The sequence below is a fragment of the Roseofilum acuticapitatum BLCC-M154 genome (assembly GCF_030068475.1).
Lineage (GTDB): Bacteria > Cyanobacteriota > Cyanobacteriia > Cyanobacteriales > Desertifilaceae > Roseofilum > Roseofilum acuticapitatum.
On the sequence record NZ_JAQOSP010000091.1, the window covers coordinates 1 to 57,671 of the forward strand.

A 57,671-nucleotide genomic window follows, 5' to 3' on the forward strand; every position below is an offset into this window, starting at 1 on the left:
AGCAGTTTCCTCTGCTATGAGGTACATTAATGATGGTTTTTAACGATATCTAGAACAGCTCAGAGCTTCTACCAAGTCTATTGTTTGCTCCCCCCATTCCCCCATTCCCCCATTCCCCCACTACAGCGCAAAGCGCTGTAAAGCTTGGAACAGGGCGGTGGTGAGCTGTTGGGCATCGGTTTTTAGGTGTCCGGAGGAATAGGTAGAAACCTCCAGGGGAGTACCAATGTTGAGGGTTACTGAGCAACCTTTTTGGGGAAAAGCTTGGTCGTAATTGAGATGGATGGGTAGGATTTTGATGGCGTTTTCTGGGGAGTTGGTTTGAGCTTGGAGGGCGAGACGAGCTAAACCGGGTTTGAGAGGATGAACTTGGCGATCGCGGAAAATCCCACCTTCAGGAAAAATCACGAGGACTTCTCGATGGGCTAAGAGTTCTAATCCTTGACATCCTCACCGCCCTAAAAGGGCGGTGATTCCTAAGACTCACGACTTAGGTTTCTGTTTCCTTCCATTACTGGCTTTGCTGACGCACGCCCATTCGGGTCTACGCAACTGCCCTTTAGACTTATGCCTATCAGGTCTTATGTTCGCTCCACAGACTGTAACGGTGTGTCCCACCGCCAAAAGGTTTTTAGCTGCATTGATATCCCGGTCGTGGCGCGTCCCACAGTTGGGGCAATCCCACTCTCGGATACTCAACGGCAACTTTTCCACAACGTGACCGCAATTCCCACAGCGTTTAGAACTGGGGAACCATCGGTCAATTTTTACCAAGTTTCGTCCGTACCATTTGGCTTTGTACTCCAGTTGTCTCACCCATTCACCCCATGCAGCATCACTGATAGCACGGGCAAGCTTGGGATTTTTGACCATGTTCTTAACTGCCAAATCCTCAACTACTATCGTTTGGTTTTCACGAATCAGCCGAGTTGTCAGTTTGTGCAAATGGTCTTTTCGAGAATCCGAGATTTTAGCTTGAATGCGAGCTACCTTGAGTCTTGCTTTGTCTCGGTTGCGAGAAGATTTTTGTTTACGGCTCAAAGACTTTTGCGCTTTCCGCAACTTTTGATAGTGTTTGTTAAACGCTTTGGGGTTAGCAATTTTTTCACCCGTACTCAGGGTTGCAAGACTACTCACCCCGACATCTATTCCTACAGCACTATCAATTGGCTCCATGGTTTCATCAGTGGGATCGTTAATCCGCAAACTGACAAACCAGCGTCCAGAAGGCTCAAGTTTAACTGTGATGGTACTCGGTTCACACCCATTTGGCAGTTGCCTAGACCATTTAATTGGCAGAGCTTCAGAACACTTTGCCAAATATACTTGTCCGTCCTTCCATCTAAAAGCAGACTTGGTAAACTCTGCACTACCACCACTGCGTTTCTTCTTAAAGTTGGGGTATTTTGCCCTACCAGCAAAGAAGTTCGTAAACCCTGTTTGCAGGTGTCTCAAGCCTTGTTGCAGTGGTACACAACTAACCTCATTGAGAAATTGCAGGTCTTCGAGTTTCTTCCACTGCGTCAACAGGGTGGAGGTTTGAACGTAGTCTACTCGTTCTTGCCTTTCATACCAAGCTTCGGTTCGGAAAGCCAAAGCTTTGTTAAAAACCAACCGCACACAACCAATTGTCCGGCGCAATATTTGTTCTTGCTCGGCAGTTGGGTAGAAACGGTAGCGGTAGGCTTTTTCCATGTCTCACATTCTACTACATTCCCTGTAAAGCCGTCCTAAAAGGACGGGGTTTCTACCCATTTTTCTGATGACGGGTGAACCATCCGTGGGGAAATGCTCGCGCCCTTTGACTTCCAGAGATCCAAAATAGGAGGGTAAGAGGAGATGTCGGGCGAAGGGATACACGAAGGGGGTTAACCAAGGCGAGATAGACGAGGCAGTGGGAGGGGGGGCGATCGCCGTTTTTTGTCTCTGGAACGGTAACTGTAATTCCCATTTCAAGAATTGAGCCAACATCAGACTTTATCCCCTAAATTAAGACTTCTGGTACTTACCTTAATCAAGGGGTTATGGAGTTATGACATGGGTGATGACAGTTTTTCTGTTGTCATATCAAGTCCGGATAAAGGGTGAAGAAGGGAGCAAGATGCCCGTACTCCTCTAATCCCTTGATATTACTGGAGTGGGAGCGTCTCGCTCCCTAAATTTTTAATCAGGGTATTTCCGCTTCGCGGACATGAAGAATCGGACTTGATATCACCCCTTAAGCTAATCTTCAATCCATTCCCTAAAATTACCCTTGAATGGTCTTCAATAACCGAACAGGAGCTATCCAAGGGCAATAAACGGGGCCAGAAATTTTTGCCAGAGGGCGATCGCCAACTGAAGCGATAAGTAGGCAACCACTCCAGACAGAAAAATAAACAGACTAATACTGACGAGCGATCGCAGTAAACTAGGATTAGTCTTTGGGGGAGAACTCAAAGGTGGCTCTATACCGATAGACAAGTCAATTTATTTTTCATACAATGGTAATAAAAGTACAGTTTTATAGTAAACTTTCTGAGTATTTTGTCACTTTTTGTGAACCCATTCCTATCTTCATCAGAGATCCTAGAAAACCTGCACTTATGTATTACTCAGTTTTACGATGGTAGCACTAAAGCCTCCTCGGCCCCAAATCTTAATTATTGATGATTCCATGAATAACCTGCATGTTCTCTGTAGCGCTCTGAAACAAGCTGGTTATAAAACTCGTGGGGTCAAAAATAGTAAGATGGCTCTAATTAGTATTCAAGCCGCTCCTCCCGATCTCATTTTACTCGATATTAGAATGCCCGATCTCAATGGGTATCAAGTCTGTCAACGGTTAAAAGAAAACCCTCGAATATCTCATATTCCCGTAATTTTTATTAGTGCCCTTGACGATCCCATTGACTTAATCCGAGCATTTGAGGTGGGAGGATGTGATTATATTACCAAACCCTTTCAAATTGAAGAAGTTTTGGTGAGAATCAAACACCAGTTGAGAATTCGGACTTTAGAACAACAACTGCTCGATCAAAACCGGCAATTACAATACGAGATTGAACAGCAAGAAAAAACCCAAAAGGCCCTCCAGGAATCTGAAGAAAAATTTTCTAAAGCATTTTTACTCAGTCCTTATCCCATGGCGATAGCCAAATACCCCCATGGAGAATTCATCGATCTCAATCAAGCCTTTATCGACATCACTGGATATTCTAAAGCAGAAACCCTGGGTAAAAACCCCGTGGATCTCAATTTGTGGGCTTATCCGAGTCAGCGCGATCTGCTCATGGAAGAACTGAAGCGATCGCAACGAATCCAAAACTACGAACTACAAATTTTAACCAAAACAGGAGAAATCCGCACCGTTCTCCTCTCGGCTGAATTACTCAATTTGCGAGCCAAATTCTATGTTCTCTGCCTTTTGAACGATATTACCGAACGTCAAAAAATAGAAGCCGAGCGCAACCAAGTCTTAACCGAGCTACAAGAGAAAATCAAACTGGAAAAAGCCACCCGCCAAGTCCTAGAACGGATGCGGAGTACCCTAGACATGGAGCAAGTTTTCTCCACCATTACCGAGGATATCCGCACAACCCTACAGTGCGATCGCGTAGGTGTATTTCGCTTTAATCCCGACTGGAGTGGACAATTTATCGCTGAATCCGTAGGCAAAGGGTGGGTTTCTGTCATGGGCAACCCCCGTCAATTCATAGACCGCGATCGCTGCTTAGTTAACCTCTACACCCAACACCCTCAGACCATCACTGATACTTACTTTCAAAACAACCACAGTAAACGATATAAACACCCAACCACCTATTTCTCCGTTCCCGACATCGAACAGGCCGGATTCAACCCCTGCTATCTCAACCTGCTGCACCAGTTTCAAGCAATGGCCTATCTCACCGTTCCCCTCTTCACCGAAACCCAACTCTGGGGTCTCTTAGCCTGCTATCAAAACGCCAATCCCCGCTTCTGGACAGACAGTGAAATTCATTTTGTCATTGAAATTGGCGAACAACTCGGTATTGCGCTTCAACAAGCCAAAATTCTAGAAACCGCGCAACAGCAATCCCAAGAACTCGCCCAAGCCAAAGATCTGGCCGAATCCGCGAACCAAGCCAAAAGCGAATTCTTAGCCAAAATGACCCATGAACTCAGAACTCCTTTAAACGGGATTTTAGGCTTTACCCAAATTTTGCAACAAGATACAAGCCTTAGCGATCGAGTCCAAGACTACTTAAACATTATTCACCACAGTGGAGAACATCTGCTCCGCTTAATTAATGATGTTTTAGATATGTCCAAACTCGAATCCGGGCGAATCAAACTCTATCCCAAACCCTTTGATTTGTGCCAATTTCTCGACTCCCTAACCCAGATCATTGAAACCAGAGCTACAGCCAAAGGACTGACCTTTAAACTCTTTCTAGCAGAAAATACCCCCAGAACCCTTCAAACTGATGAACACAAACTGCGTCAAGTGCTGATTAACTTACTCGATAATAGTATTAAATTTACCGATTCAGGGACTCTTATTCTACGGGTTTCTTGCCCCTCACAGTTACGCTTCGAGGTTGAAGACACAGGAATTGGCATACCTTCAGACGTTTTATCGACCCTATTTAACCCCTTCTCTAATGCCCCTTCTCAAGATGGAACCGGTCTGGGTTTAGCCCTGAGTCAAAGACTGGTGAACTTAATGGGAGGGAAAATCCAAGTCACAAGTCAACTTAACCAGGGGTCTCGCTTTAGCTTTGAGATTCCTTTAATTCTTGATGATCGTATTAATTTCAACGAAGAGAGTGAAATAGCCTCTGTGATTGGGCTTGCCCCGAATCAACCGAACTATCGTATATTAGTAGTTGAACATCACTGGGCAAACCGACAAAACTTAGTGAACCTACTGCAATCCGTTGGATTCCAAGTTCGCGAAGTCACTCAACGTGAAGAAGCGATCGCCCTGTGCCAAAACTGGTCTCCCGATTTGATTTTAATGGATATCCAAACTTCGGCGATCGATGGTCATACACCCACTGAGTCCATTCGAGCCACCCCCAAATGCAAAGATACCATCTTAATTGCTCTGATTCCTGAATTTGCATCAGAGCCACTCGGAGATCTCAGGGCAGACGGGTGGGATGACTACATCAAGCAACCTGTTCAAGAAGAAATTGTTTGGCAAAAAATCGCTCAGTATTTAGGAGTTCATTATCAATATGCTAACGCATTGGAAGCGACTCAGATTACTCCAGAATTAACTCCAGATGCGAGGGTCGAGTGGATGGATAAAGACCCCGCTCCAAGCCTTGAAAATTGTTCAGAAAACTTAAAAAGAATATTAACACAAATGCCTTCGGATTGGATCGAGCAGTTGTCCCAAGCAGCTCGTAAGGGATCGGATTCAGAAATTCTTAATTTAGTGCAATTCATTCCTTCTCCAGACGAAGGTTTGGCTGATGTATTAGAAAATTGGTCGAACAACTTTCAATTCGATCGGATTCTCGATCTGGTAGAAACTCTTGCCCCCTCTCAAGACATCCTATGAATATTCAGTCTCAACTGGTCAATCACGCAGAAATTTTGGTTATTGATGATAATGTTGTCAACGTGCGCTTATTATCAGATATTTTAAGCGGTATGGGCTATGATGTGCGAAAAGCATTGAGTGGAAAAGCCGCGATTGATTCGATTTATAGTTCCTTACCTGACTTGATTTTATTAGATATTAGAATGCCAGAAATGGATGGCTATGAAGTTTGTAAAGTCTTGAAAAACGATCCCAAAACCTGTGACATACCAGTAATTTTCATTAGTGCTTCTGATGATACCTGGGATAAGGTAAAAGCCTTTCAGCTAGGAGGAGCAGACTATATTACAAAACCCTTTAAGAATGCTGAAGTTTTGGCTAGGGTGAAAAATCACTTACAAATTCGTTCTCTACAACAACAACTGATCGAAAATAATGATAAACTGACTCAAGCCAATCAGGAGCTAGAAAAATTTACTTCAGTCGTCTCCCATGATTTACAGCAACCGATGCAAAGTATCTTAGGATTTGCCCGCATTCTGGATTTTACGTTAAAAGATAAGTTAGAACCTGAAGAATATACTCATCTGCAAAGTATTATTAGTGCGGGCGATCGCATGAAGCGATTAATCCAAGATTTGCTGATCTATGCCAAAATGGGACAAGAGAAAATTAGCTTAGAACCGATTGATTGTAATGAGATTATAGAGCAAGTCAAAGAAAACTTAGCCAGTGCGATCGCCGAACGCAATGTAAAGATTATTTGCTCCTCATTACCCACGGTTCAAGGGAATGAAGTCCAGCTCATTCAACTGTTTCAAAATTTAATCAACAATGCGATTAAATTTACCGCCCCAGATCGACAACCCGAAATTCAAATCAAAGCGGTCATTCGTAAAACCAAATGCTTGATTAGTCTCAAAGATAATGGCATTGGTATTCCACCGGAAAAAACCGGAGAAGTTTTTCAAGTCTTTAAGCGCTTTCATGATGCCAAACAATATAGCGGACATGGCATTGGGTTAGCCACCTGTCGCAAAATTGCTGAGAATCATGGAGGCAAAATCTGGTTTAAGTCCGAAGTTGATGTGGGGACATCCTTTTACTTTACTCTTCTAATGTTCCAGATTCAAGAAGAGACGGAGGAAGTAGAGGAGTAAGTAGATCTAGCAAACTCTCAAAATCAAAACGATTTAAGGTTTGCCTAATGAATTGGATCAGTTCTACTCGATCGGAGGGCAAATCTTCAATTAATTCTAAAATTCGTTGATCGTCGAGTGTAATCGTTGCATAGTAAAGCTGTTTTAGCCAAGCTTCTGGCATGATTAAAAATGCGCTGGTATCTAGGGGTTTAGAGTGAATGGCTTCTGAAAAAAGACTGATTGGGGATCGCTCTTCGTAGGTATACTCTAGGGGTAAAAATTCGGCAAGTGTTGTCAAAAGAATACTTTCTTGAATCGGCTTATAAAGTAGCTTATCGTAACTGATCGTAGTCCTTAAATAGTCTTCATTTTCAAAGACGGTGGCCGTCATCGCAATAATGGGTATGGACTGGCCTTGAGTGAGGGCGCGAATTTGTTCAATAGTTGGATATCCGAGCTGATGGGACATTGGTAAATTGATCAAAATCAGATCTGGATTAAACCTTTGCAATTGGGCGATCGCCTCTTGGGCATTTCCTACACTCTGAACTGTAAACCCCACTATCTCCAACAACTGCACTAACCACTGAAGCTCCTCTAAGCGGTCTTCAACTCCTAAAATCCGATAAGACGGTTGACCAGGGGCTAACCCTTTGACGCGACGATGTTCTTGATATCGTTCAACTTGGGGTAAAACCTCCAGTTCTACCGGAATCTGAAACTTAAAAATACTCCCTTGATTGACGACACTGGATACGGTTAGTTGGCCTCCCAATAGCTCCACAAACTTATGGCTAATGGACAGACCTAAACCCGTTCCTTCTTGAGCGACCAACCCCGTTGAAGTCTGCTGAAAGGGTTGAAACAATAACTCTAGTTCCTCCTGGGGAATTCCCGGCCCCGTATCTTCGACTTCAAAGGCTAATAAGGGGGGTTTTCCCTCTGTTTCTGAGAACCACACCCGTAAGATAACTTGCCCTCTAGAGGTAAACTTAATGGCATTACTGAGCAAATTGATCAAGATTTGGCGTAACTTACCTTCATCCGTTTGCAAGCAAGGGGGAAAGGGAGTCATTTTTTCAATTTGAAACTTAAGCTGTTTTTCCCTGGCTCTCAGATTGAGCATCTGATAAAGCGTATCCAAGAAAACTTCTAGATTAATCGCGGTCAGATTGACCTCGATATAACCGGCTTCTACCTTAGATAAATCCAAAATATTATTAATTAGTCCTAATAAATGCTCGCCACTGCAATAAATGATATTGAGAGATTTGTGGAATTCGGGCAATAAATCAACATCTCGGAGGAGAACCTGAGTAAAGCCTAAAATGGCGTTGAGGGGGGTTCTGAGTTCATGACTCATATTAGCTAGAAATCGGCTTTTGGCGCGGTTGGCGGATTCAGCCTGTTCTAGGGCGAGGTCTCGCTCTAATTCGGCTTGTTTGCGTTGGGTGATGTCGCGGGCAATCCAAATCACCTGATCTTCTAACATGGGGGATAAGGTGGCGGAAAACCAAACTTTGGAGTCTTCGAGATCGAGGTAATAATCAAAGGTGAGGGTAATGCGATCGCGAATGACTTGTTCTAACTGCTGACAGAGGGATGTCCGCTCTTCTCCATAAATAATCTGATTAATGGTCTCCGAAATTCGTTCTACTCCTTCTCCTAGGGCTGGAGCAGTGGGAATCATTTTAATGGTTTCTCCGGCTCTATCGAGGACTAAGACAATATCGCCCATGGCTCCAAATACCGATCGCATTTCCATTTCTGAAGTCTGGATTTTCTGCTCTAGAAGTTTGCGATCGCTAATATCCAGTAGAATGCCAAATAACCCCCTCACCTGACCATCAAAGCCTAAGATCGGTTGTACTCGTAGCTCACAATAGCGCAGTTGTCCATCACCACTATAGAGGGAGAGTTCCCAATCTTGGCCTTTGGCTTGGACAATAGCAGCTTGAATACGATGGTGAAACTCTCGCCTCTCCTCTGGATGAAGCCTTTTCAACACTTGTGCATAGGTCAACCGTTTAGGATCGATGCCTAAAATGCGATAAGTTTCCTGGGAAGCCCCGATTTCCTGAACTAGCACCGATTTGGGTTGATGTTCCCATTCCCAACTGCCAAAATGGGCAATTCGCTGTATGGCTAATAGGGGCGAATCTCCTACCAGTAAATCCTCGGAGGAACTAGAGGGGGGAATAGGTTGTTGCCAGAGATAACATTCTGGACAGGGTAGAATATAGTTAGATTTTTGTCTAAACTGTTCTTCCATCCGACTGTGATGCAGTTGCCCTTCAATGGCACTCAGGAGATCGACGGGTTGGGTGGAGGAAATAAATTTTACCCCATGGGAAAGAAAGGTTTTGATGGTTTGTACCTTGACTGAATGCCGAGTTAAGACCAGTAACGGTATCCTATGGGTTTTAGGATCGGATTTGAGGCTTTGATAAACCTGTTTCCAATAATAGGGACAATCCGATTGAATGAAGACTAAATCGGGTAAGTCGCTTGAATTTAAATCCGATTTCCCATCTGGACAGATCTGAACCTCATACCCCAGTTGAACTAATTGTTTTTCTAAGGATTTTGCTTGGGAAGGAGTGGGGGTAATTAACAGGAGGCGATCGCCATGAGAGACTTCAGGCGCTTGAGTATGCCTGGGATGGCTTCTATCTGTGAGAGGGTCTCTCATGGTGAGAATATCCTTGGAATATACAGAGCGAATGATCCAGAAAGGGTTGAATTTGGACAGTCGGTCATCTCGGATCTCTGAAGTAGTCTATCAACAACATCTATCAATTGCATAGGCATAGAGTGGGGATCGCCAGAGAACCCTGAATATGGGAAAATTACAGGGGGACTCTTAGTATGACCGATGAAGGCATGGGTGCAATTGGCTGGCGATCGCTTTAGTGATAAGCCTAAATTCCTGGGGACAATGGGCTATTTTTGGCCCCTTGAACTTTAGGTTTGCGATAGATGAATTCTATCGCAAACCTAAATAAGTTATAAACGGTTGCCCCTGATGCCCTCTACCCCCTTCTCCCCCAGGAGAGAGATTGAGGGAGAGGAAATTTCCAGTTACACAACCTGCTTAAACTAGCTCTATTCCAATCCCCATGGTCATTCTTCTCGTTTCACAGCCGGACAGGGAGTAATCCATAACTATGAGAATTTTAGTCACTGAAGATGACCCTATTTTAGCACCCATGCTGAAGGAAGCTTTAACCCATCAACACCATGTGGTAGATATTGCGGGTGATGGCCAAATGGGTTGGGAATATGCCGATGCCCTCACCTACGATTTAATTTTATTGGATATCGATCTGCCCAAATTAGATGGCATAAATTTATGTCGCCGTTTGCGACAACAGGGATATGAAGGAGCGATTATTTTATTGACCGGTAGGCATCAGAGTACGGATAAAGTTACAGGTCTAGATGCCGGAGCTGATGATTATGTGGTTAAACCCTGTACCCTGGAGGAATTGAACGCCCGGATTCGGGCGGTGATGCGTCGTCGGCAAACCTATGCCCAATCGGTTTTAGTTTGGGGAGACTTATGCTTAAATCCGAAAACTTGTGAGGTGACTTATCAGGAAGAACCCCTCTCTCTGTCAGCCAAAGAATATGGTTTGCTGGAGTTATTTTTACGGCATCCAGAGAGGATTTTTAGTAGTAGTAGTATTTTGGATTATTTATGGTCCTTTCCCGATAGTCCAGGGGAAGAAACGGTGCGTGCCCATGTAAAACGTTTGCGACGCAAATTAAAGGATGTGGGAGCAGAAGGGATCATTGAAACGATTTATGGTATGGGTTATCGGATGAAAGCCTTACCCCCTAAAGCTTCAGAGAAGGAAATCCCGCCTCCTCTAGAGGATCGAGAACCCGATCAATCAGAGACTCCAGAAGCGCAAACTCAGGCGGCGATCGCCCAATTATGGGAGTCATTTAAGGGGCCGATCCTAGAGCGGTTAGCCCTGCTAGAGGATGTCATCACGGCTGTAGAACAGGGCAAATCTAGTGAGGATAACCGCCAGGAAGGACAACAAGCCGCCCATAAATTAGTGGGATCTTTGGGGATGTTTGGCTATCCCCAAGGCTCAGAAATCGCTCGGTCGATGGAAACCATCTTCCAATCCGATCGCTGTAGGGATAAGGGGGGCGAATTGCGATCGCATCTGAAACAACTGCAAGCTCTACTCATCCCCCCAGAACCCAAAACCGAAGTCCGGAAAAAAGAAAGGCCTGATTTCCCCGATCCTGAGAACTCCAATCTTCCCGCTCCCCTAGTCGTTCTCGCCGTTGACGACGATCCCTTAATTCATCAACGTCTCACCACCTGTCTACCCCCCTGGGGAATTAACATCACGCCCCTAGGAAACCCCCATAACTTTTGGGCAACCCTCAAGCAAGTTCAACCCCATCTGCTCATTTTAGACATCGATATGCCCGATATTACCGGACTCGATCTCTGTGAACAAGTTCGCAACCATCCAGACTGGAATAGTTTACCCATCCTCTTTCTAACCAGCTATAACGACCCAGAAACCATTAATCGTCTCTATGCTCTGGGGGCAGATGATTATGTCAATAAAACAGCAACCGATTCCGAATTAGTCACCCGCATCCTCAACCGTCTAGAACGACATCAACTGCTACACTCTCGTTTAAACCTCTCTCCTCAAATCGATCCCCAGGATGAACTCACCCAAGTGATGCGCCGCTATCCAGCTTGGACAAAACTTGAACATCAGTTAGAAAGATGCCATCAAGATCGCCAGTCCTTAGCCATAATCCTCTTAGATATCGATCGCTTTCGGCAGATTAATCAACAGGGAGGGTATCGAGTCGGCGATCTCATCTTGCAAAATATTGCCCAAATTTTACGCCAGCAAGTCCCCCCAGAAACCCTAATCGTGCGATGGGGAGACGATCAATTTTTATTAGCCGTTCCGAGAATCAATCACCAACAAACCGAGCAATTAATCCAGACAATTCTCGCTGAAGTCACTCAGATCGATTTAGGAGGATTAAAACCGATTAAAATTACCCTCAGTAGCGGCTATGCCCAATTTCCCGATTCCGCAAGCGGACATGAACACGCTCAGGAATTAGAGCAGCTCTGTCAACAGGCAGAAAAAGCCATGAATTTAGCCCGAAAAAATGGGGAGTCATAACCCCCCTGTTTCAGTTTTAAATGATATTAGACTTTCTGGTGTGAGGTTTCCAGTAGCGCCTCAACAGCAGTACCTCTTTGCAATTCTTGCCATTGACCATTAATCGGTTGATACTGACAGTAACAGACTACAATTCGTTCATCCGTATCAAAACTGGCAAATTGGCAAACCTGTACCACCTTCCATTCACCCTCACGTCCGTGAGTTACACCATTACCCGGATCGCTGACATTCATATACTCTCTCACGCGATCGCCCACTTTGGGAATTTCTCCATTGCTGGAATAATGCCACTCTTCAGCCAGAATACTGGTTAAACTTCCTGATGGTAAAAGTTGTCGCTCTTCCCATCCCAAAGCATCTGCATCGCTACTCTTGTAGATAATCCATGTTTGTCTCATATCGTTCATCCTCGAAACTGGTTTGCTTTCCATAAAAAACGCAATCTACTTTTAGGATGCGGTCTCTGGTATTACGGATAACCTTAAGTTGCCATCCATATTTTTGTGCCATCTCAAAACATTTTTGGGGACTGCTTGCAGCATGAATATTTTCTGGGATATTATCTCCATTAGAATGATGGCTCATCAATTTAGCTGGATTTAAATATGAATATATGTTACCTCAATTGCTTCCTCAAAACTATACCAAGAGGAACCGATCGCCTTTAGAGAGCATATGATTAACCTTTATAGCCTATTGTTCATGACTCTGGTCACAGCCACCCTAGGGGGAGCCAGCTTTGCCCTATTCTGGCAGACTCGCCCCATGGTGAATACTTCCCCAACTCCCCAACCTTCTCTAGCTCCTTCTCCTGCTGCCGTTTCCCCGACTGCATCAATACAGACTCCTTCAGAAATCCGCCCGTTAAACCTCTTGGAACGAGATGAAGTAGAACCGGGAAGCGAATTCGATCGCTTTCGGCGGGAATTTCGTCATGCAGTAGCCGATCGCGATCGAGAATTTATTACAGAATTACTCCCCGAACAAAGCCCCTTGTGGGAAAAAATGGGAGAAGCAAGAGTCTGGGAAGAGCTAGAAAAGGCGATCGCCCTCGGATGTATTGCCCAAGAAAATTCCACCCATACTAAAATCGATCCCTTTACCTCCCTGTGGGTTTGTCCCCCAGTGCAATCCCAACTGCTGCAAGCCTATCCTCCCTCGATCCACTCACCCCAACCTAGACTAGACTGGGAAAAGAATCAGGTAGTGGTAGTAGGAGCGGGGGTAAATGTGCGATCTGCGCCCGATATTGACAGCGAGGCGATGGCGATCGTCTCCAATGAAGTGTTAACTCGGAGTCTTTCCCCCTCCGAGGAACCCCCCGATTCCCTTTCCAGTCCCCTCGATGGATGGACAGCCATCTACTTACCCAATGGAGACACCGGCTATATTTATAATCGCTATGTCTATTCTCCCCTAGATCCCCAAATCCACTTTGGCCAAGTGCAAGGAAAATGGCAACTGTTTTATTTTTTCCCAACAACTGGAGTAACGAGTCATGAGTATTAAGAAAAAACCTAAATTACCTCGACCGCAACAGATGGGTTGGATTTTAGTCGGTGTTGCTGGAGTCATTGTTACCCTTAACTATATTCTCCCTCAATTTACACGGCCGAAAGTTCCCACCGTCCCCTACAGTGAATTTCTGGAGCAGGTAAAGGAGAATAAAGTTTCTGGCGTGCAAATTGGCTCCAAAGAAATTCGCTATCGTTTGAAGTCAGAAAATACAGGAGAACAACTCGGCCCCCTACTCTCGACGACTCCCGTATTTGACCCCGAATTAGTCCAGCGCCTAGAAGCGAATGGGGTTTTGTTTCAAGCGGCTCCACCACCGACCAATACCTGGTTTGCCGTTCTCTTGAATTGGGTGATTCCGCCGATTATTTTGGTTGTTGCTTTTCAATTTTTCCTCAATCGGGGCAATTCCCAATCTTTAGCGATTAGTAAGAGTAAAGCGAAGATTTATGTAGAAGGAGCATCGGATAAAGTCACTTTTGCAGATGTGGCTGGGGTGGAAGAAGCCAAAGTTGAATTAGCCGAAATTGTGGAGTTTCTCAAAAGTCCCGATCGCTTCAAAAAAATTGGCGCAAGAATTCCTAAAGGGGTATTATTAGTCGGCCCTCCAGGAACAGGAAAAACCCTGTTAGCTAAAGCCGTTGCCGGAGAAGCAAAAGTTTCTTTTTTCAGCATCTCAGCTTCTGAATTTGTGGAGCTGTTTGTGGGTACGGGAGCCGCACGAGTACGGGATTTATTTGAACAGGCAAAAAAGAAAGCTCCTTGTATTATTTTCATTGATGAATTGGATGCCATTGGCAAATCCCGCAGTAATGGCGCGGTGCAAAGTGGCTCTAATGATGAACGGGAGCAAACCCTAAACCAACTTTTGACAGAAATGGACGGCTTTGGAGTGGGGGATGCTACCGTAATTGTTTTAGCGGCAACCAACCGCCCAGAAGCCTTAGATGCTGCCCTGTTGCGCCCCGGACGCTTCGATCGCCAAGTCTTAGTAGACCGACCGGATTTAGCGGGACGGTTGACAATTTTAGAGATTTATGCTAAGAAAGTCAAACTCGGAGATGATATCGACTTGAGGGCGATCGCCACCCAAACCCCCGGATTTGCCGGAGCCGACCTCGCCAACCTCGTCAACGAAGCCGCATTGCTGGCGGCTCGCAACAATCGGGAAGCCGTATCCCAAGCCGACTTTAAAGAAGCGATCGAGCGCGTCATTGCTGGACTAGAGAAAAAGAGCCGCGTATTGAGCGATCGCGAGAAAAAACGAGTCGCCTATCATGAAGTCGGCCATGCGATCGTCGGAGCCTTAATGCCAGCAAGCAGCAAAGTCGCCAAAATCTCCATCGTTCCTCGTGGTCTATCCGCCCTCGGCTACACCCTCAAACTCCCCACCGAAGACCGCTTCCTCATGGAAGAATGGGAACTGCGCGACCAAATCGCCATGTTACTCGGCGGCAGAGCAGCCGAAGAACTCATCTTTGGCACAATATCCACCGGAGCATCAGACGACCTGCAACGAGCCACCAACCTCGCCGAACAAATGGTCACCACCTACGGCATGAGCAAAGTCTTAGGCCCCCTAGCCTATCAAAAACTCTCCTCCGGAAACTTCCTCGGTAATGGCAGTGGCAACACCCGCCGCATGATGAGCGACGACACCGCCCAAACCATCGATCGCGAAGTCAAAGAAATCATCGAAAAAGGATATGCAAAAGCCTTCAGTATTTTGTCTCACAATCAAGAACTGATGGAAAACATGACCGAAGAACTCTTAGAAACCGAAGTCTTAGAAGGCGAACAACTCTACGCTTGGTTAGATCGGGTTAACTCTGTATCTTCCGAGAAAACCCTAGAATTTTAGCCCTTAATTAACACAGATTAACCAGCAGGATAGGCAGACCATTTAGAACCTATCTTGCTCATTAAGTCATAATTATTAAACTGAAAATGGACTAAAATAAGTAATTATATTTACTCTTTATTTTAACTTCATAAAAATTATCGTAAACCCACGGACTTTTATTCCGAAAAAATGCGGTATCATTCCCCTTAAGATTAGAAATTAAATTCTGTAAGGGGTGAATTGATGAGTACACTTTTAATGGTCTATACCCTGATTTCCTATGTATTTTCAGGGGCACTCTGCTATAGCAGCGCACGCAAAGAACAAGAAGACCTGAACTCAACCGAGTCTCAAAGCCTAGGATGGATTGTGCTATTTTGGCCCTTGTGGATCGGCCATGAAATCGACAACACAACCTCCCTAAGCGCCAATATTTCCCATCTAGAACAACAAGAGTCAATCCCGACCTCTAAACTCATCGGGCAGAGACTCGAAGAAGCAGGACTGCTCACCCACAACCAAGTGCAAGCCATCTTAGCCTACCAACAAGATCATCACCATTTACGCTTCGGAGAAATCTCCGCCATGTGGGGATGGATCAAATCAGAAACCGCCGACTTTTTTGCCGAACAGCTCCACCAACTCAAGAGTTACCAACAACCTCTAGGGCAAGCCCTCAAAGGTGCAGGCATTTTAGATGACGAACAAATCCAAACCATCCTCACCTATCAGTCTCAAACCGGTCTCAGATTTGGAGAAATTGCCGTTCGCCACGGATGGGTGAATCAGCAAACCGTTGATTTCTTCGTCAGTACACTTTATTAAAAGGATTCATACAAATCTTATGGGGCTTGGCAAGAGCGCCGTTGTTGATCGAGCTGTGGTTCTTGCCAAGAAAAAGCAAAATGGCTAATGGCCGAAATCCGACCCTGCCACCGTTGCAAATCGCGCATCTGCTCTTCCAAAGATGGGCGATTTCTGTAGTCTTGTCCCCATTGTCCGGCTAAAACGGGCTTCACTTGCACATTTTGAGTCGCCATACTTAAAACCCGCTCCACCTGTTCCGTAATACACTCGGTTCCGCTACACACACCATAGGACATGGGATGCCATTCCATAGAAGTCGGGAATTTATCCCAAGGTTGCAGGCGAGAATCATAACCTTTACCCACAACTCGGTTAGCATCGGGGAAAAATACGGCTCCGGTGGGTAATCCTTGACGTTGAGCAGGGGCACTGGCAAGGACGAGAAAATCAATCACTCCTTGCAGAGCATGGGCAACGGTGAGTAACCAGAGTTCCTGTTGTAGGCGGTCTTGCTGTTGTCTTAAACTGAGGGAGCCTTGTGGAGTGTTGCGACCTTGCCACATCGGTTGTCCTTCTTGGGGATAGCGTTGCTTGGCGGCTTGAAGATCGTCAACTGTAATATATCCTTTGCTGATATAGGCTTGAATGATGTATTGACCCTGATTATTCGTGGCCCGTTGATAGAGGGACTGTTGGGAAGCCGGGCCATAAATCCATAAATCTTGGACTTTGGTGGCGACAGAAGCCGGGCCAGTCAGCCGAGGATAGCGAATATAATCAAATAGCATCCCATCGGGCTGACGTTGGAGGATGGAATTGACGAGGTAATAATAGTCTCGTTTGGCTTGGGGATGATAGGGATCGATAAAGACTTGTTCTGTATCGCCTCCGGTGACTTCATAGCCGGTGTCTTTGGCATCATGAACCGATAGACTGGTTTCGTTGTTGCCATTGCGGGCTAGGGCTTGCTGGCGATCGCCCAACAGACTATAGTTATAGCCAAAATTCATCGAAAACAACCAGGCATAAATCCGTAGTCCCCTTTGTCTCGCTTTCTGAATCGTCAGGGCTAAGAGATCGGCATTTTCCTGTCCCTGAAGCCGAACCACAGAGGGCCAAGGGGTGGGGTTATCATTAACGGGTAAGAGAACTTGACCATCATAAAACACCTCAACATAGACCTCGTTATAGCCCTTATTCACAATCTCATCCATCACCCGGTCTAAATTGCCGTTAAATAGATCGCAGGGATAAACCCGCAGCCAAATCGCCTGAGTTTGGGGCCAAGTGCGAGCGCGGCAGTTTTGTAGTTGAGCCGTATGCTGTTGAACCAAAGCTTGATAGCGCTGTTGAGCTTCTGGGTTTCCACTCAGAGCAGCTTGCCGTGCCTGTTCTTTTGCTTGTCGCTCTGGATTGGATAATTGACAATAGGCATTAACGGCCGCAGAACTCGGTTTGATCTCGGTGAGGGTTCCTAGAATCGGGGAGAGCAGCAGAAATAGGGCCAGCCAAAGATTGAACTTGTAAGGTCTCAGGAATGGAGAAGTCATGAAAAATCAGGTAATAAATCAAGTGGATTACAGTCGCTTATCGGGGGAAAATCTTCCCGATCATAGCTTGTGACTGTTATGTTGTCTGTAAACGATCAGCCTATTAGTATTTCGCAAAAGTCAAGTAATCTATTCATCCCCCAAAATCGATCTTCCGAACGGTTGGATTGATTAATGTGAGCAATATGGCCGCCTTTTTCTGTGAGAATAAGATGAGCATTGGGATTTTGAGCCATACGCTGTTTCATTTGCGGGATAATTTGCGGATCGAATATGGGGTCATCTTCGGCATAAATAATTAAGTAGGGAAGAGTCAGCCGATCTAAAATGTACAGGGCGCTGGTTTGGCGATAATAGTCTTCGACCCTCTGAAAACCATAGTAGTCGATGACCATTTGGCGATCGCAACTATCCACTGAAGTCATTCTCTCTAAAGCGTCTGGTTTTAAGCTGTCGGGAAAGAGTGTCCGCCGTTTTTGGGCTTCAGCAATAAATTTACGGACAAAACTCTGTTCAATTTTGCGACCCATGAATGTAGTTCGCAAATGGGCTAAGGAAAGGCTAGATTCAAGATTAGTCGATAAAGTCGCCCCTCCGCAGATCTCAGAAGAACCGCTTTCCATCGCTGCTTTCACTCCCCATAAAGCCAATTGTCCCCCCATAGAAGCACCCGTGAGAATCACTGGGGTAGGGCAACCCAGGTTGGTGAGTTGCTCTGCTAAATGAACTTGATCTTGTCCTTCCCGCCAACCGTAGGATGAAGGGACGGGGGAAAGCTCGGCGGTTTTGCCATGACCTCGCCAGTCATAGAGGAGAATGGCAAAATGACGCTGGTAAGCCTTGTGAGCGAGTAAATGAGCATACCATTCGTTGTTGACTATGCCATTGATGCCCGTATTGAAGATGATTGTACCTTTAGCATGGGGGGGACAGCTCCAAATTCCCCACAGGGGAACCCCTTCCGCACCCGTAAAGATCTGTTCTTGCCAAGGAACTGGGGGCAAATGACTTAACCAGGAAACGCGATCGCCCCATTTTTTCCAAGTGATTCCATACCAGTAGTCTACGACTAAGGTTTGAATTAAACCATCCTGGAAATATAAGGGCGATTGATATTCAATGATGAGTTGCTTTGACAAAGGTTGCAATGCTATGCCATTGTCTTGAATTGTTCTTTTCACCTGAGTTGCATCCATTCACCTTCTGAACTCTTCCCTAATGCCCACGCAAAGGGTATTCTAGATAGTTTATAGGATCACGATTGCAGTGCCTCCCCAATATACCAGTCAGAATTGTTCAAATTGCGGTAAGCAAGTTGTCAAAACATTGAGTCAAAGAACGCATTGCTGCGGGCATTGTGGTACTGTACTAGACCGTGACCACAATGCGGCTCTAAATATCTTAGCTAGTGGGCACTCATAGGGTAGGGCATACCCAAATTCACGCCTGTGGAGAGAACGACCTCTGCCAAGCAGATGCAAGTCTGCTGGGTAAGTTGTCTCACTGAATCAGGAATCCCCGTCACTTCAGTGCGGGGAGTGTCAAGTTTATTCTTCACATCACAGTTTAGAACATGAAATCCTATCTCGCAGCCGCTATCCAGATGACCAGTAAGCCAGATCTGGAGAAAAACCTCGCTGAAGCGGAAGACCTAATTGACCTAGCCAAGCGCCAAGGAGCCGAACTGATTGGCTTACCGGAAAACTTCTCGTTCTTAGGTACAGAAACTGAGAAAATTGCCCAAGCCGGGGCGATCGCCGAGCAAACGGAGAAATTTCTCAAAACCATGGCTCAACGGTTCCAGGTGACTCTCCTAGGGGGCGGATTTCCCATCCCAGTCAGTAGCGATAAAGTTCACAATACAGCCCTATTGATTGACCCCAACGGTGAAGAACTGGCTCGATACCACAAAGTCCACTTGTTTGATGTAAATGTGCCCGATGGAAATACTTACCAAGAATCCTTAACGGTACAAGCGGGAACCGAACTCCCTCCCATCTACAAGTCTGAACTGTTCGGTTGCTTAGGATTATCGGTTTGTTATGATGTGCGCTTTCCAGAATTGTACCGCTCCTTGTCCCAGCAAGGGGCGGAAGTTTTATTTATTCCGGCGGCGTTTACCGCTTATACCGGAAAAGACCATTGGAAAGTTTTATTGCAAGCCAGAGCCATTGAAAACACCTGTTATTGTATCGCCCCCGCCCAAACCGGTTGCCATTATGCTCGCCGCAAAACCCATGGCCATGCCATGATTATCGACCCTTGGGGGATTATTCTCGCTGATGCAGGAGAAGAACCGGGAGTGGCGATCGCCGAAATCCGTCCCGACCGTTTACAACAAGTACGCCGACAAATGCCCAGCCTTAATCATCGCGTCTTCTAATCGCAATCATGTGAAACTCTTACTTTCGCTTTTCTTCAGATTTGCTTTACATTTGTAAAGAACCTTGTACAGTAGACATCGATGAGTTAAAGAACATAATGGTTGAAATACTCCCTTGGGTGTTTTCTCACACCCCAACCAGCCTCACCCCCTTGTTAGCCACAGCAACCGAAGCCGAAGCGACCAGTCCTACCCTAGTCTTAGCTGGGGTTCTTCTGAGCCTTGTTACTATTTATCTTGCCAGTAAAATTGGTAGTGAATTATGCGCTCGTCTGGAGTTACCTCCTGTCCTCGGAGAGCTTTTGGGAGGGGTGGTCATTGGGGTATCTGTCCTCAAATTGCTGGTTTTTCCAGAAGGCGGAGCTGGTGCAGAGGAATCCGTAATTATTACCTTGTTGGAAAAAACAGCCGGTTTAACCCCAGAAGCAGCCGATGGTGTTTTTCTCGCCCAAAGTGAAGTCATCTCGGTTTTATCAGAATTAGGGGTGATTTTTCTCCTATTTCAAATTGGTTTAGAATCAGATTTAAAACAACTTATTGATGCCGGAGTCCAATCCGCCTTAGTTGCCGTGACTGGGGTGGTCGTCCCGTTTTTAACGGGAACCTTGGGACTGATTTATTTTTTCCATGTGCCCAATATTCCCGCTATCTTTGCCGGTGCAGCCTTAACCGCCACCAGTATTGGGATTACGGCGAAAGTGCTGGCAGAAATTAAACGTCTGAATGACAAAGAAGGACAAATCATTATCGGTGCAGCCGTATTAGATGATATCCTCGGCATTATTATTCTGGCGATCGTAGCTTCCTTAGCCGAAAAAGGAGAAGTTGAGGTCTCCAGCATCATTTATCTGGTGATTAGTGCTGCGGCTTTCCTGATTGGCTCCATTATCTTAGGCCGCCTGGTCATGCCCTATTTTATGGGTTTACTTAATAAACTGACTACTCCAGGAACCCTCTTAATTGGTGGATTAATTATCGCCTTTATCTTTGCCTATATCGGTGCAGTTATTCAACTCGAAGCCATCTTAGGAGCCTTTACCGCCGGTCTAATTTTGGGAGAAACGGAAAAACATCGAGAACTGGAAGAATTAGTGGAACCCATCGGATTTATGTTGGTTCCTGTCTTCTTCGTCACCGTGGGGGCGCAAACCGATCTCTCGGTTCTCAACCCTGCGGTTCCCAGTAACCGGGAAGGACTAATTATTGCCAGTTTCCTGGTGGTCGTGGCGATTATTGGTAAAGTGGTCAGTGGATTTACCCTCTTCGGTGGTGAACCGGTTAATCGGATTGCCGTTGGTGTGGGGATGATTCCACGGGGAGAAGTCGGATTAGTCTTTGCTGGAGTCGGTTCTGCCAGTGGTGTCTTACCCGAATCCTTAGATGCAGCGATTATTGTGATGGTGATTCTGACCACATTTGTTGCGCCCCCCTTATTAAGAGTGGCTTTTCAAAAATCAGAAACTGTACCGAGTTCGAGTACAGAACCGAAAAAAGAACCCGCAGCGATCGCCGAATCAGATTCTAGCCAATAATCAGGCGATCTCTACCCATCGATATTACAATCAGCATTGAAAACCAAATTATGGGGGTGCAATCATCTGGCCGGATCGCGATCGACTCGCAACCGTCGCCAAGATTGCACCCCATCTTTTTTTCCCGATTCGTCTGTAGTTGTAATATACTCATCACCTGAATCTTAATTAAAGACTCCTCCCAATCAACCGTCATGAAATTTAGTCATTCTAGAGGCCCATCTGTGAAACTGAATTGGTTATTTCCTAGCCTTTTAGGACTCTGGCTCTGGTCAGCCCCAGTCCAAGCAGCCAGTTTACAATATTGGCGGTTCGATGCCAGAAACAATCGTCTGGAATTCACCACCAACGGCCGAGTTCAACCCACTGCCCAACTCATTTTTAATCCCACTCGCTTAGTCATCGATTTACCCGGAACCAGTTTGGGCAACTCCATTCGTTCCCAACTGGTCTCTACCCCAGGGATTAAACAAGTCAGAACCGGGCAATTTGAGCGCAACACCACCCGCATCGTCATTGAATTAAACTCTGGCTATACCCTCGACCCCTCTCAAGTCAGATTTATCGGCTCTTCTGCCTCCCAATGGACAGTACAACTACCTCAACCCCAACGAGAAGGCACAACCCCAACGCGCTCCAATCCTCCGCCTACTTTAACTTCACCTCCCCCCTCTCGGCCGGTAGCTCAACAACCTACCCCCAACCGCAGCACCAGTGGAAATGAAATTGAAGGGGTTCGAGTCACGGGTGATGGCTTTTTCATTCGCACCACCAACCAGCCAGAAATTGCTAGAGTGGAGCGCTCCTCAGACCAACGTCAAATTGAAATCGATCTCAAAGGGGTAAGTATACCCAATAGCTTAAACCCCAGACGTTTAAATATTAATAGTCGGGGACTCAATCAATTTATTCTCAGTCCCTTAGAGGGGGATGAGACCGGAACTCGTATTACCCTCAATGTCAACCCGAATAGTGCAGATTGGCAAGCTATACCTAACCGCATAGGGCTGGTTCTGATTCCCAGAGCTGGGAGTGGAACCGATGTTGCCAGTGCTAATCCTTGGCCGGCTGGTCGCGAGATTCGAGCCGCCGATCCGAATGTGCCCGATCCCACTCAACCGCCCCTGATTCAGGCGATCGAGTTGTCTGGTAATAGCACCAATTCCCAATTGGTGATTCGTGCTAGTGGCCGAGTCACTGCGGTGGGGGAATGGCCCAATCCTTCGGTCTATACTTTAAGATTATCGCCCGCTCGCTTAGGGCAAAATCCGCCTCAGATGCCTACAGGGGGAAATAGTCCCTTTACTCGCTTTGATGTGCAGCAAGCTGATGACCAAACGGTGGTGATTTCTATGACTCCTCGTTCTGGATTTAGCTTGGGACAGATCAATCAAGCGGGTTCCCAGGTGATTGCCCTATCTTTGGGGTCAGGTACTCCTTCCTTACCCCCTATTGCCTCGACTCCCAATCCTCCCTCAGCCAATATTCCCATTCCTGTTCCTAGACCAGCGAATCCTCTACCTCCTCAGCCGACGACTCCACCCCGTACCCAATGGCCCCTACCTACTCCAGGACGGACTCCCAATTCTCGAATTCGGGTGGTGATCGATCCGGGTCATGGGGGCCGCGATCCCGGTGCAGTCGGCATTCGTGGACTGCGAGAAACGGATGTAGTTTTAGATATCTCTCGACAGGTGGCCGCCATTCTGCAACAAAATGGGGTGCAAGTGGTTTTAACCCGCGATCGCGAAGTAGAAATCGACCTGGCTCCTAGGGTGAATCTAGCCGAACGGGTCAACGCCAACCTCTTTGTTAGCATTCATGCCAATGCAATTAGTATGAGTCGCCCGGATGTCAATGGAGTAGAAACGTACTACTACAATAGTGGCGCTCGCCTAGCCCAAGCGATTCAAGGTTCCATCCTCCGGAGCATACCGATGACTGACCGGGGAGTAAAAAGCGCTCGCTTTTATGTTCTCCGCCGAACATCCATGCCATCGGTATTAGTGGAAACTGGATTTGTAACCGGGGCCCAGGATGCTCCGAGGTTAGCGACTCCAGCCTTTAGAAGTCAAATGGCTCAGGCGATCGCCAATGGAATTTTGCTGTATATCCGGCAAAACTACTAGAGCTATGTTCGGAAAGTTTCACGCCCTCATAGCGGGTTCATTTCCCAAGCTGATGTAGTGATTGTCGGAGCAGCAAGGGCGTATCACAATCATCAGCGAGGAAACGGCGTGAAACTTCATTGGCTTTTACCAGGTGTTTTAGGATTATGGCTGCTCTCATCTCCCGTCTATGCAGCCAGTTTGGAAAATTGGCGCTTTGATGCCAGAAACAATCGCTTAGAGTTGACCACCGATACCAATGTCCAACCGAGAGCGCAACTGATTTATGGGCCGACTCGTTTGGTGGTTGACTTACCCGGAATTCAATTAGGGAGAGCATTACGGGAGCAGTTGGTCAATACGCCTGGGATTGCCCAAGTCCGCACGGGGCAGTTTAATTCTAATACTACTCGCTTAGTCGTAGAACTCAAACCCGGTTATACCATTGACCCCAATCAAGTGAAATTCCAAGGGATTTCCCCTCGTCGATGGGTGGTGCAAATTCCCAATCCTCAACGGGTGCAAACACCGGTTACCCCTCCTCCGGTTTCTACTCCTCAACCGGTTCCTTCGAGCAGCGCTTCATCTGTAGTAGAAGGGATTCGGGTTACTCGTGATGGCTTTTTTTTACGGGTGAATGGAGATAATCCAGAAGTGAAGTCTGTCAAACGCAGCTCTAATCAACAGGAAATCACGATTGATTTTGAGGGAGTTACCTTAGCGAGCGATTTACATCAAAGACCTTTACCGATTAATAGTCGAGGGGTGCGCCAAATCCAGATGAGTCAATTGGAGGATTCTATTGTAAGGGTAACTTTAGATGTGACCCCTGCCAGTCCGGATTGGAAAGCCGTTAGCCAATCCTATGCTGTTATTCTCATGCCGGTTCCTGGTAGTAGTATTTTATCTACCCAAGAAGCGCAACAACCTTGGCCGACCAATCAGGAACTAGCATCGGCAAATTCTTCTGTAGAGCCACTACCGACCCAACCCCCTCAAGATGGAGTGGTGATTAATGTACCGCCACCGGCTAATCCTTTGCCTCCTGCTCCTCCTCGTCCCCAACCCTTGCCTCCTCCGACGACTAATCCTCGTCCGTCTACTCCGACTCCTCCTCGCAATACTCGCATTCGAGTAGCCATTGACCCCGGCCATGGGGGTCGTGACCCTGGAGCGGTGGGGAATGGACTACGGGAGAAGGATATTGTGATGGATATCTCGAATCAGGTGGCGGCTATCCTAGAGCAAAATGGGGTGCAAGCGGTGCTGACTCGTCGGGATGACCGGGAAATTGATTTAGCTCCTAGGGTGGCGACGGCCGAACGAGCGAATGCGACCCTATTTGTGAGCATTCATGCGAATGCGATTAGTATGAGCCGTCCAGAAGTGAATGGGTTGGAAACCTTTTACTATCAAACGGGTCAGGCTTTAGCTCGCGATATCCATAATAGTATTCTGCAAACTTTAAATATTCGCGATCGCGGTATTCGTCGTGCTAGATTTTATGTGCTGAGAAACACATCTATGCCTTCTGTCTTGGTGGAAACTGGATTTATCACGGGTCGGGAAGATTCGGCTAAATTAGCGAATCCCGTTTTCCGTCGTCAGATGGCTCAAGGGATTGCCAATGGCATTCTGCGCCATATTCAGCAAAACTATTAGTGGGGGGAAGCACACATTGCTAAACCCCATGGTGTGAGTGAGTGATTTGGAGTAAATACAAAGCATGACCATCAATCATCGGCCAATTGGGGTTTTTGATAGCGGTGTGGGTGGACTGACGGTTCTAAGCGAACTCTATCGTCAGCTTCCCCAAGAATCGGTTATTTATTTTGGAGATACGGCACGCTTGCCCTATGGTACGCGATCGCCTGAAGAGATTATTCAATTTGTACGGGAAATTATCACCTGGATGGAAGAGCAACAGGTGAAAATGGTCGTCATGGCGTGCAATACCAGTAATGCATTAGCCCTAGAAGCCATTAGTGATGAATTTTCAACGCCCATCCTGGGATTGATTCTACCAGCCGCGAGAGCGGCTGTTTCTGTGGGTAAACGGGTGGGGGTGATTGCGACTCCTGCTACGGCTGCCAGTCAAGCCTATCGCCAAGCGATGATTGAAGTTGACCCAACGGTTCAGGTTTGGCAAGTGGGATGCCCAGAGTTTGTCCCTTTGATTGAACAAAATCGGATCAATGATCCCTATACTTATGAGGTTGCCCGCTCCTATTTGCAACCTCTGCTCCAACAAAATATTGATACTCTCATTTATGGCTGCACTCACTACCCTCTCTTAGATTCAGTGATTCGTCAACTGTTGCCTAAATCCGTACAAATCATTAATCCCGCCGTTCATGTGGTTAAAGCTACTGCACAAGAGCTGGATTTGCTGGGTTTACGAAATACCAATGCACCCTTACCAACCCAATTTGGGGTCAGTGGTTCTCCTCAACAGTTTAGATCTCGTTCGGTGTTTTGGTTAGGATACACTCCCCAAGTTGAACAGGTGGATTTAAGCTATCTGCCCATATCTAATTCTCTGGCTTCTTAAGCCCCTGTAGATCAGAAACTGGGTTTCTAGAAACCCGGTTTCTGGGCAAAAAGTAGGGGCAATTTTTGGGTTTTTTCACGTCTTGGAATTACGATATGGCCCAACCCCTGGGGTTGACTGATGACTTAAAACTTGCCGGTTGTCCATAGGCTTTGGGACAATGGGCAACAGTTCTCTATTGAATTGTTTTACCCGTTCAACATGAAAATCGCACAAGATATCACCAAATTGGTCGGCCATACTCCCTTAGTTCAGCTTAACCGCATCCCGCAAGCAGAAGGCTGTGTAGCCCGAATTGTGGTTAAGCTCGAAAGCATGAACCCAGCGTCCTCAGTCAAAGACCGAATTGGGGTCAATATGATTGATGCGGCCGAAAAAGAGGGGTTAATTTCGCCAGAAAAAACCGTATTGGTGGAACCGACTTCTGGCAATACGGGAATTGCTTTGGCGATGGTGGCTGCTGCGCGAGGCTATCGGTTAATCTTGTTAATGCCAGAAACGATGAGTTCAGAACGGCGAGCAATGCTCAAGGCTTATGGGGCTGAGTTAATTCTGACTCCGGGTTCGGAGGGTATGGGGGGATGTATTCGCCGAGCCATGGAAGTGGTGGAAGAAACCCCCAATGCGTATATGTTGCAGCAGTTTCAAAATCCAGCCAATCCCCAGATTCACCGCAAAACTACGGCTGAAGAAATTTGGGCTGATACGGATGGCCAGGTAGATATGATTGTTTCGGGTGTGGGCACTGGGGGGACAATTACGGGAGTGGCAGAGGTGCTGAAGAAGAGAAATGAGAAGGTTAAGGCGATCGCCGTGGAACCGGTTACTTCTCCTGTATTATCGGGTGGCCAACCGGGGCCCCATAAAATTCAGGGGATTGGGGCTGGCTTTGTACCAGAGGTTTTGAAGGTCGATTTAATTGATGAAGTGGTGACCGTTTCTGATGAGGAGGCGATCGCCTATGGTCGGCGTTTAGCGAAGGAAGAGGGCTTACTCTCTGGAATTTCTAGTGGGGCCGCGGTTTGCGCCGCCATTCAAGTGGGCAAGCGTCCAGAAAATGAGGGTAAATTAATTGTGGTGATTCAACCGAGTTTTGGCGAGCGCTATCTGAGTACCCCCTTATTCCAAGACCCAGTATAAGTTCAGGATAGGGGGATGGGGGGATGGGGAGATGGGGGGATGGCTCTTTACCAGAATTTTTAATTTTTAATTTTTAATGGTTCAGATGTGAATTACTATCAGACCCTAGAAATTGAGCCAAGAGCAACGGCGGAGGAAATTCGCCAAGCCTATCGCCGTTTGGTCAAACTTCATCATCCGGATCTCAATCCTGAAGTGGGTAGTGCTGACCGGATGGTGGCGATTAATCTGGCCTATGAAACCCTCAGCGATGTCCATCGTCGCCGAGTCTACGATCGCGAAAAGTTCCCCTATGCCCAAAGGAGCGATCGCCCCAAATCCACCAAATCTCCGACTCGTTCCCCCCAAAAACCTTTAGATCCCGATCGACATTGGCAACAATGGCTCTCAAGAGTTTATCATCCCGTCAATGCTTCCTTAATCGAAATTCTCGACTCCATCGAAACAGAAATTGATGACCTTTCTGCCGATCCCTTTGACGATCAATTGCTCGAAAATTTCCAAATCTATTTAGACAATTGTCGCTCCTTATTAGACGAAGCCCAAGTGCGGTTTCGTTCTCTCCCCAATCCTGGGCCCGTTGCCAGCATTGCCGCCCATCTCTATTATTGTCTCAACCAAGTCAGTGATGGTCTCGATGAATTCTCTTGGTTTCCTCAAAATTATGACGAACATTATTTACATACGGGTCTAGAACTGTTCCGGATTGCCCGTGGATTGCGTCAAGAAGCCCAAGAAGCTCTACAAGAGGTTTATGCTGATGCTTAATCAATCGTTTTTTCATCGCCAATACCCTAAAAAACCTTGTTTATGTATTTTTTACATAAAAACAATGCATTAATCGTAAAATCTTTATTTTTTTGTGTTTTATATTACAGAATATCCTTAAACTTCTGGATATACAGAAGTTATATCTCGGACAAGAAAAAACTTAAATATTTTATTACCGAGACAGGATAAGGAGAGGCAAAAAATGTCACTAAAAGTTGAACTGTTGGAACAAAGCTTTGAGAAGGTTAAGCCGGAAGCCAATGAATTTGTAGAGAGTTTTTACGCAAATATGTTCGCGGATAACCCGGAGGCCAAACCCCTATTTGAGCATACGGATATGAAAAAACAAAAGCAAATGCTTTTGCAGTCTTTGGTGTTCACAGTAGAGAACTTGAGAAAGCCAGAAGAGTTAAGTAGTGCCCTCAAAGGACTAGGGGCACGTCATGTTAAATATGGGGCCCTTCCTGTTCATTATCCCATCGTGGGTTCTGCACTCTTAAAAACCTTTGAACAATACTTAGGAGATCAGTGGACTCCTGAAGTTAAACAAGCTTGGATTGATGCCTATCAAGCCATTACCGAACTGATGCTCTCAGGCGCAGATTACGACAAAGCAGAAACCCAACTTTCTTAGGTCATGACCAGCAATTTGCAGCGATTTCCTCTGTTGAAAAATCTTTTTCAAGTCAAGACAGCTATCATTGCAGTGGTGGTTTTGCTATTAATTTGGGGAATTGCTGCGTTTGCCTTAGATCAGCGTCAAATCTTTCTGCCAGGAGTTACATCAGACGGACATACTTTAATCGAAGCCTCCTGTAGTTCCTGTCATGATGGGTTTAAACCGGTGAGCAATGAAACCTGTACGCGCTGTCATGAAGCGGAGTTAGTGAGTGATGCTCATGGCTCAAAAAAGTTTCGCGATCCCCGTTGGGCGGAATATCTGAGTAATTTAGATGTTTTGACTTGTACAGCTTGTCATGAAGAGCATGTTCATATGTTTGGTCGCGGGGTTCACCTAAAACCGGATTTATGTATGGCTTGTCATGAAGGGGTAATTGCTGGCGATATTCCCAGTCATAAGGGGTTTGAGCCGGATGGCTGCTGGACAGCCGGATGCCATAACTATCACGATCATCGGTCAATTTCGACGGGTTTTTTACGGGAAAATTTAAATCAGCCGATCCTATTGCCGAAGCCAGAAATGCCGAATTTAGAGGTAACCCTAACTGAAAGTAAACCTCCTAAACCCGATTTAGGTGAAGCGTTTCTGGAGGGTGAAACATGAGCAGAAAAGTAATCGTTTCGATTCTCTGCTTGGTGCTGATGTTCTGGAGTCATGGGGCGATCGCCTCCCCGATTTCCGCCGAGCGAGTAACAGAAATTACTCAGCAGTGGGAACAGAGTGTCCATGCTCTGGCGGATGTGAACTGTTCCACCTGTCATGAAGACTCTAAAACCAAAACCTTGGTGGTGCGTCCTAACCACGAAAGTTGCCAAAGTTGTCATCAGCAACAGGTTGATACCTTTCTACTCGGTAAACATGGGATTCGCACGGCGGAAGGACTTTCCCCTTTAACTCCTAAGATGGCACACTTACCGATGAAAGACTCGGCTTTTGATACCTCTATGGGGTGCAATACTTGCCATGATGTCCATCAACTTGACACTTTTAAGGCTTCCGTAGATTCCTGTTTGCAATGCCATAATGATGCCCATTCTCTCAATTATTGGGATTCAAAACATGGTTCTCAGTTTGCTGCATCCGTCAGACTGCCTCGCCCCAGTCCCGATCTGGTGACTTGTGCAACCTGCCATTTACCCCGCACAGTCAATGAGAATACCAATTCCGTGTTTGTCAATCACAATAACACTTATAACCTGCTTCCACGCGATCGCATGGTGAAAGAGGTTTGCATGAATTGCCACGGTTTGGAATATTCCTACAACAGCATCTTTGACGATGACTTAATTGAGGGCAACTTTCACCATCCCCCTCAGCAAGATTTAGAGACTCTGAAGTTGGTTAGAGCGCTAGAAAAACAGCGAACCGCTTCAGACTCTGAATAACAGATCTGTTCACCTACAGGAAAACCCCTTATGTCTATCCTCCGAACTTGGATACGTTCACTGAAACTGAAAACCATCAGCTTATTTGTTTTAGCCACAGCTATTTGTTTAACTGCTGTTTCTTGTGCTGGAGGAAATACCAGTAGCTCGACTCAAACCAGTGGTATCGATCCTGCTCTCGTGGTTGATTATATCCATGCCGTCGCTGAATCCGATCGTACTGCCTATACTAAGCATGTGGTGAATCGATTGAAAACCTTAGAAGGGCAAGAAAAACCCAACGGAGTAGTCCCCGCAGAAGCAACGGAAGCTTGGCAAGATGCCAATGGTATTCCTTTACCCGCGCAAATGTTCCGTTTAGGGGCAGAACTAGCCTCTGAACAAGGTACATTCACGTATGGTTTAATTTCACCTTGGAATATTAATGATGCACAAGCTCCTAGAGGAGAGTTTGAAGAGGTGGGGATGCAAACCGTTATTGATACGGGAGAACCCTATAAAGATTATCGGGAAATTGCTGGTCAAGAATATTACTCGGCTATTTATCCCGATAAGGCGATCGCCGAAGCCTGTGTCACCTGTCATAATCAGCACCCCATCCATAAAGAACGCTATCCCGATAAAATCTTTGAATTGGGAGATGTTATGGGCGGTGTTGTGATTAACTTACCCATCGAAGGAACCTAATCAAATCATACTCAATAGTCATTCCCAATAATAGTTAGGACATGGCGTAGGGGCGAACAGCCGTTCACCCCTACTTTGTAAATATACAGCGACTAGCTATACCATGAAACCCAAGTTTTCCACCCTCATTATTTTAACAGTCGTTTGTGCTGTTCTACTCACCCCTTTTGTATTTAGTCCCAACTATATCCCTGTTCTACGCTTAAATGATTTCGATCTGTATTTAACCTTTCAAAGTGAACTATATAAGCAAATCACAGGATATTTATCCCTTATTTTTGTCCTATTAGAAATGGTATTAACCATTCGCAAACGGGGTAGAAGTTGGAAAGTAAAAGTCAAAGTCCCCGGCAGTCTTCAGCTTTGGAGAAGCTTACATATTTTTCTAGGAATCGCCCTAGTTGGCAGCACCTTTATCCATACCGTAGGTGTACGCGGTTTTAACTTTAATGCTATTTTTCTATGGGTCTTTTTCTTAGTTACCTTATCTGCATTAGTCGGTGTAGTGGCTGAAACTGGCATTTTAGAATCTTCCCAGCGCTATTTCCGATTCAGTTTATCCCCCGCTAGTGAGAATCCAGGAATTTCTAAAGGTGTTTTAATTCGTAACCTTAGAGGAATATGGCTCAATAGCCATATGATTTTAGTTAGCATGTTTTTAGTTATGCTAGTTTTCCACATTATCATTGCCTATTATTATCAATAAATGCAGCTCCATAAAATCACAAAAATTAGTTTAGGATTACTCTTCATTGGCGCGATTGCCTGTTTATTTCTGTTTCCTAAATCTCCTCCCGTACTCTCCTCTAGTTTAACGGGTTTGCAGCAACTTAAAGTTAGCGTCCAAGCTGCTGTTTCCTATTCTTTGGCGATAGAAAATAGTTTGCCTACAGTCATTGAGTTTTATGCCAATTGGTGTACTACTTGTCAATCTATGGCTCCTGCGGTTCACAAAATTGAGCAAGAGTATGATAAGCAAATTAACTGGGTTATGATTAATATCGATAATCCAGAATACACAGATACTATTGAACAATATCAGGTGCAAGCTGTCCCCCAATTCACTTTTTTAGATGCTGAAAATGTCTGGCAGAATAACCTAATGGGCAAAATCCCTCAATCTATACTGCTTGAGCAAGTTATAGCCCTACAATCCGATCATAGGGAATAGGGAATGGGGATTTAATATTATCCATTAATGGGGAACATTCAATGCTCCATGATGTCTGAGCCAATCTTTTTGGGAATCGGTTAACCCTTGAGCATCAGTAAATGTTGCTCCCATCACCTGACAATTAATGAACTCAACATCTTTCCAAATTGTCCGTTCTAAATTAGCATCTTGGAAACTGGTTTCTACCAATTTTACTCCATCGAACAATGCAGATTCTAGATCTGTCGATAAAAATGAACAATATTCCAAAATACTATCCGTAAACGACGCATTAATACATTTTGCACCGACAATCTCTGTCTGTTCAAGCTGAACAGAACGAAAATCAACTTCAGATAAATTAGCAGATGCAAAATCAGAGTTTTTGACCTGGGTACTTAAAAAGATAGACCGGTGTAAATTGGCTTTTTCTAAATTTGTGTTTTCCAAAAGGCTTTGACTCAAATCTGCTTGTTCTAAAAGAGCCGATTCAAATACTGTTGAGGTCAGTTTACAATGAATTAATTGGGTATGACTGAGATTAGCTTGGCTGAAATCAGCAGAACCAAAATTTGCTTTCTGGGCTTTAATCTCCCTCATGTCTGACTTATGAAAATTAGCCTCAATAGCATTGATATAATCTAAGGTTGCACCATAAAGTTTGGTGTAACGAGCGTCAAGAGATCGACAATTTGCACGCTCTAAACAGGCTCTATTGAGTTCGGCATGGGATAAGTTAGCACAAACTAAATTACTTTCGGTCAAATTGGCTAACATCAAGTTGGCTTGAGAAAAATTGGTTCCTTGACAAAAGGCCCTAGATAGGTTTGCTCCTCGGAGATAGGCTTGACTAAAATCACCTTCATCAAGAATACAACCCTCTAGATTAATGCGGCTCAATTCAGCACCTACAAAAGATTCTCCTTGCTGGAGTTGGCTGACGACTTCTTCGGCTGTGAATAAACTCATAAATTAAGGGAATATGTGAAAAAACTTAAGTTCTAGCTTATCGCTTAATTGACCCTTCGCGCTACTTTTGTCATCCTGAATACAACCCGACCTGCTCAAGGGAGTACAGTAGAGAGCAAGAAAATGATTTGATAATCTTTAAAGTATTTGACAATGAATATGCCTTTGATCCGGTTCTTCGGTTCAATCCAATTTGCAGTTCCTCTTCTAGGGAGTATTGCTGCTATTTTAGTTGGAGCTACAATTTATGAAGCTCAAGTTGGCTCAAGTGTGGTGCAACATCTAATTTATAAAAGTCCTTGGTTTGGAATGTTGATGTTCTTGCTGGCGGTGAATTTATCGATTTCGGCTCTGACGCGCTATCCTTGGCGAGGCTCTCGTAAAGTGGGGTTTGCTTTAACTCATATTGGATTGGTTTTGATTATTATGGGTTCGGCGGGAGTGATTCACCTGAGCTTGGAGGGAATGTTACCGTTACGGGAAGATGAAGTGGGTAATTATCAGATTCGCGTTGAGGGAGATTTATTGGAGGTGATGACTCCTGAAGGGGAGCGCGAACAAAGGGATATTTTTATTCGTCCGGATGGCTCGATTTCTCCGTCTTCGGTTCTGGGAGTTTCTCTGTTAGGTTATGCGGAGAATACGGTAAAAACGGTGAGTTTTGAGGATGGGGGAAAGGTTGCGAATTTAGCTTTACGGTTGCGGTTAAGTAGCGAGCGGATGGGGCAAGATGTGGAGCAATGGTTGGCTTTTGCACCGTTATCTTATCGTAGGGTAAGTTTGGGGCCGGCTGAGTTGGGGCTGATGGTGGTGGAGAGTGAGGAGGAAGCGCAGGAGAAAATTGCAGAATTGGGAAAAGATTTAGGGAGGAATTATTTTGAGGCGATCGCCACTTCATCGGGTAAACTCTATTATGCAACTCATTCTGCTCAAGGCTTTCAATCGGGTATCCTGATGGCACATCAGCCGATTTCACTGGGTTGGGCAGACTTTGAGATGACTCTAGAAGAGCAACTTACCCATGCTCAGATTGACCGTCAAATTGTACCCGTTGGCGATCGCACGCTGCAAGGAAGTCCCGCTATCTTGGTGGAAACCGAAACCGGGACTCAACAATGGCTTCCTTGGGGAGAACCCACCGCTATCCCTACACCGGATGGGGAAATTCTAGCCGCTTTTACCCCTAAGCTCTTTTCTCTTCCCTTTCAAATTGCCTTGCAAGACTTTATCGTAGAGCGCAACGAAGGTTCCGATAGTGTTGCCATGTGGACGAGCAAAATCCAAATTCAAGACTATCATCAGCAGGTTAGCAGCGATCGCACCGTTTGGATGAACCACCCCACCTGGTATCAGGGATGGAAAATCGCCCAAGCCTCGTGGAATCCCGGAGATTTACGCCAATCCACCCTACAAGTGAAACGCGAACCCCTGTGGATAACCCTACTCACCTGGACAGGTTCCGCCCTTGTGGTTGTCGGCATTGGGACAATGTTCTACGGTAAAACTATTCAGAAAATACTCAGCCGTTACCCATCACCAGCCGTTAGTTTAGGAGAAAACAATTTAGTAGAAAATTAGCACATCGAAATCTATGTTTTTAAATCCCTTTCCCATGAGCAATCTGATTAAATTTTTCATCGCTTTAACATTAGGGCTTCTCCTCTGCTTCTTCCCCGCAGTGCAAGGGATAATCTCTAGTCCAGACACCCATAATGATGCCCTTAAAACCCTAGCTGTACAACTTGATGGACGCAAAAAGCCCCTAGATACAGTTGCCAGAGAAACAGTAACTCAAATCCACGGCAGTTTAGATTATCAACCCTTAACCGGAGAAAAGCTTGATTATCTCGATACCTATCTTTCCCTATTGTTCAATAACCGAGACTGGAATGAAGAACCATTTATTCTGTTCAATTATCGTCCCTTAAAAACTGAACTAGGACTCAATCCAGAACAGAACTATTTTTCCTTTGTTGAATTGGTCTCTTCTCCGTTGGGTTCGTTTGTTTTACAAGCCCATGAAGCTCAAGCCGAAGATATGGATTTAACGCGAGATCAACGGGAAGCGCTAACCCTAGAAGACCGTTTAGCCTTAATGTTAGAGACCGTGAGTAGTACGCAGTTACCGCTTGTTCCCCATCCGAGCGATCCAAAAGGGAAATGGGTGGGAATAGTTCAGGCTTCTGAATATTATGCACCGGAACAAGTGGAGACCCTACAAGTAATCTATGGCGAAGTTAAACAAGGGGTGCAAATTGGGCTAACTTCTGATTTAAATTCTCAAGTTTTAGAACTGAAAAAACAACTGGTAGCCTTAAGTCCTGAAGTCTATCCTTCTGGAGAAAAATTAACGCGAGAAGTCCGTTTTTATGCGCTGCATTGGTTTACCCAAGCCTGGGTTTTGTATGGTTTAGGATTTCTGGTGATGTGGGTTACCCTTAGATGGGAAAAGTTACAAGCCTATTGGGTAGCATTAGGGTTATTTTGTAGTGGGTTAGCGGTGCATGGATATGGGTTTTGGGAGCGGATGCAAATTGCAGAACGCCCCCCAGTAACGAATATGTATGAGTCGGTGATTTGGGTGAGTTTGGGTATAGCGGCGATCGCCGTTACCTTTGAGTTTATGCATCGTGCGAAATATTACCTGTTAGCGGCCGCTCCCTTGTCTGTCTTGTGTTTGGTATTAGGCGATCGCCTCCCAGCCGTCCTCGATCCCAGCATTAAACCCCTCGTCCCTGTATTGCGCGATAACTTTTGGCTCAGTGTCCATGTGCCCACCATCACCCTCGGTTACGCCAGCTTTGCCCTCGCCTTTGGTTTCGGTCATCTGTTGTTGGGGGCTTATCTATTCAAGCCCACCAACAAAGACTTTATCAACAAACTCTCGCGCTGGAACTATTCTATCCTCCAAGTCGGCGTACTATTTTTAACAACTGGTATCATCCTCGGTGGCATTTGGGCCCACTTCTCCTGGGGACGATTTTGGGGATGGGACCCCAAAGAAACCTGGGCATTAATCGCCCTCATGTGCTACATTGTGCCCCTACATGGTCGATTAGCCGGTTGGCTCGGCAACTTTGGCATGGCGATCGCCAGTGTCATCAGCTTTAATGCTATTCTCATGGCCTGGTATGGCGTAAACTTTGTCCTCGGAACCGGATTACACAGCTACGGCTTCAGTACCGGAGGCTCAGAGCTAATCATCGGTAGCTTAATCAGCCTAGATATGCTGTTTGTATTAGTCGTATTCCTGCGTCAACAAACCCTCAAAAACCAATCCCAATCTCCAGCCCTATCCTAAAACCCCCACCTACTATGGAACGTCGTTACTTTATCAGTTGGATGACCCTTGGCGCACTCGTGAGCGTCCTTCCTCCCACCCTCTCCGGTTGTGAGTCTGGGGACACCCCCCCAACTCCCCCTAGCGACGAGACCCCCCAAATAGATACCTCCATGCGCGAAGACGGGTTTCAAGCCCTCGGTACAATTCCTCAACTCCAAGCCGAAGGAACCATTGTAGACCGACGCAATGCCCCCAAACCCGTCCTCATCTTCCGTCATCCCGAAACCCAAGCCATAGTCGCCCTCAATCCCATGTGTACCCATCAAGGTTGCACCGTCGAACTGTCTGCCGATGAAAATTTATTTGACTGTCCTTGTCACGGTTCCCAATTTGGTTTAGATGGTGCAGTTTTATCCCCTCCTGCGGAAAAACCCTTACCCCTCTTTGAAGTCAAAGAGGAAGGAGACCTCATTTTAGTCAAAACTCAGTAGATACAGCCTCTATACTTTAGCTGTAGACGACCCTTGCCAGGGTCAGGACTCGACTCGGATGAAATCTGCGAATTCGTTACCGAAGTATTTGTTAATCGATCAATATCAAATTAAGGTTGAGCATTATTACAAAACACAAGTCATATCAAGTCCGGTGAATTTGTTAAGAAGCGGGCAAGATGCCCGCACTCCTCGAATTCTTTGATATGACTGGAGTGGGAGCATCTTGCTCCCTGGCTTTTTAATTAGGGTATTTCCGCTTCGCGGACATGAATAAGCGAACTTGATATCAATCAATGGGTATTTTCTGACTACAAAACTAGAGAAGATTCAGTCAACTTAACTTATCTACCTTGTGAGATTTCTTTGGCTGATTTATATGACGATCTGCAATGGTAAATGAGAGAGCATTGTTACAATACAAGTACCCAACCTAATACTCCATTGCCATGTCTCCCACCGAAACAGTTTTCAAACGGGTTTCTCCTCCCTTCCCCGAAAAAGAAACCCTGCCCACCATGTACGATTTACCCAGTGAAGAAATAGGAGATTCTGGATTGCCTGACCTGTATCATCTGTGGCAAGCCGAACTCTGTAGCGCCACATTTCATCCCCCAACCTATCCCCCCGAACAAATCCTCGTTGCTGGTGACTTAAACCTCTACTATGACCCCGAACATACCCTATGGTACAAGCGACCGGATTGGTATGCTGTCGTGGGAGTGCCTCACCTGTACAACGAAACCGAACCTCGGTTAAGTTATGTATTCTGGCAAGAAGAAGTGCCACCGATCGTTATGATGGAGCTACTCTCCCCAGGAACCCGCAATGAAGACTTAGGAAAAACTGAGCGACGGGGCAAACAGCCAACCAAATGGGAAGTTTACGAGCAAATTCTCGGTATTCCTTACTATATTGTTTTTGACCGTTATCGAGACCAGTTGCAAGTATTTCAACTGCAAGGAAATCGCTATCAAGAGCAAGAATTGACTGAATCGAGATTCTGGTTTCCAGAATTAGAATTAGGACTGGGATTATGGTTGGGAAAATACCATGGATTAGAGCGACAATGGTTACGCTGGTATGATGCCCAGGGAAATTGGATACCCACACCAGAGGAAGAGGCTGAGAGGGCTAACCAACGAGCCAACCTTGCCCAGCAAGAAGCTGACAGAGCTAATCAACGAGCAAATGCTGCCGAACAAGCCCAGAAAGCAGCCATTCCTCGGCTTTTGAGTATGGGGATGAGTAGCGAACAAGTGGCTGAAATCTTGGGACTCTCTGTTGAGGAAGTTCGTCAGTGGGGACAAGGCTAAACCCATCTTTGTGTCTGTTTTTGAGCGATCGCCAACAGGCAATAGTTTGTAACAAATAGTCAATGAGAGGGCATTATGGCTGCGAACATCCTGGACACAATCGATCGCCAACAATTAGGGACATCTCTCAAACAAGCACGAGAACAGCGAGGCATGACTCAAGCAGATGCGGCTCAGGTGCTTGAGGTTTCGCGCACTACCCTAGTGGCGATCGAAAATGGTACTCGGCGCTTGAAAGCGGCTGAATTGATTAAACTCGCTCGTGCCTATGGGCGTTCTGTCAGTAATTTGGTATCTCCACACTCTGTTGTCGAAGCCTTAGAAGGAACATTTGGGGCACTCTATCACCGTAGCCAGGAAGAACAAGCTGTCTTGGCTTTGAGAGCGCTAGATCGGGGTTTAATCACTGAAGGAAAATTTGCTCAGTTTTTAGGTGTGAACCGTCTAGAAGCACGTCACATTGCGGAACAATTACGAGACTCTTCAAGTAGAATCCTGGGGGATGATCGGGTTGATCTGCGGGAAATGTGAAATTTAGTGTATAGTCAGTAACTACAGCTATAGCTTTGAAGTAAAGTCATGTAGAGCTAGAGGTTAAGATTATGTCAAATTACTCAATCAATGCTACTGACATAAGTGAATATGTTCGATATCAATCCTGCGATCGCCGGTTTAAGTTAAAGTTTGATAACTATAAACTTGCAAAAGAGATTCCTTTTAACCAATTGATTTTTGCGACTTCTTTAGATCCTGTGCTAGAAGCAGAAGGTAAAAACAGAGAGAATGACTGGGAATCTTCACTTAAGCAACAAGGATTGGTAAATTTAATTGACACCACTCATCAATCAGAGTTAGATCAATCAAGAACATGGAGTGATTTTGTTGAATCTTTAAATACTTTGTCAGTCAATCAAAATGCTTACGGACGAGAAATTTCTATCAAGGGAACACTAGGAGATTTTTATATTAGTTGTAAAATTGATTTTGTCCTTGTTTTATGGGAAAACAATTGCCCTAAAATTAGGTTAGTTGAATGTAAAGCATCTCGAAAAGATAGAACTTATCATCACATACAAGTGGCTTTGTATCGAATGATGATCTGTAAATCAATCAAAAATTACCCCATTGTTATTAATGGCATAGAGCTTAAAGATGAAAATATTGAATGTGTGGTTGTTCGCATCGATGAAAATACCAACAAAAATCAAGATATTATTCAAGCCAATTGTATAAATTTAGATACGATTGAAGCTGACATTAATCGTCTGGTTTCCTCAGATGGTATACTCAAATACATTATTGAAACTAATTTAAGTAATTTAGACTATCAATTAGATGAAAAGTGTAGTGATTGTACATTGAGTGTCCATTGTTTATCGGAGAGTGCAAGGCAACGACGTTTAGAATTACTGGGGATAGATGCATCAACAGTAAAGTCATTAAATCAAGTAGGGATTAACAATATTGATGATTTAGCTGAAATGGATTTACAAGGAAATCAAGCTAGACAACTCCAGCAAGATATCAGCTTTACAGAAAGTTTAGATCTGCTTCAAGTAAAAGCGAGAACTCGTAGACGGACTCTTCCTGATGGAGATTTAGATCCGGATGATTATCAAGTAGAGCAACTCAATTATTCAGGTAAAAGTCAACTTCCAGAATATATAATTGATGGAGAACGTTTAATTCGTGTCTATCTTTCTGTTGAATATGATTACGTTGAAAATAGAATAGGTGCATTAGCTGCTCATGTCACTAAAAGTGAAGGTAAGTTAGATCCCAAGTTTAAGCAAGATGAATTTGGTAAATGGAAGCCCGATCCTAACATTAAAGAATATATTGACTCAGGACAGGATCAAAAGAATAAGCCTCTTTACCAAGAAAAAGAACTTGAAGGAGAGGATTTAATTAAATTTAAGACATCCCCATGGTCGGGAGATTACAAAGAAGATAATGGTTCTGAAAAAGAACTGATTCAAGGATTTTTATTAGAATTAGTAGATGCGATTTCCTCTGTTGCTGAAACAGAACAAGCTCCCATTCATTTTTATGTTTGGTCACGTCAAGAAATGACCCAATTAGTTGAAGGTTGTTCTCGCGTTAGTTCGCAACTCCTCAGTCATTTACGAGAGTTATTGGGATGTCGAGAAAGTTTAGATCAACTGATTTACTCGTGTCTATCTGATGAAGTTGATCGACGTTATGCTCTTGGATGGACAGGGCGAGATTTAGCTGTTGTTAGTTCTCTTAAGTGGTTTGGAAGACGTTATCATTGGCACCGGAAGATAGCAGGAAAAATTGTAATTTTAGATCGGGTCTTTTCTCAAGATGTATTTGACTTTAAAACGAATTTAAAAATAGATGGTAATCATCAATGGGCCACATCACAAACTTCCAATCCTCGTAAGCATCAGTTTGAAGTTAGACTCAGATACTTTAATTCTCTGAGTGCAGCGTATTGGCGAGCGTATTGGCGACAACTTCCCGATCCCAATGAACTCAAACATAAAGCAAAATTAAAAAAATCTATTGAGCGTTATAATCAAGCACAACTGCCTAATTATTTAAGAGAGTATTTTCGCGCTCGTACTCATGCTATTAGATGGGTTGAAGAGGGGATTCGCTTTAAGAATCGAGAAATCACCAAAGAACCTTTAATTATTGCAAACTTACCAGATTTTAATTTAGGTGTAGACAATGCAGCCCAAGCAGGAATTGATTTTTTACGTTTAGATCAGCATGTTAAAGTGACAGATTGGATTGCCAAACATTTGATCCCACCCATCTATCGTATTTCTTCGGGCCGAACAATACCTATTGCAAATGTTAGATCAACTCAAAGTAATCAGCTAACAGCAGAAATTAATCTTGATAGATACAATATCACCCCTGAAGTGTTACAAGCTAACTGTACCATTGATGTAGGTTCTTTTATTAGAGTTACTCCTGCTTCTGATAATCCACATCAAGGTCAAACCCTCAATCAGCTTTTTGCGGGTGGAAGTACATGCGTTGTAGAAGATATAAATTGGAATAATGGACGTATTGTATTGGCTATTAGACAAAAAAGAGGTGGAGATCGCTACCAAATTCGTGGTCGTTTTTATGACCGAGAAGAAGATGTGTATACTTTTGCCACTATTGATGAAAGTCCCTCAGATTTTGTTGCTGGAAAAGTCGATCAAAAATTACAAAACAGCCGAGGAAATCATGTTTGTCAATGGTTAGCCCCGCAAAAACCTCAAATTCCTGCACAAACTCCTGTTTCAGAGAGTAATTTAAAACTATATCGAAATCTACTTGAGACGTTACCCTTAGCCAATAGCAAAAAACTAGACCAGAAACAAATTGAAGCAGCTCTTAACGGACTCAATAGTAGAATTCAACTTTTGCAAGGGCCACCAGGAACTGGGAAAACAGAAACTACTGCGATTGCCACTTTTCTAAGAATCTTAGCACGTTGTCATCCGGGCGATATTGTTCTTATTGCCGGTCATACGCATACATCTGTAGATAATTTACTCTTACGCTTAGAGAACCTTTTACCAATTTTGCAAAAACATGCTACTGATTTGAGCTTAAATGTGCCATCAATTGAACTAAGTCGAGTAGATCAGAAAAATGCTGAAGCTTTTGAAAATAAAAATATTGAATTATTTGCGTCTAAATCTTGCGTCAGAAAAGTCAATAAGATGCGTAAAACTGGAACGTTAGTTATCGGAGGAACAACGAATGCAATTTTGAAGATGAGTCATGAGTTAAATACGAAAAAGCCTTTTAAGGATAACCCTCAAGGTTTTCAAACAACTATTCTAATCGTTGATGAAGCAAGTATGATGGTGTTTCCTCACTTTCTAGCGTTAGCTACGTTAGTTAAAGAAGATGGTGAAATTATGTTAGCAGGAGATCATAGACAACTAGCTCCAATTATTACCCATGACTGGGAAAATGAAGATCGTCCTCCTGTTTTACTCTATCAACCTTATGTTAGTGCTTATCAAGCTATTCAAAACTTAAAAGAAAACTCGGATTTTCCAGTATCAGATCAATCAATATTACGTTCTGCTTTAAGTTTTAGCTTCCGTTTACCACCGGTTATTCGTGAACTTATTGCACGTCTTTATCGAAAAGACAATATTGAATTAGAAGGAGGTAAAACAAATGAAAATATACAAGGAGATCAAACTGCAAGAACTTGGGAAAATCTTTTAGAGGCAAATGGAGGACTTTATCTTGTTCTGCATGATGAACGTGAATCCAAACTTAGCAATCCACTGGAAGTAGAAATCATCGAAACAATTCTTGGTGCAGCAGGAGAACTTCCTAATAGATCTACTGCAATTCTTACGCCCCATCGCGCTCAAAGATCGCTACTGAAAACAGAACTAGCAGATGATTATAGAAATGCTGTAGATATCATTGACACAGTAGAGAAGGTACAAGGTGGTGAACGTGATAATGTTATTGTTTCTGCCACAGCCAGTAATTCATCAGCTATCGGCAAAAATGTGGAGTTTATTCTGGGTCTAAATCGATCTAATGTTGCTTTTTCAAGAGTGAAAAAGTGTTTGATCGTTGTAGTTTCTAAAACTCTTCTAGATTATATTCCTAGGGAGCTTGAAAACTACGAAGAAGCAATTCTTTGGAAAGCATTACGTGATGTTTGTTCGCATCTTCTTTTTAAAGACACAATTAATGGGCATAAGATACAAGTCTTTACCCATAACAAATAGTATACCAAAATCTTTCTAGAGAATATGCATAATAATTCTAAATCTATCGATTTCGCGAACAGTATTCTGACCGATCTTGGGTCTCTATCCTGTTCGCAAAACCCGATAAGATGAGAATTAATTCCCATTAACCCGCAAGGTTACCGATACTGTACCCTGAACCGAACTGGGAACGGGCCAACCGAGTAAAACCGATCGCACTGCTTGAACCACATTTTCGTCTTCTATGGTGGAATTCTCCTCATCTAGAAGCACCCGACGGACGCGCCCATTATTTGTCCAGATTTCCAGAGTCAGATCGCCGGAAACCTCGTCAGGAAGGGAGATAGACTGGATGTACTCGGTTAAAGCGGCGATCGCCTCCTCACTCAGTCCCTCAGCCTTCACCACCTCAATACGTGGCTCTACCTCTACCTTCTCTTCCTCAGCAACCTCCATTTCCATGCTATCCATTAGGGGAGCAGGAGGAGGAGGAGCCGCAGCAGGCATGGGTGCTGACATCCTTAAAGGTGATGCAGAACGGGATGCTCCTCTGGTTCCAGCACTTTGCATCACTGCCTGATCCTCTGGCTCGCCAAAAATACCCTCATAACTCACGCCATCAGGTAATTCTACCGGCACTTCTACCCGCACTCGTTCACCATTCGGGTTAACGCGCACTTCCTCACTCACGGCGATAAATGCTGTATATTCAGACAGCAGGCGATAATCTAGGGCCGTCTGCGTCACTGCATCCACTCCCGACTTGGTTTCGCCGCCGTACATTGCTGTCATCAGATCCTTAATTTTCGCTCTACCCCAGAGTTGGGCGATCGCATCACTATCCCCCCGAAAATTGACCGAGAACACCTGTTCATAGCGTTTTCCCCCTGCCGAACCCCCCCGAATACTTAACGTCCCATTTTGGCTGTCTGCCTTGCGTCCGAACAGCACCAACGGTTGACTGGCAAACAGATCCGGGGGCGCGAGGGGATAAATTTCGGGAGCTTCTCCTGCACCGCTCCAGGTTACCTCAATATTGCTTAAGACTGGGTTATTAATTTGGCTGAAAAACTTCTTCACCACCGGGTCAATGTTCTCATCCTGGCGTACCACTTGCACCGTTCCCCGGCCCACTTCTGCTAGTCTATCCAACAAAAATCGATTCGTGGAACTGCCCACACCAAAGCTATACAAGCGATTTCCCCGTTGCAGATTCTTTTGCACTGCCGCAATAATTTCCTGGTCATTGCCAATATAGCCATCGGTGAGTAAGACGACACTCCGCAAGCGTCCTTCTGGGGGTGGGGGAAAGTTCATCACTGCATTGATGCCATTCATTAACTCGGTTCCCCCTTCGGCGTTCAGTTGATTAATATAGGAGAGCGCCTTCTGACGGTTTTGCGGGGTATTCGTGAGGGGAGATGCAGACAACTGGCGAGCCGTATCCGAAAAATCGATAATTGTAAACGTATCATCCGGATTTAAACCCTGAATAAATGCTCGCATCAAGGCTTGAGATTGGGCAATGGGTGCGCCCGACTGGGAACCGGAAGTATCCATCAGAAAAACCACATCTTTGGGAATAATTTCCTTGGGTTGATAGTCTAAAGCGGGAATTAAATAGGCAGCAAAATGTCCCCCATTTCGATCTTTTTGGGTGAGGATAGTAGCTTGGGTTTCTTGTCCTGAAACTTGATAGCGCAATACGAGATCTTTGTTGGGAATTTGGTCTTCTGGAGAGAGTTGAATTTCAGTGATATTGCGCTGGGTTCGCACTAAGATTTTATGAGAAGTCGAGCTAATATTGCTGATGGGAACGCCAGCATCAATGTTAACGGAAACTTGGATATCATGACCCGATCGCGTCCCTGGTTTCAGTACCGGGGGCGTAATCCGAGAAGCATCAGGCACTTGGTCAGTATCTTCCGTTCCTTGAATCGAGTTACCGGGAATATAGCGCGGCCCAACTACCATGGGAAACACAAACTCATAATTGCCCCCTTCAAACGTGAGGGAGTCTGTGTAGCGAATGGTGACCTCAATTTTTTCCCCTGGTCGAATATTGGCTAAAGATTGGGTGAAAATGTTGGCTCTCTCTTGCTCCAAGAGTCCCGCAGTGCGTCCTTCTGCTCTGGCTTGTTCGTAGATTTCTTGGGCTTCTTCCCGCTTCTTAATGCTACCCTTGATGATGCGATCGCCCAACTTAATCTCCATATCATACACCGCCGCCTCATCCGGAAGCGGAAACACATACACCGCTTCTAAGGGATCTTCAAACGGATTTTCAAAGGTTTGAGTCACTTCCACCTGGGAAACATTGCCGGAAACCGTAGCATTCACCGAAGTGTTTTTTAAGGGGAAAACTTGGGTTTGACCCTCTTCTGAGGTCACCCAGAGACCGTTAGCAGGGGAATCGGCGGGGGGCTGCATGGGGTTAGCGGCTTGCATCATGGGATTGGGGGAAGTAGGAGGAACAACGGAAATATGTGCAGTGCTGTTTAGACATCCGGTAAGCAGTAAGGATAGGGGGAGAAAATAGGTGAGTTTAGCCATAAGAGTATTTCTTTCTGCTATAAGGATAGATTTTGATCCCCCTAAATCCCCCTTAAAAAGGGGGACTTTTTAAATTCCCCCCTCTTTTTAAGGGGGGCTAGGGGGGATCTCTTGTAGTTCCAGAATGGCATAACTGCAAGGGGGATTAGCCCAGGTTACACTTTTAGTAACACTCCGATTTTCTCTGGCTGAGGATTTTTTATAATGGCTCAGAGATCTCAATAGTTTACTCTGTTATACAGTGGATTTCCGATCCCCTTGCGTCAAACCCCCAGTTAATTAACCGTAATTGCCTCAAAGTTAACCTGAGTTCTATCAGTATCACCTCTAACAAAATTCAACTTTTCAAACCCAATCACTCGACCTTCTCGATTCTTCATCAAAATCACTTCATCTCCGGTTTCTTCGACTTCATATTCATCTTCTGGTTCATCGAACCAAACTACCAAAGTATTGCCAATGGTGTCGTGAAAAACTTTTACTTTTGCCATATCTTTTCTCCTTCTTTGATTGCACTGGTACGATAAGCCGTAATCAAAAATCCATTACCATTTAATCGTTTGGTGACTGCACAGACCCATCTTCTATCCCCATTGGCTCTATAAAATAAATAAACTTGGGAATCACTCTTACTCAAATGAATAATATCAGGATGACTCAATGTTTCTTTCACATCTTCTAATCTTCCCTCCATAATCGGATGCTTAATTGTAGTAATCAATTCCCAGTAACTCACTGTTGTTTGAACTTGAAAGCCAATTGGAGTATCGACTATAAACAAAAGTTGCTCATCCACAGGAGAATTATCGCTCATTGTCACGTCCCCCCAATCTTATCCCAGAATGGCATAACTGCAAGGGGGATTAGCCCAGGTTACACTTTTAGTAAGACTTCCCTTTTCTCTCTCTAAGGATTTTTTCATGACGACTCGCAATCCTGTTTTACTCATTCATGGCATTGATGATACCGGAGAAGTGTTCGCAAAAATGGCTGCGGTGTTAGAGCGTCAAGGATGGTTCACCTATGCTCTGGATTTAGTACCCAATAATGGTAAGGTGGGTTTAGATCGATTGGCCGAACAGATTAAGGGGTATGTAGACCAAGCCTTTAGCCAAGATACACGCTTCGATATTGTGGCCTTTAGTATGGGCGGAATCATTAGCCGGTACTACTTGCAGCGCTTGGGAGGGTTAGAGAGGTGCGATCGCTTCATTACCCTATCTTCTCCCCATCATGGCAGTTTAATGGCCTATGTGCGCCAAAATCCCGGTTGCGTGCAAATGCGTCCCAAGAGCAAGTTTTTAAAAAATTTAAACCGTGATTTCCAGCAATTGAACTCGATTCAGTTTACCTCCATTTGGACGAAAAACGATTTAATGATTTTGCCCGCCAAAAGTTCCCAAGTTCCGGTGGGCAAAAATATCACTGTTCCCGTTCTCATTCATCCTTGGATGTTAAGCGATGATCGTACCATTAAGTTAGTGATGGAAGGTTTAAAAAGAAGTCCGGTTTCTTAATCCCTTATGACTTAAAAACACCTTTGATATAGAATATGGGGGAAGCAATCACAAAAGCAGACAGGATCAAGGCAAAGGTATCTGATAAAAAGATATGTATATTAATTAATCCTAATATGCCACCTATGACTACCCAATGTTTCAAGCATTGTTCTTCTTGAAATTTAGGATGATCGCGCATTAGATTTCGCACAAACATAAATCCCAATGCCGTTAGAAAACCCAAAATTGGGCTAAGTAGTATAATTCTGGCAGTAAAGACAAAAGAGATCAAACTAAACAACAGTAGATCTAACCAAAATTCTTTCTTCTCTAATTGGGATAACCAAAACTTTTGATCGGAGTAATGGGATAGTTTTTGTTTAGCTCTATCTAGCCAGAAAAATTCTAAGGGTGAAGTTAAATTAAGAATATTTTGCCATTCTGGTGATTGGTTGTTACTTAATCGTCCATAAATTTTGACTGTTTTTATGCTATCTAAGGAAAATTTAGCGATCGTTTCCTCAATTTTTTTAACCAGATAAGTATAATTAACTGGAGTATCTTCATCGCGAATCAGAAATAAGGTAAAATGCTTTTTGCCCCAATAAATTTTTAATTTTACCCAATAGGGATCTAGGGTAGATTTTAAAGCGTTTTCGACTTCTGTTTTTACGTCTGAAGTTTGTAGGGTGGTTTGGGGTTGGTTGGTGGGGGTAGAAGCTATGGCAAGGGCATATTCAGAATTAGATTGAGATTTTTCTAAGGGTAAAAATCCGGTGCTATAGGCAGAAGGGTTAAGTTGGGTGAGGATTTCCTGGGGAGATTGATAGCGATATTTGGTTGCGGTATGAATCATTTTATCGAGAATTTGGGTTAATTCTGGATCGATGGTTTGGGAGAGATAGTCTTTCCATACCCAATTATTTTCACCACTGTCAAAGAGTTCAAAGGGCGGAATTTGGGTGAGTAAATAAAGGCAAGTTACGCCTAAACTGTAAATATCGCTATTATAGCTGGCTTTACCCAGCAGTTGTTCGGGGGCAGTATAGGCGGCGCTACCGATGATGGTTCCGGTTTGTTGTTGGGGACTGAGATGGATATATTTCGCTGCACCGAAATCGACTAAAAAGAGTTGTCCATCTTGTTGACAACGGATAATGTTATCGGGTTTAATGTCGCGGTGAATGATGTGGCGATCGCCGATAAATTGCAGCACAGGTAGTAAATTCGTCAGCAGTTGCTTAATTTTCTCCTCGCTAAAGGCTCCAGTTTGCTCCAATTCTTGGCTTAAGGTGGGGCCGTCAATGTATTCTTGCACCAGATATTGGCGATCGCCTTCCGTAAAATAAGCATAGAGTTGGGGAATCTGCGGATGTTCCCCCAATGGCTCTAGCTGGATAGCTTCCCTACGGAATAACTCCGCCGCTTTGCTGCTATTCTGGGTTCCCTGTTGCTGGGGTAAAAACTGCTTAATCACGCAATAAGGGCGTGACGGTTTATGCTCATCAATCGCCAATAACGTCCGGCCAAAACCCCCTGCACCCAAGAGATGTAGCGCCCGATAGCGATTTCCCGCCAGTAACTTCGAGCCACAACTTTGACAAAATCGGGCCTCATCAGGATTTTGGGGAGTTTTACAGGCTAAATTGAAGCAGTAAGTCATGGTGGAGACGGGGAGATGGGGAGATGGGGGGATGGGGGAATGGGGAGATTACCCATTACCTATTACCCGGACAAAGCGCTGATTATGTAGGAATCAACTCCCCTGGGCGCAACCTTGCCCATTTCCCCTGTTCTCGCTTAAAACTCTCACATCCGACGACATCCCATTCCATCTCAATTTCATGATCCCGATGGCGGATATTGACATTAATCTCAGGGTTGATGGCTTCAAAATCGGGATTTTCCGTCAGATGGGGTTGTTGGTGTTGACCTTCCACGGCATGATAGGTAAGGCAACGGTCTACATATTCGCAATTGACACAAATGCACATAATCCAACATCAAGCTAAAACGTCACAATAGAAAAAGAGAAGGATAAAGCAGACTCCTCTTCCCTCACCCTTTTTGCTAATCTAACCTATTCCTTCTTGAGATTGCCCAAATGTGTTCAGATTTTAATCCATCATGCTTGATTTAACCGTAGCTGCTCTGAGTCCCCAAACTTGGCCCTTTGGTTTAGAATGGCTTCCTGAAGATACCTGTTTAGTCGGGGGAGCAGTGCGCGATGGCTTGCTACAACGGCAACGGGATTATCTAGATCTGGATTTTGTGCTGCCAGAAAAGGCAGTAGAAACGGCGCGTCAGATTGCTCGATTTTATCAGGCTGGGTTTGTGGTGTTGGATGCCGGGCGGCAAATTGCGCGGGTGGTGTTTGAGGGAGCAACAGCAGATTTTGCCCAACAGGAGGGGGAAACCCTGCATATTGACCTCAAGCGACGGGATTTTACGATTAATGCGATCGCCTATAATCCCTTTACCCAGACCTTAATCGATCCCTTAGACGGCTGTCAAGATTTGCAGCAGCAAGTCATCCGTATGGTATCGGCGCAAAACTTGGCGGACGATCCCCTCAGACTTCTGCGAGCCTATCGGCAAGCCAGTCAACTGGGCTTTACTCTCGACCCCGAAACCCAAGAAACGCTGATTGCGTTAGCGCCAAAATTGCGTCAGGTGGCAGCCGAACGGGTACGGATGGAGTTAGGATATTTACTGAATTTGCCCTCTGGAAGTGAAGCGCTAGAAAGGGCTTGGAAGGATGGGGTGTTAACCGGTTGGTTTCCCCATACCTGTGCCGAGCGAGTGAGTCAAGTGCATCAGGTGGATGGGGTGGTACAGGAATTTTGCGATCGCTGGTCTCAATTACCTGAACACTTTAATCAACCCATTCTCGCCAGTCAACCCACCCATGGCATCAGTTTAGCTAAGTTAATTCTCTTTATTGCTCCAGAAGTCCAAAAAGCCGAGGCAGAACTCAAAAATCTGAAACTCAGTCGTGCCGAAATTCGGGCGGCACTCTCGGTTATCCAACGTTTACCGGATATCCTGCACCCGGAGAAAATGGGCCTAAGAGACCAGTATTTTTTCTTTCAGGCGATCCGTCCCGTGTTTCCGACTTTGATGCTGTTAGCGCGGGTGGCAGGGGTGGCTATCGAGGCGATCGCCCCCTTGTGCGATCGCTACCTCAACCCCGACGATCCCCTTGTATATCCCCAACCGGCGATCGCTGGCAATACCTTAATTGAAGCCCTTAACCTACCCAAAGGCAAATTAATCGGCACATTATTAACCGAGATTCAAATTGCCCAAATTCAAGGCAAAGTCACCAGCGAAGCAGAGGCCATCGATTTTGCCCGACATTGGCTCAAACCCACCAAACCCGATTAGAAACCCGGTTGCTCCAGCCCTAAACCAAGGTAAACTTAACCTAGTCGCCTATTCCCCCTGACCCACCCATGCACAGTATCCTCAAAGTCGTCGATCGCATCCTAGACACCCGTCCCGACACCCTAGACTTTCGCGACCAACTCTACCAAGCCACCCTCGTCGAAGTCCCCGCTCGTATCGACCTAGAAAACTATACCAAATGGAATATTCCCATCCTCGATCAAGGACGGGAAGGAGCTTGTACGGGCTTTGCCCTAGCCACCGTTGCCCATTATTTGCTCGTCAAACGCTATGGGTTAAAAAATTTGACTCAGGTCAGTCCCTGGATGTTGTATGCCATGGCCAAACGCTACGATGAATGGCCAGGAGAAGACTATGAAGGATCGAGTGCCAGAGGAGCCATGAAAGCCTGGCATAAACACGGAGTTTGTAGCGATCGCCTCTGGACTCATCGCTCCGGCCAAGTCAAACGAGACCTCAACGACCCCCAAGCCTCCGATGCCGCCCAACGGCCCTTGGGAGCCTATTATCGGGTCAATCATAAAGACCTGGTAGCCATGCATAGTGCGATCGCCGAAGTGGGTATCCTTTATGCCACCGGTCTCGTCCATGAAGGCTGGGAACAAATCAGCTCTGATGGCGTTATCCCCCTCAAAGAAACCATCCGGGGCGGCCATGCCTTTGCCCTCGTCGGCTATGATGAACGGGGCTTTTGGTTCCAAAACTCCTGGGGCAATACCTGGGGAAAAAATGGCTTTGCCCTGATCGCCTACGATGATTGGCTGATCAACGGCACAGATGTTTGGGTAGCGCGTTTGGGTGTGCCCGTCATCCTCAACAACCCCATTCCCCGGAAACCCAAACAACTCAGTGGTCTGCAAAAAAGCAGCGCCTACATCTATCAAGACCTGCGTCCCCACCTGATCGGCATTGGTGCAGAAGGGGAATTAGCAGGTAGTGGAACTTATGGTACATCCCCGGAAGCCCTGCAACGAATTTTAACTGAAGACTTCCCTCGCATTACCCAATCTTGGCACAAAAAACGCCTTTGCCTCTTCGCCCCAGGAGGCTTAAAATCCCAAGACCAAGTGGTGGAAGCAATGACCAACTTGCGGCAAGTTTTTCTCAATCAAGAAATTTATCCCCTGGCCTTTCTCTGGAATAATGAGTATGGGGCAACTTTAACCCAGATTCTGCAAAATGGATTGAAGCAGCGCCGACCGGAAGGCACAGTAGAAGAGAATCAGGATTTCATGCTCGATCGCCTCGATGATGCCCTAGAACCCCTTGTGCGTCCAGAGGGCAGTGTGCAATGGAACATTCTCAAAACCAAAGCCTTGCAAGCCGCAAAGGTCTATAATGGGGCGATTCGCTTAACCTTGCAATATATCGACCAATTGCAAAAGCAAGAGCCGAATCTAGAAATTCATCTCATCGGCCATAGTTTAGGCAGTCTGCTCTTAGAACCCTTAGTACAACTGTTAACCACAAAGGATTTAATTAGTGGTTCCCTGCTAGGGGGGGATGTGGGCTATGATCGGGCGATCGCCTCCTGTACCCTCTGGGCCCCTGCGTCCAGTCTATCAGCGTTTCATGAAAGTTATGGCCAGGCGATCGCCAATAATAAAATTGGTAAATTTACCCTCTTTACCCTTACCGATGATGCGGAAAATAACGACCAATGCGCTAATATTTATAATCGGTCTCTGCTCTATCTGATTGCCAATAGTCTAGAAGAAAAACCCCGCATTCCCTTTTCTCCTACCCATGCTCAAGGAACGGCGATCGCCGGAATGGAGAAATTTATCCGCCAAGATGAGCAACTGCAAAGCTGGATCGCTTCTGGACAAGTGGATTGGATCTTAGCCCCCAATACCGGTTCCCAGGGCGCTCAATTCCATTCTGCGGCTCGCTCCCATGAAGCCTTTCCCCAAGATCCAGCCACCTTAAAAGCGACATTTGCCCGCATTATGGGAGAACCGGAGTTAGAAGAGCGAGAAGAACCCGAAACTGAAGAATAGGCGATCGCGACTTCAGTCAAAGGTGTCAAGCTTTTTGATAGAGAAAGCGGGCAAAATTCAAGAGTTCTTCCTGTTTTTCTTCAGATAAGCGATCGCTCATCCATTTAATTTTATCGCCAGTAGCCAGCCATTGTTTAGTTTCACTCTGCCAAACCACCATAAATTGCTCAGTGGACAGAGGACAAAGGGCAGTGGTTTCTCCGTCTGGGTTAGAAAACTCAATTTCAAAGTGAGTGTCGTCTAAACACTCAACAACTGCACCGCGATCGCCGATGAATAGGTGATATTCTGGTAAATCGATCAGCAGTTCTACAAGGTCGAAGAGTTCGGGTTTCATGGCGATCGCTTTTTAATAAAAAGGGTAGTCAGTCGAGCGTATTGGCCATTTTCGGGAATTAACCAACCCGTCCGCACGGTTTCGAGTTGTTCGGGTTCGATTCCTTGAATTTCAAGATCGATTTGATATCTTGTACCATATTGGTCTTGACTTTGGGCGATCGCTTCTGCATTGAGAACTTTTTGGTAAATTTGGTCGAGTAAGGCTTGATAGTTATCTTTGGTGTAACCTAAATGTTGAGCAAACATCAACGCTTTATTTTTTCCTTTGGGATTTTCTGGGTCTAGGGCATAGTGAGTGAGCTTGCGAGGATCGATGACAATTTCAACAACCAGTTCTTTAAGTTTCACGGTTGGACGCGGAGTTTGCCGCTCATGGGTTGGCATAGAACGCGAGTATTTTAAGGATAACGAGAAAATCCAGGTTAGAGGGGGCCAAATTCTGGCAGAATCAGACATAGAGCAGTCAAGAACCGGAAACCCTAGGCGATCGTGTCCATTTCCCCCATCTTTACTTTAGAGTTAAAATTTCTCACCATCAGTCTATGGCTAGGCTTGATCTTCTTTGCCTCAGTCTGGTTGAGTCGTTATCCTTGGGCGAATGCGGAAATCATTCGCAAGGTCGTCCATATTGGCTCAGGAAATGTAATTCTGTTGGCCTGGTTCTTTGATATTCCCGCTTGGGTGGGGATAGCGGCCTCCATTGTCTTTAGTGCGATCGCCCTGTTATCCTACTCTTTTCCTATCCTACCGGGCATCAATGGCATCGGTCGCCAAAGTTGGGGCACATTTTTCTACTCCATCAGTATTGGTTTGCTTATTGCCCTCTTTTGGCCCCTGCATCAGCCCTATTATGCAGCTTTGGGGATCTTGATTATGACTTGGGGCGATGCCCTAGCTGCCTTAGTCGGGCAAAATTTTGGCACTCATCCCTACTTCCTGGGAACAATCCAAAAAACCTGGGAAGGAACCGCTACCATGTTTGCCGTCAGCTATCTAATCGGTGTGGCGATCTTGCTACCGGTTTATGGCAATGTGGGCTTAATCTGGAGCAGTGCAGCGATTGTTGCTCTGTTTGCCACCTTCCTGGAAGCGTTTTCCCGCTTTGGTATTGATAATCTAACCGTCCCCCTCGGTAGCGCTATCCTCGCCTTTGGACTCATAGAAGGCTTAACCATCGGAGAATTGTATTTTCGTTAACTGTGCCCCACAGCAAATCTGAAATTTTTAATTTTTAATTGAACAGTTTGGTTTCCAAACCTGTAACACTCACACTAGAATCAATACCATCCCCTATGCTTAAAGTATGCCTTCACCCGTGAAGTCACCTAAATCACAGTCCCCATTGCCCTTGGAGCGAGTCCCCGAACCAGAGCAACTCGACAATATTAAAGCCCAGTTAGATCTCATTTTACTGGCACTGGAGGCCTTAGCGGGAATTGGCTCCGAAGCCATGCTACAAGCAGCGAGTAAACTTAATCTAGAAGGAGTAACGGATCGCGTTAACTTGTGGCGTTTGCGTCAAGCGAACCCCTTACGCAAAGGGAGTGGCGGGCGGAAAAAACTGGATGTGGAAGAGGCGCGATCGCTCGTGTTAATCTGTTGTGAATTAGCCCAAAATCACCAAGAACTGATTCGCCGTGCCGTCGGACTCCTAGAACAACTGACTGCCGAAGACCGACCCCTGCATACCATCTCCCTCTTAGGAGACTATCTAGACACCTTTACCAACACCTATCAAGAGCGAATGCTTGATGGTGAAGATATCCCCCCTGATGAGCTGACCCCCTTGGCCCTCAAACTCTTGATCGATTTGCTCTTCTACTCCAGTCCCGGAGGCCCCCGTCGTCTCTGGTTAGCCCTCCTAGACCGCTCCCTGTAAATTTCATTTTTAATTTTTAATTTTTAATTGAATTGACCCCATGAGTTCCTCCGTCATCCGACGCTATACCCCACCCACCTGCACCCTAGAAATTATCGGTCAATCTTCTCCCCTCTCCCGATGGACGAAACAACCGGCGATCAAAAATCTGCGCTTTCGGTTGCACTTCGATGACCCAAGGGAGGGAATGGAGGCTAAAATAATGGTTAAGGGCGATCGCACTCAACTCGAAACCCTCTCGGATACCGTCACCACCACTGTGCAAACCCTGCTCACCCAGTCTCCCCCAACGGAACCCAAACGCCTCACCCAACATCAACTGAACCTTGGCCCCCTGGGAGAAGACGAGAATGACCTCACCGTTACCCTCAGCGCTTTACAACTGTTCGATTTGGCAACGGCGATCGAACAATATAATTTAGATCTAGTCGCCCTTCCCGAAGCAATTGAAACCGCCAAACCCATCCGTCAACCCAACCATTCCCTCAGATTTGTCGCCAGCTTACTCCTGGGTATTGGCATAACGGCCAGTAGTGTCATTGTCTTCAAAGACCTTTATCCCTATCCCGACTCAAGCTTTGAAACCGCCACTCAAGCTCCCAACCCAGAAACTTATGATAACCCCTCGATCGCTCAACAACCCACGCCCACTGTTCCCCCTGCACCCCTAGAGGCAGTCCCCTCCCCCTCTCCCTCTCCCATGACCTCCGATGAAAAACTGCCTCCTCCTCCCCCCGTTGGTGGCATTACTCCTGAATCGGCGAATCTCCCTCCAGAACCCACTTTTTCCCCCTCGGCTCCCCCTCCAGAACCCACTTTTGCGCCCCCTGAGCCGGTCTTGAGTGCCCCTTCTGAGGGCATTTCTATCCCCCCCCCACCCAGCATTGAAGAAAGCATTGAAGAACCGGAACAAGCCGCCATTTTGCCCGCTCCTGAAGCTGAACTGCCCGCCCTGGCTCCTCCGCCTTCTTTAGAGCGTCCCCCCACGGAACTTGATGATGTCATTCCCCCCACAGAAGCTCAAAGCGCTTCCCCTCCTCTAGAGGCAAGGGGAGAAAATAGCCTATTTGATAACATTCCCCAAGTGGCTGAAGCTCGGCGCTATTTTGAACAGCGTTGGACTCCTCCAGAAAGTTTAGATAAAACCATTGAGTATAATATTGCTCTGAATTCCGATGGTACAGTTCAAGGCATTACCCCCCTAGGAGAAACTGCCGCCACTTATTTAGATCGTACGGGAATGCCTTTACTCGGTGAACGGTTGGTTTCTCCCCTAGAAGGTAATTTGCAACCCAGTTTGCGTGTTGTTTTAAACCCGGATGGAACGGTACAAACCTTCTTGCAATCAGGGAATTAGCGACGGTGGAAGGCGATCGCCATCAACACCGCAATTTGGAGTAAAATCATGATCCCATACTCAGCCTGAATGCTGTTGATGAGATGATGATCGGTTGCCGGGATGTCGATATTGGCTGGAATTTGTACCTCAAACCGCAGATCGTGCGCCGTATCAAGATTACTCGCCGCCTCACCGATAAGATGAGCGCGGTGTCGATCGGTTTCCGTTTTGATCCGTTGTTGACTTTTCATGATTTATACCGGGTAAACAATCCCCCAGATGCTGCCCGTGGTTAAATAGAGATAGCCTTGTTTGTTGTTTGCAGTTGTTGGGTTTCCCCGCGACTGCGAGCAGCATTTCTTGGGTTGATACCACCCTAATCGGAAGGCATAAGAAGTTCAAAACCCGATCAAAACCTGATCTTGACAAAATACTATTAATGGTGTAATGCCTAAGAGTGAGAAACTACAAGCTACAGATGAGCAACTAACACAAATTGAAGCTAGAAGAAACGCTCTCGATTGGTCAACAGGAGACGATAGTGACGCATTAATTGAAGCGGCTAGAGTTTTAATTTTTGGCTCCAGTAATGGGGATTTACCCGCGAGAATCACTGAAGAAAGAATTACCAGAAAAGAATTGTGCGTTCGAGCGAAGTATAATAAGTGGAAGATTAACGAGCAAATAGAAAAGTCAGAATTAGAGCGAAGTGATATTGACCAGCTAATCGGTGATAGAATTTTAGTTCCTCAAGGTATTTCTTATCGTTCATGGAAAGATTTTAGAGGACAAAAAGATCTAGATAAGAGGGCATTTAAAGCTTATTGGGTTGCCTTGGGGTTGAGTTTAGAAGAGCTAGGACTCATCACACCTGGAAAATTAAGAGCGAATCGCTTATATCGTGCAATTCTTACCTTAGATCATACTGAACAACTTCATAGATTAACAACGATTGGTTGCTATCGACCGAAAGTAGGTACATTTCTAATTAATACTCAATGTCGGTGTAGTCGAGCTTGGTTGATGTGGCGACTGGAAACTGAAATTTTAGCCTGTGATGATGATAGTGCAGATCAAATCCAGCGTTACTCATTGAATGTATTATCAACTGATAACATCCAGAGCATTAAAGATACAATCAAGCAAAAAGTCTATCAATTTTCTAGGGGGAATTATAATTTAATTATTCGCCTTGACAACATCGATCAATTAGACAGGGATCAATTTGAAAACTTTTCACAATCTCTGGAAGACTGGAAAAGCATGATCCAAGAATCAGAAAATTATTTTATTCTCTATCTTATTGATGGCAATACAAACAATAATTGGCGAGAACAGTATGAGCAATTCAAATTCCCAATAACACAACACTTAACGTTAACAGAATTAACCATGGGTTTACCTTCCATACATCGAGCTGTCAAAAAAACGCCAGAGTATCAATTTGATGTTTTAGCACGACAAATCTTGGATAATACCAACGAGGGGCAAGTCAGTCTTATCCTAGAAAATATTTATCACTATTTGAAAGATCATTTTAAGCAAAACTTTGAATTTAATTTAGATTTACAAGGAGAAACACGATGGTTCAACTACCCTTAAACTATACTGGAGACGAACAACCGCAATCGGGGGAATGGAGCGAGCTAGTCCAGACTACACTCTATCCCTATTATCCCAGTCCAGAATTGATTGAAGCGGTTAACTTAGCCTTATTGCTGAAGCGTCCCTTGTTGTTGGAGGGGGAACCGGGATGTGGCAAAAGTCGGTTAGCCTATGCTTTGGTTTATGAATTGAGTCAACGATATAAACAGATTAACTGGAAGTTTCGACTCTGGAATGTGCAATCGACGAGCAAAGCGGAAGAAGGGTTTTACACCTATGATTATATTGGCCGGTTGCAAGCCGCGCAGTTGCAGCAAACGGGGGTTAA

52 protein-coding genes and 1 pseudogene (1 of these 53 running past the window's edge) are annotated in these 57,671 nt (G+C 45.3%); 35 read left to right on the plus strand and 18 right to left on the minus strand.

The genetic code is table 11. From position 1 onward, the window contains the following. Positions 1-120: 120 nt before the first annotated feature. The 4 genes and pseudogenes from PMG71_RS13625 to PMG71_RS13640 all read right to left on the minus strand — a co-directional run. Positions 121-423, minus strand: a pseudogene (locus tag PMG71_RS13625) (lysophospholipid acyltransferase family protein); the annotation flags it as partial. A gap of 60 nt (positions 424-483) precedes the next feature. After that, complete coding sequence (locus PMG71_RS13630) at positions 484-1,695, minus strand: RNA-guided endonuclease InsQ/TnpB family protein (RefSeq protein ID WP_283754245.1); 1,212 nt, start codon at positions 1,693-1,695, stop codon at positions 484-486. A gap of 3 nt (positions 1,696-1,698) precedes the next feature. After that, the gene (locus PMG71_RS13635) at positions 1,699-1,971 is read right to left on the minus strand and encodes a hypothetical protein (protein WP_283754246.1); all 273 of its coding nucleotides are present in this window, start codon (positions 1,969-1,971) and stop codon (positions 1,699-1,701) included. Positions 1,972-2,283: 312 nt separating this feature from the next. Then, entirely contained in the window at positions 2,284-2,439 is a 156-nt protein-coding gene (locus PMG71_RS13640) for a hypothetical protein (protein WP_283754247.1), read from the minus strand. A 166-nt stretch (positions 2,440-2,605) separates the two neighbouring features. Between PMG71_RS13640 and PMG71_RS13645 the strand changes: the two genes are divergently transcribed. Together PMG71_RS13645 and PMG71_RS13650 are read left to right on the plus strand one after the other, a co-directional pair. Further along, a complete protein-coding gene (locus PMG71_RS13645; protein WP_283754248.1) occupies positions 2,606-5,533 on the plus strand; it encodes a response regulator in 2,928 nt (975 codons plus the stop codon). Further along, positions 5,530-6,675 (plus strand): response regulator, encoded by a 1,146-nt coding sequence (locus PMG71_RS13650; RefSeq protein WP_283754249.1) that lies wholly within the window; start codon positions 5,530-5,532, stop codon positions 6,673-6,675. The genes PMG71_RS13645 and PMG71_RS13650 overlap by 4 nt, the downstream gene beginning before the upstream one ends. On the opposite strand, the gene PMG71_RS13655 is transcribed toward PMG71_RS13650, so the two are convergent. Beyond that, positions 6,623-9,349, minus strand: coding sequence for a PAS domain-containing hybrid sensor histidine kinase/response regulator (locus PMG71_RS13655; RefSeq protein WP_283754250.1), 2,727 nt, complete (start codon positions 9,347-9,349; stop codon positions 6,623-6,625). The genes PMG71_RS13650 and PMG71_RS13655 overlap by 53 nt on opposite strands. 475 nt (positions 9,350-9,824) lie before the next feature. Here PMG71_RS13655 and PMG71_RS13660 point away from each other — a divergent pair, with 475 nt between their 5' ends. Next, the gene (locus PMG71_RS13660) at positions 9,825-11,837 is read left to right on the plus strand and encodes a response regulator (protein ID WP_283754251.1); all 2,013 of its coding nucleotides are present in this window, start codon (positions 9,825-9,827) and stop codon (positions 11,835-11,837) included. Positions 11,838-11,863: 26 nt separating this feature from the next. On the opposite strand, the gene PMG71_RS13665 is transcribed toward PMG71_RS13660, so the two are convergent. Beyond that, positions 11,864-12,238 carry a hypothetical protein gene (locus PMG71_RS13665; RefSeq protein WP_283754252.1) on the minus strand — a complete coding sequence of 125 codons (375 nt, stop codon included), beginning with the start codon at positions 12,236-12,238 and terminating at the stop codon, positions 11,864-11,866. Next, positions 12,207-12,425 (minus strand): hypothetical protein, encoded by a 219-nt coding sequence (locus PMG71_RS13670; RefSeq protein ID WP_283754253.1) that lies wholly within the window; start codon positions 12,423-12,425, stop codon positions 12,207-12,209. Before PMG71_RS13670 ends, PMG71_RS13665 begins: the two co-directional genes overlap by 32 nt. 117 nt (positions 12,426-12,542) lie before the next feature. On the opposite strand from PMG71_RS13670, the gene PMG71_RS13675 reads away from it, so the two are divergent. The 3 genes from PMG71_RS13675 to PMG71_RS13685 all read left to right on the plus strand — a co-directional run bounded on the left by PMG71_RS13675 (position 12,543) and on the right by PMG71_RS13685 (position 16,023). After that, the gene (locus PMG71_RS13675; RefSeq protein ID WP_283754254.1) at positions 12,543-13,349 is read left to right on the plus strand and encodes a hypothetical protein; all 807 of its coding nucleotides are present in this window, start codon (positions 12,543-12,545) and stop codon (positions 13,347-13,349) included. Further along, positions 13,339-15,216: an ATP-dependent zinc metalloprotease FtsH gene (gene ftsH, locus PMG71_RS13680; protein ID WP_283754255.1), complete on the plus strand. Its 1,878-nt coding sequence runs from the start codon at positions 13,339-13,341 to the stop codon at positions 15,214-15,216. Before PMG71_RS13675 ends, ftsH begins: the two co-directional genes overlap by 11 nt. 225 nt (positions 15,217-15,441) lie before the next feature. Then, complete coding sequence (locus PMG71_RS13685; protein WP_283754256.1) at positions 15,442-16,023, plus strand: cyclic di-GMP-binding domain-containing protein, MshE-related; 582 nt, start codon at positions 15,442-15,444, stop codon at positions 16,021-16,023. A gap of 17 nt (positions 16,024-16,040) precedes the next feature. Here PMG71_RS13685 and PMG71_RS13690 read toward each other — a convergent pair whose 3' ends face one another. Together PMG71_RS13690 and PMG71_RS13695 are read right to left on the minus strand one after the other, a co-directional pair. Then, complete coding sequence (locus PMG71_RS13690) at positions 16,041-17,555, minus strand: family 10 glycosylhydrolase (protein WP_283754257.1); 1,515 nt, start codon at positions 17,553-17,555, stop codon at positions 16,041-16,043. Positions 17,556-17,650: 95 nt separating this feature from the next. Then, positions 17,651-18,736, minus strand: a complete 1,086-nt coding sequence (locus PMG71_RS13695) for a YheT family hydrolase (protein WP_283754258.1) — start codon at positions 18,734-18,736, stop codon at positions 17,651-17,653. An 85-nt stretch (positions 18,737-18,821) separates the two neighbouring features. Here PMG71_RS13695 and PMG71_RS24145 point away from each other — a divergent pair, with 85 nt between their 5' ends. The 14 genes from PMG71_RS24145 (at position 18,822) to PMG71_RS13765 (ending at position 31,965) form a co-directional block, all read left to right on the plus strand. Then, positions 18,822-18,977: a zinc ribbon domain-containing protein gene (locus tag PMG71_RS24145; RefSeq protein WP_283754259.1), complete on the plus strand. Its 156-nt coding sequence runs from the start codon at positions 18,822-18,824 to the stop codon at positions 18,975-18,977. Between the two features lie 151 nt (positions 18,978-19,128). After that, positions 19,129-19,938, plus strand: coding sequence for a carbon-nitrogen hydrolase family protein (locus PMG71_RS13705; RefSeq protein ID WP_283754260.1), 810 nt, complete (start codon positions 19,129-19,131; stop codon positions 19,936-19,938). Between the two features lie 98 nt (positions 19,939-20,036). Further along, the gene (locus PMG71_RS13710) at positions 20,037-21,470 is read left to right on the plus strand and encodes a cation:proton antiporter (RefSeq protein ID WP_283754261.1); all 1,434 of its coding nucleotides are present in this window, start codon (positions 20,037-20,039) and stop codon (positions 21,468-21,470) included. A gap of 224 nt (positions 21,471-21,694) precedes the next feature. Beyond that, positions 21,695-23,599: an N-acetylmuramoyl-L-alanine amidase gene (locus PMG71_RS13715; protein ID WP_283754262.1), complete on the plus strand. Its 1,905-nt coding sequence runs from the start codon at positions 21,695-21,697 to the stop codon at positions 23,597-23,599. A 108-nt stretch (positions 23,600-23,707) separates the two neighbouring features. After that, the gene (locus PMG71_RS13720) at positions 23,708-25,240 is read left to right on the plus strand and encodes an N-acetylmuramoyl-L-alanine amidase (RefSeq protein ID WP_283754263.1); all 1,533 of its coding nucleotides are present in this window, start codon (positions 23,708-23,710) and stop codon (positions 25,238-25,240) included. A 64-nt stretch (positions 25,241-25,304) separates the two neighbouring features. After that, positions 25,305-26,129: a glutamate racemase gene (gene murI, locus PMG71_RS13725; RefSeq protein ID WP_283754264.1), complete on the plus strand. Its 825-nt coding sequence runs from the start codon at positions 25,305-25,307 to the stop codon at positions 26,127-26,129. Between the two features lie 201 nt (positions 26,130-26,330). After that, positions 26,331-27,269, plus strand: a complete 939-nt coding sequence (cysK, locus tag PMG71_RS13730; protein WP_283754265.1) for a cysteine synthase A — start codon at positions 26,331-26,333, stop codon at positions 27,267-27,269. An 87-nt stretch (positions 27,270-27,356) separates the two neighbouring features. After that, positions 27,357-28,037 (plus strand): J domain-containing protein, encoded by a 681-nt coding sequence (locus PMG71_RS13735; RefSeq protein ID WP_283754266.1) that lies wholly within the window; start codon positions 27,357-27,359, stop codon positions 28,035-28,037. Between the two features lie 205 nt (positions 28,038-28,242). Continuing rightward, a complete protein-coding gene (locus PMG71_RS13740) occupies positions 28,243-28,674 on the plus strand; it encodes a globin family protein (protein WP_283754267.1) in 432 nt (143 codons plus the stop codon). A gap of 3 nt (positions 28,675-28,677) precedes the next feature. Further along, positions 28,678-29,325 carry a cytochrome c3 family protein gene (locus PMG71_RS13745; protein WP_283754268.1) on the plus strand — a complete coding sequence of 216 codons (648 nt, stop codon included), beginning with the start codon at positions 28,678-28,680 and terminating at the stop codon, positions 29,323-29,325. Beyond that, positions 29,322-30,107 carry a cytochrome c3 family protein gene (locus tag PMG71_RS13750; RefSeq protein WP_283754269.1) on the plus strand — a complete coding sequence of 262 codons (786 nt, stop codon included), beginning with the start codon at positions 29,322-29,324 and terminating at the stop codon, positions 30,105-30,107. Before PMG71_RS13745 ends, PMG71_RS13750 begins: the two co-directional genes overlap by 4 nt. 30 nt (positions 30,108-30,137) lie before the next feature. Beyond that, entirely contained in the window at positions 30,138-30,794 is a 657-nt protein-coding gene (locus PMG71_RS13755; RefSeq protein ID WP_283754270.1) for a c-type heme family protein, read from the plus strand. Positions 30,795-30,897: 103 nt separating this feature from the next. Then, a complete protein-coding gene (locus PMG71_RS13760; protein ID WP_283754271.1) occupies positions 30,898-31,500 on the plus strand; it encodes a hypothetical protein in 603 nt (200 codons plus the stop codon). Then, a complete protein-coding gene (locus tag PMG71_RS13765; RefSeq protein WP_283754272.1) occupies positions 31,501-31,965 on the plus strand; it encodes a thioredoxin domain-containing protein in 465 nt (154 codons plus the stop codon). Positions 31,966-31,989: 24 nt separating this feature from the next. Here PMG71_RS13765 and PMG71_RS13770 read toward each other — a convergent pair whose 3' ends face one another. Beyond that, positions 31,990-32,916, minus strand: a complete 927-nt coding sequence (locus PMG71_RS13770) for a pentapeptide repeat-containing protein (protein ID WP_283754273.1) — start codon at positions 32,914-32,916, stop codon at positions 31,990-31,992. A 153-nt stretch (positions 32,917-33,069) separates the two neighbouring features. Here PMG71_RS13770 and PMG71_RS13775 point away from each other — a divergent pair, with 153 nt between their 5' ends. The 7 genes from PMG71_RS13775 (at position 33,070) to PMG71_RS13805 (ending at position 42,739) form a co-directional block, all read left to right on the plus strand. Beyond that, positions 33,070-34,494 (plus strand): cytochrome c biogenesis ResB family protein, encoded by a 1,425-nt coding sequence (locus PMG71_RS13775; protein ID WP_283754274.1) that lies wholly within the window; start codon positions 33,070-33,072, stop codon positions 34,492-34,494. Between the two features lie 34 nt (positions 34,495-34,528). Continuing rightward, a complete protein-coding gene (locus tag PMG71_RS13780; protein WP_283754275.1) occupies positions 34,529-36,217 on the plus strand; it encodes a cytochrome c biogenesis protein in 1,689 nt (562 codons plus the stop codon). Positions 36,218-36,231: 14 nt separating this feature from the next. Then, positions 36,232-36,690 (plus strand): QcrA and Rieske domain-containing protein, encoded by a 459-nt coding sequence (locus PMG71_RS13785; protein ID WP_283754276.1) that lies wholly within the window; start codon positions 36,232-36,234, stop codon positions 36,688-36,690. Between the two features lie 58 nt (positions 36,691-36,748). Next, positions 36,749-36,895, plus strand: a complete 147-nt coding sequence (locus tag PMG71_RS13790; RefSeq protein WP_283754277.1) for a hypothetical protein — start codon at positions 36,749-36,751, stop codon at positions 36,893-36,895. A gap of 244 nt (positions 36,896-37,139) precedes the next feature. Continuing rightward, complete coding sequence (locus PMG71_RS13795; RefSeq protein ID WP_283754278.1) at positions 37,140-38,006, plus strand: Uma2 family endonuclease; 867 nt, start codon at positions 37,140-37,142, stop codon at positions 38,004-38,006. 75 nt (positions 38,007-38,081) lie between these two features. Continuing rightward, positions 38,082-38,537, plus strand: a complete 456-nt coding sequence (locus PMG71_RS13800; RefSeq protein WP_283754279.1) for a helix-turn-helix transcriptional regulator — start codon at positions 38,082-38,084, stop codon at positions 38,535-38,537. A gap of 71 nt (positions 38,538-38,608) precedes the next feature. Beyond that, entirely contained in the window at positions 38,609-42,739 is a 4,131-nt protein-coding gene (locus PMG71_RS13805; protein ID WP_283754280.1) for an AAA domain-containing protein, read from the plus strand. A 117-nt stretch (positions 42,740-42,856) separates the two neighbouring features. Here the strand turns inward: PMG71_RS13805 and PMG71_RS13810 are convergent, their stop codons facing one another. The 3 genes from PMG71_RS13810 to PMG71_RS13820 all read right to left on the minus strand — a co-directional run bounded on the left by PMG71_RS13810 (position 42,857) and on the right by PMG71_RS13820 (position 46,088). Next, positions 42,857-45,274, minus strand: coding sequence for a VIT domain-containing protein (locus PMG71_RS13810; protein WP_283754281.1), 2,418 nt, complete (start codon positions 45,272-45,274; stop codon positions 42,857-42,859). Between the two features lie 275 nt (positions 45,275-45,549). Beyond that, positions 45,550-45,765, minus strand: a complete 216-nt coding sequence (locus PMG71_RS13815; protein WP_283754282.1) for a DUF2283 domain-containing protein — start codon at positions 45,763-45,765, stop codon at positions 45,550-45,552. After that, positions 45,753-46,088 carry a hypothetical protein gene (locus PMG71_RS13820; RefSeq protein ID WP_283754283.1) on the minus strand — a complete coding sequence of 112 codons (336 nt, stop codon included), beginning with the start codon at positions 46,086-46,088 and terminating at the stop codon, positions 45,753-45,755. Before PMG71_RS13820 ends, PMG71_RS13815 begins: the two co-directional genes overlap by 13 nt. A 106-nt stretch (positions 46,089-46,194) precedes the next feature. Here PMG71_RS13820 and PMG71_RS13825 point away from each other — a divergent pair, with 106 nt between their 5' ends. After that, positions 46,195-46,791 (plus strand): esterase/lipase family protein, encoded by a 597-nt coding sequence (locus tag PMG71_RS13825; RefSeq protein ID WP_283754284.1) that lies wholly within the window; start codon positions 46,195-46,197, stop codon positions 46,789-46,791. Positions 46,792-46,795: 4 nt separating this feature from the next. On the opposite strand, the gene PMG71_RS13830 is transcribed toward PMG71_RS13825, so the two are convergent. Beyond that, a complete protein-coding gene (locus PMG71_RS13830) occupies positions 46,796-48,436 on the minus strand; it encodes a protein kinase domain-containing protein (RefSeq protein WP_283754285.1) in 1,641 nt (546 codons plus the stop codon). An 82-nt stretch (positions 48,437-48,518) separates the two neighbouring features. Then, on the minus strand, positions 48,519-48,767 hold the full coding sequence (locus PMG71_RS13835; protein WP_283754286.1) for a Ycf34 family protein: 249 nt from the start codon (positions 48,765-48,767) through the stop codon (positions 48,519-48,521). 133 nt (positions 48,768-48,900) lie between these two features. On the opposite strand from PMG71_RS13835, the gene PMG71_RS13840 reads away from it, so the two are divergent. After that, on the plus strand, positions 48,901-50,160 hold the full coding sequence (locus PMG71_RS13840) for a tRNA nucleotidyltransferase/poly(A) polymerase-related protein (protein ID WP_283754287.1): 1,260 nt from the start codon (positions 48,901-48,903) through the stop codon (positions 50,158-50,160). Positions 50,161-50,228: 68 nt separating this feature from the next. Next, positions 50,229-52,181 (plus strand): C1 family peptidase, encoded by a 1,953-nt coding sequence (locus tag PMG71_RS13845; protein WP_283754288.1) that lies wholly within the window; start codon positions 50,229-50,231, stop codon positions 52,179-52,181. Positions 52,182-52,206: 25 nt separating this feature from the next. Here the strand turns inward: PMG71_RS13845 and PMG71_RS13850 are convergent, their stop codons facing one another. Continuing rightward, positions 52,207-52,518 (minus strand): DUF4926 domain-containing protein, encoded by a 312-nt coding sequence (locus PMG71_RS13850; RefSeq protein ID WP_283754289.1) that lies wholly within the window; start codon positions 52,516-52,518, stop codon positions 52,207-52,209. Then, positions 52,515-52,868 (minus strand): DUF6883 domain-containing protein, encoded by a 354-nt coding sequence (locus PMG71_RS13855; RefSeq protein WP_347179287.1) that lies wholly within the window; start codon positions 52,866-52,868, stop codon positions 52,515-52,517. Before PMG71_RS13855 ends, PMG71_RS13850 begins: the two co-directional genes overlap by 4 nt. A 141-nt stretch (positions 52,869-53,009) precedes the next feature. On the opposite strand from PMG71_RS13855, the gene PMG71_RS13860 reads away from it, so the two are divergent. From PMG71_RS13860 to PMG71_RS13870, 3 genes are all read left to right on the plus strand, one after another. Further along, a complete protein-coding gene (locus PMG71_RS13860; protein WP_283754291.1) occupies positions 53,010-53,717 on the plus strand; it encodes a diacylglycerol/polyprenol kinase family protein in 708 nt (235 codons plus the stop codon). Between the two features lie 106 nt (positions 53,718-53,823). Next, complete coding sequence (locus PMG71_RS13865) at positions 53,824-54,399, plus strand: DUF3038 domain-containing protein (protein WP_347179286.1); 576 nt, start codon at positions 53,824-53,826, stop codon at positions 54,397-54,399. Between the two features lie 40 nt (positions 54,400-54,439). After that, a complete protein-coding gene (locus PMG71_RS13870; protein ID WP_283754293.1) occupies positions 54,440-55,756 on the plus strand; it encodes a DUF4335 domain-containing protein in 1,317 nt (438 codons plus the stop codon). Here the strand turns inward: PMG71_RS13870 and PMG71_RS13875 are convergent. Further along, positions 55,753-55,989 carry a hypothetical protein gene (locus PMG71_RS13875; RefSeq protein WP_283754294.1) on the minus strand — a complete coding sequence of 79 codons (237 nt, stop codon included), beginning with the start codon at positions 55,987-55,989 and terminating at the stop codon, positions 55,753-55,755. The genes PMG71_RS13870 and PMG71_RS13875 overlap by 4 nt on opposite strands. Before the next feature lie 196 nt (positions 55,990-56,185). On the opposite strand from PMG71_RS13875, the gene PMG71_RS13880 reads away from it, so the two are divergent. Further along, positions 56,186-57,340 (plus strand): hypothetical protein, encoded by a 1,155-nt coding sequence (locus PMG71_RS13880; RefSeq protein ID WP_283754295.1) that lies wholly within the window; start codon positions 56,186-56,188, stop codon positions 57,338-57,340. Beyond that, on the plus strand, positions 57,322-57,671 hold the start of the coding sequence (locus tag PMG71_RS13885) for an AAA family ATPase (protein WP_283754296.1). Its footprint extends 565 nt past the window's final position; 350 of the gene's 915 nt are visible here — the first part of the coding sequence; the start codon lies at positions 57,322-57,324; its stop codon lies off the right edge, out of view. The genes PMG71_RS13880 and PMG71_RS13885 overlap by 19 nt, the downstream gene beginning before the upstream one ends.

Excerpts from the sequence above, each read along its gene's own strand:
- PMG71_RS13630 (WP_283754245.1), bottom strand. The coding sequence starts at position 1,695 with ATGGAAAAAGCCTACCGCTACCGTTTCTACCCAACTGCCGAGCAAGAA.
- PMG71_RS13635 (WP_283754246.1), bottom strand. The coding sequence starts at position 1,971 with ATGTTGGCTCAATTCTTGAAATGGGAATTACAGTTACCGTTCCAGAGA.
- PMG71_RS13645 (WP_283754248.1), top strand. The coding sequence starts at position 2,606 with ATGGTAGCACTAAAGCCTCCTCGGCCCCAAATCTTAATTATTGATGAT.
- PMG71_RS13650 (WP_283754249.1), top strand. The coding sequence starts at position 5,530 with ATGAATATTCAGTCTCAACTGGTCAATCACGCAGAAATTTTGGTTATT.
- PMG71_RS13655 (WP_283754250.1), bottom strand. The coding sequence starts at position 9,349 with ATGAGAGACCCTCTCACAGATAGAAGCCATCCCAGGCATACTCAAGCG.
- PMG71_RS13660 (WP_283754251.1), top strand. The coding sequence starts at position 9,825 with ATGAGAATTTTAGTCACTGAAGATGACCCTATTTTAGCACCCATGCTG.
- PMG71_RS13665 (WP_283754252.1), bottom strand. The coding sequence starts at position 12,238 with ATGAGACAAACATGGATTATCTACAAGAGTAGCGATGCAGATGCTTTG.
- PMG71_RS13670 (WP_283754253.1), bottom strand. The coding sequence starts at position 12,425 with ATGAGCCATCATTCTAATGGAGATAATATCCCAGAAAATATTCATGCT.
- PMG71_RS13675 (WP_283754254.1), top strand. The coding sequence starts at position 12,543 with ATGACTCTGGTCACAGCCACCCTAGGGGGAGCCAGCTTTGCCCTATTC.
- ftsH (WP_283754255.1), top strand. The coding sequence starts at position 13,339 with ATGAGTATTAAGAAAAAACCTAAATTACCTCGACCGCAACAGATGGGT.
- PMG71_RS13685 (WP_283754256.1), top strand. The coding sequence starts at position 15,442 with ATGAGTACACTTTTAATGGTCTATACCCTGATTTCCTATGTATTTTCA.
- PMG71_RS13690 (WP_283754257.1), bottom strand. The coding sequence starts at position 17,555 with ATGACTTCTCCATTCCTGAGACCTTACAAGTTCAATCTTTGGCTGGCC.
- PMG71_RS13705 (WP_283754260.1), top strand. The coding sequence starts at position 19,129 with ATGAAATCCTATCTCGCAGCCGCTATCCAGATGACCAGTAAGCCAGAT.
- PMG71_RS13710 (WP_283754261.1), top strand. The coding sequence starts at position 20,037 with ATGGTTGAAATACTCCCTTGGGTGTTTTCTCACACCCCAACCAGCCTC.
- murI (WP_283754264.1), top strand. The coding sequence starts at position 25,305 with ATGACCATCAATCATCGGCCAATTGGGGTTTTTGATAGCGGTGTGGGT.
- cysK (WP_283754265.1), top strand. The coding sequence starts at position 26,331 with ATGAAAATCGCACAAGATATCACCAAATTGGTCGGCCATACTCCCTTA.
- PMG71_RS13740 (WP_283754267.1), top strand. The coding sequence starts at position 28,243 with ATGTCACTAAAAGTTGAACTGTTGGAACAAAGCTTTGAGAAGGTTAAG.
- PMG71_RS13745 (WP_283754268.1), top strand. The coding sequence starts at position 28,678 with ATGACCAGCAATTTGCAGCGATTTCCTCTGTTGAAAAATCTTTTTCAA.
- PMG71_RS13750 (WP_283754269.1), top strand. The coding sequence starts at position 29,322 with ATGAGCAGAAAAGTAATCGTTTCGATTCTCTGCTTGGTGCTGATGTTC.
- PMG71_RS13755 (WP_283754270.1), top strand. The coding sequence starts at position 30,138 with ATGTCTATCCTCCGAACTTGGATACGTTCACTGAAACTGAAAACCATC.
- PMG71_RS13760 (WP_283754271.1), top strand. The coding sequence starts at position 30,898 with ATGAAACCCAAGTTTTCCACCCTCATTATTTTAACAGTCGTTTGTGCT.
- PMG71_RS13765 (WP_283754272.1), top strand. The coding sequence starts at position 31,501 with ATGCAGCTCCATAAAATCACAAAAATTAGTTTAGGATTACTCTTCATT.
- PMG71_RS13770 (WP_283754273.1), bottom strand. The coding sequence starts at position 32,916 with ATGAGTTTATTCACAGCCGAAGAAGTCGTCAGCCAACTCCAGCAAGGA.
- PMG71_RS13775 (WP_283754274.1), top strand. The coding sequence starts at position 33,070 with ATGAATATGCCTTTGATCCGGTTCTTCGGTTCAATCCAATTTGCAGTT.
- PMG71_RS13780 (WP_283754275.1), top strand. The coding sequence starts at position 34,529 with ATGAGCAATCTGATTAAATTTTTCATCGCTTTAACATTAGGGCTTCTC.
- PMG71_RS13785 (WP_283754276.1), top strand. The coding sequence starts at position 36,232 with ATGGAACGTCGTTACTTTATCAGTTGGATGACCCTTGGCGCACTCGTG.
- PMG71_RS13790 (WP_283754277.1), top strand. The coding sequence starts at position 36,749 with ATGAAATCTGCGAATTCGTTACCGAAGTATTTGTTAATCGATCAATAT.
- PMG71_RS13795 (WP_283754278.1), top strand. The coding sequence starts at position 37,140 with ATGTCTCCCACCGAAACAGTTTTCAAACGGGTTTCTCCTCCCTTCCCC.
- PMG71_RS13800 (WP_283754279.1), top strand. The coding sequence starts at position 38,082 with ATGGCTGCGAACATCCTGGACACAATCGATCGCCAACAATTAGGGACA.
- PMG71_RS13805 (WP_283754280.1), top strand. The coding sequence starts at position 38,609 with ATGTCAAATTACTCAATCAATGCTACTGACATAAGTGAATATGTTCGA.
- PMG71_RS13810 (WP_283754281.1), bottom strand. The coding sequence starts at position 45,274 with ATGGCTAAACTCACCTATTTTCTCCCCCTATCCTTACTGCTTACCGGA.
- PMG71_RS13815 (WP_283754282.1), bottom strand. The coding sequence starts at position 45,765 with ATGGCAAAAGTAAAAGTTTTTCACGACACCATTGGCAATACTTTGGTA.
- PMG71_RS13820 (WP_283754283.1), bottom strand. The coding sequence starts at position 46,088 with ATGAGCGATAATTCTCCTGTGGATGAGCAACTTTTGTTTATAGTCGAT.
- PMG71_RS13825 (WP_283754284.1), top strand. The coding sequence starts at position 46,195 with ATGACGACTCGCAATCCTGTTTTACTCATTCATGGCATTGATGATACC.
- PMG71_RS13830 (WP_283754285.1), bottom strand. The coding sequence starts at position 48,436 with ATGACTTACTGCTTCAATTTAGCCTGTAAAACTCCCCAAAATCCTGAT.
- PMG71_RS13835 (WP_283754286.1), bottom strand. The coding sequence starts at position 48,767 with ATGTGCATTTGTGTCAATTGCGAATATGTAGACCGTTGCCTTACCTAT.
- PMG71_RS13840 (WP_283754287.1), top strand. The coding sequence starts at position 48,901 with ATGCTTGATTTAACCGTAGCTGCTCTGAGTCCCCAAACTTGGCCCTTT.
- PMG71_RS13845 (WP_283754288.1), top strand. The coding sequence starts at position 50,229 with ATGCACAGTATCCTCAAAGTCGTCGATCGCATCCTAGACACCCGTCCC.
- PMG71_RS13850 (WP_283754289.1), bottom strand. The coding sequence starts at position 52,518 with ATGAAACCCGAACTCTTCGACCTTGTAGAACTGCTGATCGATTTACCA.
- PMG71_RS13865 (WP_347179286.1), top strand. The coding sequence starts at position 53,824 with ATGCCTTCACCCGTGAAGTCACCTAAATCACAGTCCCCATTGCCCTTG.
- PMG71_RS13870 (WP_283754293.1), top strand. The coding sequence starts at position 54,440 with ATGAGTTCCTCCGTCATCCGACGCTATACCCCACCCACCTGCACCCTA.
- PMG71_RS13875 (WP_283754294.1), bottom strand. The coding sequence starts at position 55,989 with ATGAAAAGTCAACAACGGATCAAAACGGAAACCGATCGACACCGCGCT.
- PMG71_RS13880 (WP_283754295.1), top strand. The coding sequence starts at position 56,186 with ATGCCTAAGAGTGAGAAACTACAAGCTACAGATGAGCAACTAACACAA.